The organism is Aquiflexum lacus (assembly GCF_015476655.1).
GTDB lineage: Bacteria > Bacteroidota > Bacteroidia > Cytophagales > Cyclobacteriaceae > Aquiflexum > Aquiflexum lacus.
Genome location: NZ_JABFHF010000030.1, coordinates 1 through 57,403, shown reverse-complemented (window position 1 = coordinate 57,403; position 57,403 = coordinate 1). Strand labels below are relative to the sequence as shown.

At 38.0% G+C, this 57,403-nt stretch carries 60 protein-coding genes (1 of these 60 cut by a window edge); 44 read left to right on the top strand and 16 right to left on the bottom strand.

The window, feature by feature from the left end:
• From rhuM to HMJ38_RS20685, 29 genes are all read left to right on the top strand, one after another.
• Window positions 1–111, top strand: partial view of a RhuM family protein gene (gene rhuM, locus HMJ38_RS20825; RefSeq protein ID WP_194976374.1) — the end only. Its footprint begins 777 nt before the window's first position; the window shows 111 of its 888 coding nt (coding positions 778–888); its start codon lies beyond the left edge, outside the window; its stop codon occupies window positions 109–111.
• Window positions 108–1,355, top strand: coding sequence for a restriction endonuclease subunit S (locus HMJ38_RS20820; protein ID WP_194976373.1), 1,248 nt, complete (start codon window positions 108–110; stop codon window positions 1,353–1,355). Before rhuM ends, HMJ38_RS20820 begins: the two co-directional genes overlap by 4 nt.
• Window positions 1,352–1,927, top strand: a complete 576-nt coding sequence (locus tag HMJ38_RS20815; protein ID WP_194976372.1) for a uracil-DNA glycosylase family protein — start codon at window positions 1,352–1,354, stop codon at window positions 1,925–1,927. The genes HMJ38_RS20820 and HMJ38_RS20815 overlap by 4 nt, the downstream gene beginning before the upstream one ends.
• A 33-nt stretch (window positions 1,928–1,960) precedes the next feature.
• A complete protein-coding gene (locus HMJ38_RS20810) occupies window positions 1,961–2,542 on the top strand; it encodes a four helix bundle suffix domain-containing protein (RefSeq protein ID WP_194976371.1) in 582 nt (193 codons plus the stop codon).
• A gap of 257 nt (window positions 2,543–2,799) precedes the next feature.
• Window positions 2,800–3,615 carry a HipA family kinase gene (locus HMJ38_RS20805; RefSeq protein WP_194976370.1) on the top strand — a complete coding sequence of 272 codons (816 nt, stop codon included), beginning with the start codon at window positions 2,800–2,802 and terminating at the stop codon, window positions 3,613–3,615.
• Window positions 3,615–4,457: a DUF3037 domain-containing protein gene (locus HMJ38_RS20800; RefSeq protein ID WP_194976369.1), complete on the top strand. Its 843-nt coding sequence runs from the start codon at window positions 3,615–3,617 to the stop codon at window positions 4,455–4,457. Before HMJ38_RS20805 ends, HMJ38_RS20800 begins: the two co-directional genes overlap by 1 nt.
• A gap of 18 nt (window positions 4,458–4,475) precedes the next feature.
• On the top strand, window positions 4,476–6,914 hold the full coding sequence (gene hsdR, locus HMJ38_RS20795; RefSeq protein ID WP_194976368.1) for an EcoAI/FtnUII family type I restriction enzme subunit R: 2,439 nt from the start codon (window positions 4,476–4,478) through the stop codon (window positions 6,912–6,914).
• Between the two features lie 418 nt (window positions 6,915–7,332).
• A complete protein-coding gene (locus HMJ38_RS20790) occupies window positions 7,333–7,716 on the top strand; it encodes a VOC family protein (protein WP_194976367.1) in 384 nt (127 codons plus the stop codon).
• Window positions 7,713–8,153 carry a DUF1801 domain-containing protein gene (locus HMJ38_RS20785; RefSeq protein ID WP_194976366.1) on the top strand — a complete coding sequence of 147 codons (441 nt, stop codon included), beginning with the start codon at window positions 7,713–7,715 and terminating at the stop codon, window positions 8,151–8,153. The genes HMJ38_RS20790 and HMJ38_RS20785 overlap by 4 nt, the downstream gene beginning before the upstream one ends.
• A gap of 81 nt (window positions 8,154–8,234) precedes the next feature.
• On the top strand, window positions 8,235–9,071 hold the full coding sequence (locus HMJ38_RS20780) for a maleylpyruvate isomerase N-terminal domain-containing protein (protein WP_194976365.1): 837 nt from the start codon (window positions 8,235–8,237) through the stop codon (window positions 9,069–9,071).
• Between the two features lie 204 nt (window positions 9,072–9,275).
• Window positions 9,276–10,643: a serine hydrolase domain-containing protein gene (locus tag HMJ38_RS20775; RefSeq protein WP_194976364.1), complete on the top strand. Its 1,368-nt coding sequence runs from the start codon at window positions 9,276–9,278 to the stop codon at window positions 10,641–10,643.
• 132 nt (window positions 10,644–10,775) lie between these two features.
• Window positions 10,776–11,054, top strand: a complete 279-nt coding sequence (locus HMJ38_RS20770; protein ID WP_194976363.1) for a hypothetical protein — start codon at window positions 10,776–10,778, stop codon at window positions 11,052–11,054.
• A 78-nt stretch (window positions 11,055–11,132) separates the two neighbouring features.
• A complete protein-coding gene (locus HMJ38_RS20765) occupies window positions 11,133–11,711 on the top strand; it encodes a glycosyl-4,4'-diaponeurosporenoate acyltransferase CrtO family protein (protein WP_194976362.1) in 579 nt (192 codons plus the stop codon).
• 65 nt (window positions 11,712–11,776) lie between these two features.
• Complete coding sequence (locus HMJ38_RS20760; protein WP_194976361.1) at window positions 11,777–12,433, top strand: hypothetical protein; 657 nt, start codon at window positions 11,777–11,779, stop codon at window positions 12,431–12,433.
• A 37-nt stretch (window positions 12,434–12,470) separates the two neighbouring features.
• On the top strand, window positions 12,471–12,830 hold the full coding sequence (locus HMJ38_RS20755; RefSeq protein ID WP_194976360.1) for a bleomycin resistance protein: 360 nt from the start codon (window positions 12,471–12,473) through the stop codon (window positions 12,828–12,830).
• A 60-nt stretch (window positions 12,831–12,890) separates the two neighbouring features.
• Window positions 12,891–14,114, top strand: a complete 1,224-nt coding sequence (locus tag HMJ38_RS20750; protein WP_194976359.1) for a TraB/GumN family protein — start codon at window positions 12,891–12,893, stop codon at window positions 14,112–14,114.
• A gap of 24 nt (window positions 14,115–14,138) precedes the next feature.
• Complete coding sequence (locus HMJ38_RS20745) at window positions 14,139–15,011, top strand: alpha/beta hydrolase (protein ID WP_194976358.1); 873 nt, start codon at window positions 14,139–14,141, stop codon at window positions 15,009–15,011.
• Window positions 15,012–15,400: 389 nt separating this feature from the next.
• Window positions 15,401–15,940 carry a Crp/Fnr family transcriptional regulator gene (locus tag HMJ38_RS20740; protein ID WP_194976357.1) on the top strand — a complete coding sequence of 180 codons (540 nt, stop codon included), beginning with the start codon at window positions 15,401–15,403 and terminating at the stop codon, window positions 15,938–15,940.
• 73 nt (window positions 15,941–16,013) lie between these two features.
• Window positions 16,014–16,229, top strand: coding sequence for a (4Fe-4S)-binding protein (locus HMJ38_RS20735; protein WP_194976356.1), 216 nt, complete (start codon window positions 16,014–16,016; stop codon window positions 16,227–16,229).
• 3 nt (window positions 16,230–16,232) lie between these two features.
• A complete protein-coding gene (locus tag HMJ38_RS20730; RefSeq protein ID WP_194976355.1) occupies window positions 16,233–17,156 on the top strand; it encodes a DUF5996 family protein in 924 nt (307 codons plus the stop codon).
• Between the two features lie 14 nt (window positions 17,157–17,170).
• Window positions 17,171–17,434, top strand: coding sequence for a hypothetical protein (locus HMJ38_RS20725; RefSeq protein ID WP_194976354.1), 264 nt, complete (start codon window positions 17,171–17,173; stop codon window positions 17,432–17,434).
• An 85-nt stretch (window positions 17,435–17,519) separates the two neighbouring features.
• A complete protein-coding gene (locus HMJ38_RS20720) occupies window positions 17,520–17,660 on the top strand; it encodes a hypothetical protein (RefSeq protein WP_228780181.1) in 141 nt (46 codons plus the stop codon).
• A gap of 94 nt (window positions 17,661–17,754) precedes the next feature.
• A complete protein-coding gene (locus HMJ38_RS20715) occupies window positions 17,755–18,207 on the top strand; it encodes a hypothetical protein (RefSeq protein ID WP_194976353.1) in 453 nt (150 codons plus the stop codon).
• A 19-nt stretch (window positions 18,208–18,226) separates the two neighbouring features.
• Window positions 18,227–18,718, top strand: coding sequence for an RNA polymerase sigma factor (locus HMJ38_RS20710; RefSeq protein WP_194976352.1), 492 nt, complete (start codon window positions 18,227–18,229; stop codon window positions 18,716–18,718).
• Window positions 18,702–19,349, top strand: coding sequence for a hypothetical protein (locus HMJ38_RS20705; protein ID WP_194976351.1), 648 nt, complete (start codon window positions 18,702–18,704; stop codon window positions 19,347–19,349). Before HMJ38_RS20710 ends, HMJ38_RS20705 begins: the two co-directional genes overlap by 17 nt.
• A gap of 50 nt (window positions 19,350–19,399) precedes the next feature.
• Window positions 19,400–20,434: a serine hydrolase domain-containing protein gene (locus HMJ38_RS20700; RefSeq protein WP_194976350.1), complete on the top strand. Its 1,035-nt coding sequence runs from the start codon at window positions 19,400–19,402 to the stop codon at window positions 20,432–20,434.
• Between the two features lie 49 nt (window positions 20,435–20,483).
• Window positions 20,484–21,365 (top strand): NmrA family NAD(P)-binding protein, encoded by an 882-nt coding sequence (locus HMJ38_RS20695; protein WP_194976349.1) that lies wholly within the window; start codon window positions 20,484–20,486, stop codon window positions 21,363–21,365.
• A gap of 332 nt (window positions 21,366–21,697) precedes the next feature.
• Complete coding sequence (locus tag HMJ38_RS20690; RefSeq protein ID WP_194976348.1) at window positions 21,698–22,189, top strand: hypothetical protein; 492 nt, start codon at window positions 21,698–21,700, stop codon at window positions 22,187–22,189.
• A gap of 8 nt (window positions 22,190–22,197) precedes the next feature.
• On the top strand, window positions 22,198–23,106 hold the full coding sequence (locus HMJ38_RS20685) for a helix-turn-helix domain-containing protein (RefSeq protein ID WP_194976347.1): 909 nt from the start codon (window positions 22,198–22,200) through the stop codon (window positions 23,104–23,106).
• A 288-nt stretch (window positions 23,107–23,394) separates the two neighbouring features.
• Here the strand turns inward: HMJ38_RS20685 and HMJ38_RS20680 are convergent, their stop codons facing one another.
• Complete coding sequence (locus HMJ38_RS20680; RefSeq protein WP_228780180.1) at window positions 23,395–24,177, bottom strand: hypothetical protein; 783 nt, start codon at window positions 24,175–24,177, stop codon at window positions 23,395–23,397.
• Between the two features lie 323 nt (window positions 24,178–24,500).
• Between HMJ38_RS20680 and HMJ38_RS20675 the strand changes: the two genes are divergently transcribed.
• A complete protein-coding gene (locus tag HMJ38_RS20675) occupies window positions 24,501–24,971 on the top strand; it encodes a hypothetical protein (RefSeq protein ID WP_194976345.1) in 471 nt (156 codons plus the stop codon).
• Between the two features lie 179 nt (window positions 24,972–25,150).
• Here HMJ38_RS20675 and HMJ38_RS20670 read toward each other — a convergent pair whose 3' ends face one another.
• From HMJ38_RS20670 to HMJ38_RS20660, 3 genes are all read right to left on the bottom strand, one after another.
• Window positions 25,151–25,957, bottom strand: coding sequence for a 3'-5' exonuclease (locus HMJ38_RS20670; protein WP_194976391.1), 807 nt, complete (start codon window positions 25,955–25,957; stop codon window positions 25,151–25,153).
• Entirely contained in the window at window positions 25,957–27,330 is a 1,374-nt protein-coding gene (locus HMJ38_RS20665; RefSeq protein WP_194976344.1) for a UDP-N-acetylmuramate--L-alanine ligase, read from the bottom strand. Before HMJ38_RS20665 ends, HMJ38_RS20670 begins: the two co-directional genes overlap by 1 nt.
• 487 nt (window positions 27,331–27,817) lie before the next feature.
• Complete coding sequence (locus HMJ38_RS20660) at window positions 27,818–29,029, bottom strand: Gfo/Idh/MocA family protein (protein ID WP_194976343.1); 1,212 nt, start codon at window positions 29,027–29,029, stop codon at window positions 27,818–27,820.
• A 982-nt stretch (window positions 29,030–30,011) separates the two neighbouring features.
• On the opposite strand from HMJ38_RS20660, the gene HMJ38_RS20655 reads away from it, so the two are divergent.
• Complete coding sequence (locus HMJ38_RS20655) at window positions 30,012–31,403, top strand: exonuclease domain-containing protein (protein WP_194976342.1); 1,392 nt, start codon at window positions 30,012–30,014, stop codon at window positions 31,401–31,403.
• 115 nt (window positions 31,404–31,518) lie between these two features.
• Here the strand turns inward: HMJ38_RS20655 and HMJ38_RS20650 are convergent, their stop codons facing one another.
• The 7 genes from HMJ38_RS20650 to HMJ38_RS20620 form a co-directional block, all read right to left on the bottom strand.
• On the bottom strand, window positions 31,519–31,908 hold the full coding sequence (locus HMJ38_RS20650) for a hypothetical protein (RefSeq protein WP_194976341.1): 390 nt from the start codon (window positions 31,906–31,908) through the stop codon (window positions 31,519–31,521).
• Between the two features lie 95 nt (window positions 31,909–32,003).
• Complete coding sequence (locus tag HMJ38_RS20645) at window positions 32,004–33,617, bottom strand: glycoside hydrolase family 99-like domain-containing protein (protein ID WP_194976340.1); 1,614 nt, start codon at window positions 33,615–33,617, stop codon at window positions 32,004–32,006.
• A 105-nt stretch (window positions 33,618–33,722) separates the two neighbouring features.
• A complete protein-coding gene (locus HMJ38_RS20640; protein ID WP_194976339.1) occupies window positions 33,723–34,691 on the bottom strand; it encodes a transketolase family protein in 969 nt (322 codons plus the stop codon).
• A 1-nt stretch (window position 34,692) separates the two neighbouring features.
• Window positions 34,693–35,544, bottom strand: coding sequence for a transketolase (locus HMJ38_RS20635; RefSeq protein ID WP_194976338.1), 852 nt, complete (start codon window positions 35,542–35,544; stop codon window positions 34,693–34,695).
• 10 nt (window positions 35,545–35,554) lie between these two features.
• Window positions 35,555–36,004, bottom strand: coding sequence for a thioredoxin-dependent thiol peroxidase (gene bcp, locus HMJ38_RS20630; protein ID WP_194976337.1), 450 nt, complete (start codon window positions 36,002–36,004; stop codon window positions 35,555–35,557).
• A gap of 25 nt (window positions 36,005–36,029) precedes the next feature.
• A complete protein-coding gene (locus tag HMJ38_RS20625) occupies window positions 36,030–37,958 on the bottom strand; it encodes a M23 family metallopeptidase (RefSeq protein ID WP_228780179.1) in 1,929 nt (642 codons plus the stop codon).
• Window positions 37,945–38,556: a fumarylacetoacetate hydrolase family protein gene (locus HMJ38_RS20620; RefSeq protein ID WP_194976336.1), complete on the bottom strand. Its 612-nt coding sequence runs from the start codon at window positions 38,554–38,556 to the stop codon at window positions 37,945–37,947. Before HMJ38_RS20620 ends, HMJ38_RS20625 begins: the two co-directional genes overlap by 14 nt.
• A 306-nt stretch (window positions 38,557–38,862) precedes the next feature.
• Here HMJ38_RS20620 and HMJ38_RS20615 point away from each other — a divergent pair, with 306 nt between their 5' ends.
• Entirely contained in the window at window positions 38,863–39,324 is a 462-nt protein-coding gene (locus HMJ38_RS20615) for an antitoxin Xre/MbcA/ParS toxin-binding domain-containing protein (protein ID WP_194976335.1), read from the top strand.
• 9 nt (window positions 39,325–39,333) lie between these two features.
• Window positions 39,334–39,789 (top strand): RES family NAD+ phosphorylase, encoded by a 456-nt coding sequence (locus HMJ38_RS20610; protein WP_194976334.1) that lies wholly within the window; start codon window positions 39,334–39,336, stop codon window positions 39,787–39,789.
• 78 nt (window positions 39,790–39,867) lie between these two features.
• Here the strand turns inward: HMJ38_RS20610 and serA are convergent, their stop codons facing one another.
• The 4 genes from serA to HMJ38_RS20590 form a co-directional block, all read right to left on the bottom strand.
• Window positions 39,868–41,760, bottom strand: a complete 1,893-nt coding sequence (gene serA / locus HMJ38_RS20605; RefSeq protein WP_194976333.1) for a phosphoglycerate dehydrogenase — start codon at window positions 41,758–41,760, stop codon at window positions 39,868–39,870.
• A 178-nt stretch (window positions 41,761–41,938) separates the two neighbouring features.
• A complete protein-coding gene (locus tag HMJ38_RS20600; protein ID WP_194976332.1) occupies window positions 41,939–42,385 on the bottom strand; it encodes an NUDIX hydrolase in 447 nt (148 codons plus the stop codon).
• The gene (locus HMJ38_RS20595) at window positions 42,382–43,005 is read right to left on the bottom strand and encodes a chloramphenicol acetyltransferase (RefSeq protein ID WP_194976331.1); all 624 of its coding nucleotides are present in this window, start codon (window positions 43,003–43,005) and stop codon (window positions 42,382–42,384) included. Before HMJ38_RS20595 ends, HMJ38_RS20600 begins: the two co-directional genes overlap by 4 nt.
• 10 nt (window positions 43,006–43,015) lie before the next feature.
• The gene (locus tag HMJ38_RS20590) at window positions 43,016–43,867 is read right to left on the bottom strand and encodes a DUF2911 domain-containing protein (RefSeq protein ID WP_194976330.1); all 852 of its coding nucleotides are present in this window, start codon (window positions 43,865–43,867) and stop codon (window positions 43,016–43,018) included.
• 200 nt (window positions 43,868–44,067) lie between these two features.
• Between HMJ38_RS20590 and HMJ38_RS20585 the strand changes: the two genes are divergently transcribed.
• On the top strand, window positions 44,068–44,988 hold the full coding sequence (locus tag HMJ38_RS20585) for a 2-hydroxyacid dehydrogenase (RefSeq protein ID WP_194976329.1): 921 nt from the start codon (window positions 44,068–44,070) through the stop codon (window positions 44,986–44,988).
• Window positions 44,989–44,999: 11 nt separating this feature from the next.
• A complete protein-coding gene (locus HMJ38_RS20580) occupies window positions 45,000–45,842 on the top strand; it encodes a universal stress protein (protein WP_194976328.1) in 843 nt (280 codons plus the stop codon).
• Window positions 45,843–45,856: 14 nt separating this feature from the next.
• On the opposite strand, the gene HMJ38_RS20575 is transcribed toward HMJ38_RS20580, so the two are convergent.
• Window positions 45,857–46,582 carry a tetratricopeptide repeat protein gene (locus tag HMJ38_RS20575; protein WP_228780178.1) on the bottom strand — a complete coding sequence of 242 codons (726 nt, stop codon included), beginning with the start codon at window positions 46,580–46,582 and terminating at the stop codon, window positions 45,857–45,859.
• Between the two features lie 108 nt (window positions 46,583–46,690).
• Here HMJ38_RS20575 and holA point away from each other — a divergent pair, with 108 nt between their 5' ends.
• From holA to trmB, 9 genes are all read left to right on the top strand, one after another.
• Window positions 46,691–47,713: a DNA polymerase III subunit delta gene (gene holA / locus HMJ38_RS20570; RefSeq protein ID WP_194976327.1), complete on the top strand. Its 1,023-nt coding sequence runs from the start codon at window positions 46,691–46,693 to the stop codon at window positions 47,711–47,713.
• A gap of 19 nt (window positions 47,714–47,732) precedes the next feature.
• Window positions 47,733–50,720: a tetratricopeptide repeat protein gene (locus HMJ38_RS20565; protein WP_194976326.1), complete on the top strand. Its 2,988-nt coding sequence runs from the start codon at window positions 47,733–47,735 to the stop codon at window positions 50,718–50,720.
• Between the two features lie 15 nt (window positions 50,721–50,735).
• Entirely contained in the window at window positions 50,736–52,412 is a 1,677-nt protein-coding gene (locus tag HMJ38_RS20560) for a TonB-dependent receptor (RefSeq protein ID WP_194976325.1), read from the top strand.
• Between the two features lie 94 nt (window positions 52,413–52,506).
• Window positions 52,507–53,271 carry an SPOR domain-containing protein gene (locus HMJ38_RS20555; protein WP_194976324.1) on the top strand — a complete coding sequence of 255 codons (765 nt, stop codon included), beginning with the start codon at window positions 52,507–52,509 and terminating at the stop codon, window positions 53,269–53,271.
• 1 nt (window position 53,272) lies between these two features.
• A complete protein-coding gene (locus HMJ38_RS20550) occupies window positions 53,273–53,965 on the top strand; it encodes a MotA/TolQ/ExbB proton channel family protein (RefSeq protein ID WP_194976323.1) in 693 nt (230 codons plus the stop codon).
• A 1-nt stretch (window position 53,966) separates the two neighbouring features.
• Window positions 53,967–54,359, top strand: coding sequence for an ExbD/TolR family protein (locus tag HMJ38_RS20545; protein ID WP_194976322.1), 393 nt, complete (start codon window positions 53,967–53,969; stop codon window positions 54,357–54,359).
• A 1-nt stretch (window position 54,360) separates the two neighbouring features.
• Window positions 54,361–55,320, top strand: a complete 960-nt coding sequence (locus tag HMJ38_RS20540; RefSeq protein WP_194976321.1) for an energy transducer TonB — start codon at window positions 54,361–54,363, stop codon at window positions 55,318–55,320.
• A 3-nt stretch (window positions 55,321–55,323) separates the two neighbouring features.
• Entirely contained in the window at window positions 55,324–56,613 is a 1,290-nt protein-coding gene (locus tag HMJ38_RS20535) for a bifunctional folylpolyglutamate synthase/dihydrofolate synthase (protein ID WP_194976320.1), read from the top strand.
• Window positions 56,614–56,615: 2 nt separating this feature from the next.
• Window positions 56,616–57,275 carry a tRNA (guanosine(46)-N7)-methyltransferase TrmB gene (trmB, locus tag HMJ38_RS20530; protein ID WP_194976319.1) on the top strand — a complete coding sequence of 220 codons (660 nt, stop codon included), beginning with the start codon at window positions 56,616–56,618 and terminating at the stop codon, window positions 57,273–57,275.
• The last annotated feature ends 128 nt before the right edge of the window (window positions 57,276–57,403 follow it).

Below are 57,403 nucleotides of genomic sequence, written 5' to 3'. Positions count from 1 at the left end.
TATCATCTGGGTGCTTCGCTGAAAGACTTGGGAAAGAAGTGGTTTGCATTTTCAAAGTTGGAAGCGAAGTCGGTGGAAGGAATTATGAACGAAATAAAGGGTTTGATATGAAGGTTGGGCAGGCTCAATTACCAGAGGGTTGGGAAATAAAGAAGTTGGGCGAAGTTTGTGATTTAATTGGTGGGGGAACGCCTTCAAAAAAGAACTTGAAATTCTATGAAGGAGATATTTTTTGGGCAACAGTTAGAGATATGAAGTCTGAAATTATCTCCGATACTGAATTTAAAATTACAGAAGAAGCAGTAAAGAAAAGTTCAACCAATATTATCCCGAAAGGTAATGTCATAATTGCAACTAGGGTTGGTTTAGGTAAAGTTTGTCTAATCGAAAAAGATACTGCAATCAATCAGGATTTGCGTGGTATAGTCCCAAAGAAATCTAAACAACTTGACAATGGATTTCTATTTCAATGGATCAAAAGTATTTCACATTTAATAGTTGAAGAAGGAACAGGAGCTACTGTTCAAGGGGTAAAACTCCCTTTTATTAAAGATTTGCCAATCCCAATCCCACCTCTCCCCGAACAACAACGCATAGTTTCCATATTAGATGAAGCCTTTGCCGCCATAGCCAAGGCCAAAGCCAATGCCGAACAAAACCTCAAAAATGCGAAGGAGCTTTTTGAAAGTTATTTGCAGGGGGTGTTTGAAAAACTTTTTGAGGAGAGAGAAACAAAAAGAATTTCTGATGTAGCAAAAGTAATTGGTGGATATTCCTTCAAAAGCGGTGATTTCAAAAAGGAAGGAAAATATCAAGTTATCAGAATGGGTAATGTTCGCCCAGGAATAATTAGGGAAAATGAAAGTCCTGTTTTTATTGATGAGCTTGAAGAGAAAGCTCTATCAAAAGCACTTCTAATTCCAAAAGATGTTATCATAACTCAAACAGGCACAAAGAATAAACGGGACTATGGATTTACTGTAATAATTGAAAGAGAAAACTATTTATTAAATCAGCGAATCGCTGCAATTCGTTTTAAGAAAGAATATTTGCCCAAATTCTTCCTTTATTTCTCTTGGACAAATATTTTCAAAGACCAATATTTTGCAAATGAAACAGGAACAGTTGGTCAAGGCAATGTTGGAATTGGGGCAATTACAGATTCTCAAGTTCCAAATATTCCATTCAAAGAACAACAAACCATCGTCCATCAACTAGATGCCCTGCGAGACGAAACGCAAAAGTTGGAAGCCATCTACCAAAAGAAATTGGATGATTTGGAAGAGCTGAAAAAATCAATCTTGCAAAAGGCGTTTGCGGGGGAGTTGAAAACTGAAAGGGGGGTGGAGGTATGAGAAGACATCCCTTTAAACCCATCATTTTTCAGCATTCCAAATCCTTACTGATTGGAACTTTGCCACCGGAAACAGCTACGTTTTACTTTTCCAATACTCCAAAAACAAGATTGTGGGATATCCTTTATGCCTTAGACAAAGATGAGAATACAGTTCCCAGAAATAAATATTTGATCCCAGAAAACGAAAAAATAAAAATCTTGGAAAACCTTTCACTGTCTTTAACTGACATCATTTTAGATTTTGATAGAAAGGATATGAACTCGGTACAAGACAGCGATATTATTCCGTATTCCTACAATAATATAAAATCGCTTATAGCGGACACCGAAATAACCCAATTACTTTTTCTCTACAAAAATGCAGCATTGTGGTTTCTTCATTCCCTAAAAGGGGAGGACCCTGTCCCAATCAATCAGATTCGAAATGAAATTCATTCACCGGAATTTCTTACATTTAACTTAAACAATAGGGAGATCTCTTGCACAGTTTTGCCTATGCCACTGAATAGAGGTAAAAAAGGAGAAACTATGATTTACAAATTGGGGATTTATAAAGAGCGAATCCGATAATCGAAAATGCAATCAGGAATGTCATCATAAAAAATGAGCGATCAGGATAAAAATACCGAAGGCTTTATCCCCTCCCATGGAGGTTACCGCAATCTGTTCAGTTATCAGAAAGCAGAAATCATCTATGATGGGACCGTGTATTTCACCAATCGCTTTTTTCATAAATATGACCGCACCGTAGGACAAATGGTCCAAGCCGCCCGCAGTGGCAAGCAGAATATCGCGGAGGGCAGCATGGCTTCCGCCACTTCCAAAGAAATGGAAATCAAGCTTACCAATGTAGCCCGGGCAAGTTTGGAAGAGTTGCAGATTGACTATCAGGACTTTTTGAGAACCAGGAAGCTTCCTATTTGGGAAAAGGATCATCGCCTAGTGGCCCGCGTCCGTGAGTTGAACAAGAGTGTCCCCACACCAACCTACGATACCTTCCAAAAAGCCATCGAGCACGAAGACCCCGAAATCTGCGCAAATGCCATGATCACCCTAATAAAAATCTGCACCTATCTGCTTAAGCAGCAGATAAAGCAATTGGAGATTGCTTTTATAAAAGAGGGAGGATTGAGAGAAAGGATGACGAGAGCTAGGATTGAGGAGAGGAAAAAAGGAAAGAAATAAAGGAAAGTAATGGTAATTATGGGACAGGTGGGGGACACTTAGGACCGCGTTTCACGAGTCCTAAAGGTCCCACAGAATAAAAAAACAATAAATAAACGAATCAGAAACACGGGCAGAACTTATAGACCCCAAGCTAAAAGTTTATGATTGTAATGTGATAGAGGAGATCCTTTAACCAAATTATTTTTATTCGATTATATATAAATCAAAATTTTTTATTTAGTTTGAATACTTGATTTAGAATAAATTTTTAATCTATGCTCTTTTCCGATCCAGCCTATCGCTTACCTCAAATAGAAGCATTAAGACCTGGCCATATCTTGACCTCAGGTACTACCTTGCCGATGATTTTGGACGGAGTTGACAGAAATACGTATGAAAGGGGTCAATACGTTATCAAATTCTGGAACGCAAATAGAATGAGTAAAGCTTCTTCAGCTAGAGAATTGATAGCATCTTGGATTGCGATGGAATTTGAACTTCCTGTTGTCGAACCTGTTATTATCCACATCAGCCAGGCTTTCGTAGATACCTTATATGGAAGAGATGGTTACAAGGCTGCTTCTCAGAGTTTGGGGGAAAATTTTGGATCTACGTATAGACCTGGTTTTGAAGAAATCCTAATGGGACAAAAATTCAATAATCAAATGGAAGAAATGGCATTAAGAATTTATGCTTTTGATCTATTGATTACTAATCCAGACAGAGGACATCAAAAGAATAATGTGAATACAAATGGCACAGATTTCTTAATATTTGACCATGAGCTTGCATTTTCATATATTTCTATGCTACCATTCCTTAGGTCGAAATCTCCATGGATTTTATCTGAGAATGATAGAGAACTTTATACCAAACATGTGTTTTATAAGTATTTGAAAGGTGAGGAAAGAGATTTTTCTTATTTTTCGCAAGATTTAGAAAAATTAAATGACAATTTTTGGCAAAAGGCCTACGATTGTTTACCACTAAATTGGAGGTCATCAGAATTTGATGAAATTAGGAACTATCTTACAGAGATAGTAATGAATAAAGAAAAATTTGCGGACCAATTGACCTTAACCCTACTCTAATGAAAACCTACTATTATCAGCTTCTTCGTTATATCCATGATCAATTTACCGGGGAATTTGTGAATCTTGGTGTTGTCGTTTACTCTCCTGAAGAAATGTTTCTAAAAGCAAAGGTGACTCAACGATACACTCGGATAACTTCTCTTTTTCCCGAGTCTAATGGGAAATTTGTGGTTAATTCTGCCAAATTTTTTGAAAATCAGATTAACCATCAATTTGCTCCGAGGCTCAAGGAAATTTTTCCTCTGTCCTCAAATATGGAAAGTATCACTTCGCAAATTCTGAAAAGGGATGATAGTGCGCTTCAATTAACAGAAGTGAAAAAAGCAATTGATATCGATCTGGATGCTGCTGTTCATGGGATTTTTTCATCGATTGTTGAAAAATACCTTCCTGAAGATAAATCGGACAGACTTGGGGATGAAGAAGTTTGGAAAAAGAAATACAAATATTATTTTGATCACTTTAAGGTATCTGAAAGATTGTCATCACACGCTGTGCAAACCCAAAATGATGTGTTTCATTTTGATAAAGCATGGAAAAATGAAATTTGGCATTGTTATGAACCCGTTTCATTTGATTTAAAGAGAGAGGATACCGTTAAGGATAAGGTTTATCGGTGGGTAGGAAAAATAAGGGAACTATCTCAATCTAACGAAAAAGTTCACCTCACTTTTATGACTATGATACCATCAAAGCACAATAATTTAGTAGATTTTGTAAAAACTAGTTTAGAGACCCAATTCCAAAATATTGAGGTAGAAGTAGTCACCGAGATTGAAGCTGAAGGTTTAGCGAAAAGGATTTCCACTCAAATGGAATGGCATGATAGCCATTCCTAATCCACTTAGATTTTTTAAATGAACGAATCAGAAACCCGGGCAGAACTTATAGACCCCAAGCTAAAAGCTTGTGGATGGGGTGTTGTGGAAGGCTCCAAGGTCCTTCGGGAATACAATATTACCGCAGGTAAGATTCAGACTGGTGGGGGTAGGGGCAGAAGAGAAATAGCTGATTATGTGTTGGTGTACAAAGGCATCAAGTTGGCGATCGTAGAAGCCAAAAGTGAAGTGCAGGAAGTCGGGGAAGGGGTGATGCAAGCCAAAAAATATGCAGAGAAGCTACAATTGGAAACCACCTACAGCAGCAACGGAAAAGATATTTACCAAATCTGCATGAAAACAGGGGCAGAGGGTTTGGTAGCCGACTACCTTAGTCCCGAAGCGCTATGGGACAAGACCTTTCCGGCATCAAGCCCAAAAGACGATTCAGCTATTGTAGCTGCCGAAGTATGGAGGGAGAAATTTGCACATGTACCCTTTGAGGACAAAAGCGGCACTTGGCAACTGCGCTACTATCAGGAAATAGCCGTTAAAAACACCTTGGAGGCTTTGGCTAAGGGACAGGACCGTATTTTGCTTACCCTTGCCACAGGAACAGGAAAAACAGCCATCGCTTTTCAGATTGCCTGGAAATTGTTTCAGACCCGATGGACGGTCCGACAGGCCAACCGGCCCCATGAGTCGGCAAGACGTCCGAGGATTTTGTTTTTGGCAGATAGAAACATATTGGCCGACCAAGCTTTCAATTCTTTTTCTTCATTTCCTGAAGATGCTTTGGTCCGGATCAAACCCAACGAGATCAAAAAAAGCGGAAAAGTGCCGACCAATGGCAGCATTTTCTTTACCATTTTTCAAACCTTTATGTCAAGCTCAGGGACAGAAAAGGAAAACGTCACAATCGAAAATAATGAGTTCTTAATGGCTGCTGAGCCCCTTGGAGAATACCATACCTCGAGGTTTAACTTCGGACAATACCCAAAGGATTTTTTTGATTTTATCATCATTGATGAGTGTCACCGTGGGGGTGCAAATGACGAAAGCAATTGGCGGGGCATTCTGGAATATTTCAGTCCTGCAGTGCAATTGGGCCTGACCGCCACACCCAAGCGAAAGGACAACGTAGACACTTACCGATACTTTGGAGAACCTGTCTATATCTATTCGCTGAAGGAAGGTATCAATGACGGTTTCTTGACACCCTTCAAAGTAAAACGCATCAAAACCACTTTGGACGATTACCGCTATACTTCGGATGATACCATTGTGGAAGGTGAAATTGAGGCCGGAAAACTCTATGAAGAAAAAGACTTTAACCGTACGATTGAGATTGTAGAACGGGAGGCGAAAAGAGTAAACATCTTTTTGTCAGAGGCAAATCAAAAGGAAAAGGCGATTATTTTTTGTGCCAATCAGGCACATGCAGCATTGATCCGGGATTTGGTAAACCAACATGCGAAAAGTAAAGATCCATTCTACTGTGTCCGCGTAACTGCCAATGACGGAGAAGAAGGGGAAAGACTGTTGAGAGAATTTCAGGACAACGAAAAAACAATCCCCACCATTCTGACCACTTCGCAGAAACTCTCCACAGGAGTAGATGCCAGGAATATCCGCAACATCGTCCTGCTACGTCCGGTCAACTCCATGATTGAGTTCAAACAAATCGTAGGGCGTGGGACAAGGTTATTTGACGGGAAGGAGTTTTTCACCATCTACGACTTTGTAGATGCCTACAAGCATTTTTCAGACCCGGAGTGGGACGGAGAGCCTTTGGAAGAAGAAACCCCTGTCCAACATTCTCCAAAGGAGAGAGCGGAGAAAAAGCCCACGGACCTCAAAGAACCGGATACTGAATCTGAGAGGAAACAGAAAATAAAAGTCAAACTGAGAAACGGTAAGGAGCGGGAAATACAACATATGATTTCCACTTCTTTTTGGAGCGCGGACGGTAAGCCCATTTCATCAGAAGAATTTTTGAGCAATCTGTTTGGCGAGTTGCCCAAACTTTTCAAGGATGAGGAAGAATTGCGGAAACTTTGGAGCAATCCATTTACACGAAAAACATTGCTGGAGAATTTGGATACAGCAGGTTATCCCAAAGATGATTTGTTGACTTTGCAAAAGTTGGTCGATATGGAAAAAAGCGACCTGTACGATGTATTGGAATATGTATTCAATGGCGACTATATTGCCATGACCCGGGAAGCCCGTGCCAAGGCAGCAGAAGCAACGATTTTTGCCCTGCTCAATGACAAACAAAAAGAGTTTATCACATTCGTATTGAGCAAATACATTGAAACAGGCGTGGAAGAACTCGATCAGGACAAATTGCCCATCTTACTGACCAACAAGTATCAATCCTTGGAGGATGCCAAGGAAATATTGGGAGACGTAGCGAATATCAGCAGACTGTTCATAGAATTCCAGGAACATCTGTACAATCAGAAAGCAGCTTAAATCAGAGTGGCTTAGACCAGGTCCTTTGGCTTAAAGGTTTTTGGACAAAATGATTTTTTTGGCTAAAGCTCTTGTAGAATCGGGCTGTTTTTGGAACCGTCCAGCTAAAGCAGGACGCAATTGATGGAAATCAGATAGCTTGGTTTTTTTCTTGAATTGAATTAATTTATTTGGAGGAATTGCTCATTCGTGAAGGTTTGCTAAAATTAAGAGGTATTTTCCATAAGCCAAAGGAGTAAAAATACCCTGTTTACGGTATATTTAGGGGAGGAAGAATTTGGTAGGTTAAAAAGATAAAAGTTAACTCAGGTATAACTATTTGACTTCACCGAAGGAAATAAGTAAACCTTTAGGTTATAAATAAACAAGTTATTCGGCAGTTTAAAAAACTGCTCGGTAACAATTAAAATTCAATGAAATGAAAAATAAAATGACACATTTTGCCATTCATATTGACGACCTTGAACGGGCAAAGAGTTTTTATGACGGTGTTTTTGATTGGGGATTCAACTCTTATGGACAAGATGACTTTTTACAGATAAAAGCCGACAAGACAGAAAACGGAGAACTCATTGGGGCTTTACAATCACGAAAATACTCGCCTGTTCCCGAGAAACTAATCGGCTTGGAATGCACCATTGGAGCTGAGAATGTGGATGAGATTGTGGAACGTGTAAAAAGCAATGGCGGACAAGTATTGATGCCGAAAACAGCTATTCCGTATGTGGGTTGGATTGCAAAATTTTTGGATACGGAAGGCAACCTGATTTGTGCAATGCAATACGACAACAGTGCAAGATGACGAAGTCAAGACCCATACATACAGACTTTCAATACTTGTTGGAGCTTAAAGAGCAGGAAGTCATCGAGCTGTTCACCGACTTGAGACAATACATCTTGGAACTGCATCCAGACAGTAATGAAATTCTGTATCACACACACGCTTTGACAGCAGTTTTTTCAATTTCCGAAAAACTTTCGGACGCATTTTGTATGTTGCCCATTTACACCAATCACCTGAATTTGGGATTTAACAAAGGGACACTCTTAAAAGACCTTAACAAACTATTGATAGGAACAGGGAATTTAATAAGACATATAGATGTAAAGAAACCCAGTGATTACAGAAACCTCAAAGTAAAAACTCTGATTAAAGAAGCGATTGACTTTGCTATAAAAGATATGGACAAACCGACAAAATCAATTGGCAAAACCTTATCGAAAATAGAGAAGAAATAAAAGCCGACCACATAATATCGGCTATACACAATGCCCGTGAAATCGGAGCATAGAACAAACCCTGTGTGTCATTAAAAGAAAATGAAGAAACCAGAAAAAATAGAGGTAGTTGCCCTGATACCGGAACTTGATCATATGCTCTTCAAGTTATTGGACGGATTATCAGCCGAAGATTGGGATAAACAAACTATCGCACCTAAGTGGAAAGTGAAAGATATCGCTGTCCATTTATTAGATGGAAATCTGAGAACACTTTCAATGTTGCGTGATGGTTATTATGGAGAGAAACCCGAAACCGTAAATTCCTATGGAGATTTAGTAAACTTTCTTAATGGTTTGAATGCGGATTGGGTAAAGGCGACAAAAAGACTTAGCCCAAAAGTTATCATTGAATTATTAAAAACATCAGGAAAAGAATACTGTGATTTCCTGGCAACCTTAAATCCTGACGATAAAGCTGAGTTTTCAGTGGCTTGGGCAGGTGAAAATGAATCAAAAAATTGGTTTCACATTGCAAGGGAATACACTGAAAAATGGCATCACCAACAGCAGATTAGACTTGCCGTAGGTGAGGAAAAGGAATTACTGGAAGAAAAGTGGTACTTGCCTTATTTGGACACATCAGTCAGAGCACTTCCCCATCATTATCGTCATGTTGAAGGAAAAGATAAAGATTTAATCAAATTCACTTTTTTGGGAAAAAAAGAAAAAAGTTGGTTTTTGTGCTATGACAATGGCTGGGAGTTGTTGGCCTCTACAAATCTAGAACCCATCAGTCAAGTTAAAATAAAAGATAAGTATGCTTGGAAAATATTTACGAAAGGCGTAATGAGAGAGGAAGCGATTGCAAATTCAGAAATAATTGGTGACAAAAAACTTGGTGAGAAAATATTTGATATGATTGCTGTAATGGCATAGAAAAAATAAAACTCCACAAAGTGATCGTTTTAAAAAAGCAGAGATTCGTGCACTTTCGAGGAGTTCGGCTTAAGTCAATTTGTTCAGGTGGAGGATTGTACTATTTTTCGAGAGCATAGGGACCACTTTATCCTGATAATCATAAACAAATTGTACTGTGTAGTTGTCACTATAATTGAAATTAATCGCAAACACGATAGATTTATGAATTTAAAATTAATCCTAGTATTTTTTTTAGCAAACACTTTGAGCGTTGCACTTTACACACAGACTACTCAAAATCAGATAATTGAGAACTTCTTGGAAAAAGAATATGCTGGAAATAGCCCAGGAGCAGTAATTCTGATAGCGAAAAACAATCAGATAATCTTTAAAAGAGCATTTGGACTCTCAGATATTAAAAAAAGGAAGACTATCAAAACCGATATGATCTTTCAGATAGGCTCAATGACTAAGCAATTTACTTCAACCGCAGTGCTTCAGTTAGTAGAACAAGGTAAAGTTTCACTTGATGACCCTATTCAAAAATATGTCGAGTACTTTCCAAATAAAGAATACCCTGTCACCATAGATCATCTTCTATCCCAAACGTCTGGCATTCCTGAATTTTTTGACATTGATGAAGAAGAAATGCATTTACTTTCACAGGAACATACACCTGAACAACTCATTTCATATTATAAGAACGAACCTTTAGCGTTTGAACCAGGTAGCAAATTTCAATATAGTAATTCCAATTACCCTCTTCTTGGAGTTGTCATAGAACAGGTTTCGGGAATGTCACTTAAAGAGTATTTAAGAGTGAATCTATTTGAACCTTTAAATATGAGTTCAACTGGTTTATGGTACACCGATGAAACAAAAAGTAAGCGCATTGCAAACGGATATCGATCATATCAAGGCGAACTGATTCCTTCCCCTAAAATTGTAGGATCTGTCCCCTATGCAGCTGGAGCCATTGTTTCTACAGCTGATGACTTATTTTTATGGAATCGGGAGTTAAAGAACAGAACATTTCTGAGCGATTTTGTGGTTCAAAGTTTAATATCAGAGAAACACACGAACTCAGGAAATGGAACTGGATATGGCTATGGATTTTTTATAAAAGACTTACTAGGACACAAGACCATTCAACACGGGGGGAATCTTTACGGATTTACCAGTTCAGGTCTTTATCTGCCAACCGAAGATTTGTTTGTATGTATCTTATCAAACAAATCCTTGGAGAGAACAGAAGAAGTTGCTAATTTTCTAGCTAGTGTTGTTCTTGGAACTCCATTGGAAATTGAGGATAGGAATCAATTGGAGTATAGCAAATACGCAGCGTATTTTGGAACCTACCAACTTATAGGTGATTCCAGGCTTATTGAAATCTTTATGGTTGATGATGTGCTATTGCTAGACTTTCCTGAGGCAAGAGGAACTGGAACAAGACTGACACTTATAGAAAAAGACAAAATGGAATCTAAAGCTGTAAACGCGCTGATTCATTTCACGAGGAATGAAGAAGGCTCAATAACTGGGTTTACTGCCAACCAAAATGGAATAACTGAATGGAAGAAGATTAAATAACACTAACGCAACAACTTTTGAGAGAATTACCCGGATGGAGTCCTCATTAGCCTCAAAAACAAGAAAATCGAAATTGGAGTTTTGAGTTTGGCCAAACCCATTAATCAATATTATTTATCAAACTATCATTTTATGAACAAATATTCTTTCCTGCTAATTCTCACGATCTTTTTCACAGCTTCCCTGTCTCAAGAGCAAAACCATACTTTCGATAGCGTAGAACCGACTACGGTCACCAGAGAAATTAAAATGATGAAAGAACCTATGGGCCTATTTGTCGAGAAAATAAAGTCGGAAAATAATGGAAAATTAAAATTCACATATAAACAATATGAAAATGCAGACCACCATTCTGTTTTACCACAAGCTTTATACGATGGAATGGAATTGATTTATACGAAATCAAAATGATATAATGACCAGCTTATGTTGAAGATTGGTAAGGAAATAGGAAAGTGTAAAAAAAATCTTAAGTGAAATACAGGAAAGATGGTGAAGAAAATTTTGTTCCCAATAATTGCGATATTCTTGGCCTACAGGTCTTATGAATTGTTAAAGACACTTTGGTTTGCCGAACCCGCGGAACTCATCCTTCCGATCAAAATTTTAATTGCTTTCTTATTGAATTTATTTATTACAGGAATTTTTGCATTTCCGGGATTCGCCTACAAGACAAATCGAATATTGGGCGAAAATTATTATCGTATCAAGGATCCGGATTTAATCTCCAGGTTATCCAAACTCTTGAAGGTGGAATACTTCAAAAAATTTCTTCTCCTTGTATTTTGGGGTAAGAAGGAAAATAGACAGAAATTCTTTGACGGTACAAAATTGGGTTTGGACAATTTTGATTACCAAACCAGGCAATCTGAATTCGGACACTTGGCAGCATTGATTGTTATTCAAATTATGGTATTTTTTATGTTGTTTAAGGGACATTACGCTATCGCTTTATTCACCACATTATTAAACTTTATTTCAAATTTTTATCCGGTTTTACTTCAAAGAACACATAGAATACAGATTTTAAGAATTAGGGACATTTTAAATAGAAAGCCAACCACATAACATCGGCATAAACACTGAGTCTTTTCAAAGTAATTCATCTCAACAAAAATTAATTAATAAAGACAATGACATTATTCAAAATTTTATTGGCGTTACATATTATTTGTGGAGGGATAAGTCTGTTCTATGGAGCTTTCATCATGTTTTCTAAGAAAGGTGACAAAAAGCATAAGAAAATAGGTAATGTATATTTTTATGCAATGTTAAGCACTTCCGTTCTAGCAATTGTAATGTCTTACTTGCACCCAAATTACTTTTTATTCATAATTGCAATTTTTACCATCTACATGATATTATCTGGTAAAAGATATTTAGAGAAAAAGAAAACCAGTAATGTTAAATCGCTTGATTGGATAGTGACTGTTTCAATGTTTATTTTTGGTTTAATTTTCATTGCTTATGGGATTTTCGCAATTGTAAAAAATGATAATTTTGGTATTGTTCTTATTGTGTTTGGCAGTATCAGTATACTATTCGTTGTACAAGACTATAGAAATTTTAAGGGCTTATCAACTATCAAAAATTTTTGGCTTACTACCCACCTACAAAGAATGGTCGGTAGCTATATAGCAGCCATTACTGCTTTTATTGTCGTCAATAATTCCATACTTCCTGAAATTGTAGCTTGGTTACTTCCAACTGTTTTTCTTGTTCCCTTGATTACTATATGGAGAAGGAAATATCAGGTTTTAAGAGTTCGAAAATTAACAGATGCATCTTAATGTACTTGTTAGAAACAAGTAATAAACATATCAAAATATGCTGACAGCAATCAATCCAAAGTTACCAATGCGTGACAAGGTAATAACGAGAAATTATTACGTAAACAGATTGGGTTTTCAAACACTAGGAGACAGCGACTATGATGGTTATTTAATGGTTGTTAAAGATTATATTCAAATTCATTTCTTTGAATTCAAAGACCTAAACCCTAAAGAAAACTATGGACAAGTTTATATCAGAACAAACAACATTGATAAACTATATCAAACTTTTATGGACAGCCAAGTTTCAATTCATCCAAATGGGAAATTAGGAACAAAACCTTGGGGGCAGAAAGAATTTTCTTTACTTGACCCGGACCACAACTTATTGACATTTGGACAAGGTATAAAGTGAGAAATCTCAATCATTGGGTATAGACATATTACCTGACCAAATATTAAATCAAAAAAAAATATGGTAAAGAAATTTTTCAAGTTTGCATTCAAATTAGTTCTTGCGATCAGTTTATTGTCAGCAATTGGTTATGGGGCTTTTCATTTGTGGGAGTACAGCACAGGAAAAGAGTATATTGATTATCTGACAGAAAATAGCGAAACTATTCCTATTAATGAGTCTTTTTCATACAGAAATATTGCTGATGATATAAGCAAAAGTAAAGTTATCTTGGTTGGTGAAGTTCATGGGGTCAGCGAACCGTCTAAGTTTGATGTAGATTTCTTTATTTATTTACACAAAAATCATGGTGTTAGACATTACATTGCTGAATTGGATTTTGTACAAGCTACACTACTCAACGAGTTCATGAAAAATGGTAATGCGGATCTGTTACAAAAAATTCTAAAAAAATGGGTTGTGATTCAAGGCAGAAATAACCAGGATTATTTAGATAAGTACTTTAACCTTCAAAAGTTCTATAGTAGTTTACCGGAAGATGAAAAATTTGAATTCATCGGGATAGACGCAACACAAGATTGGAACTTGGTTTTTGATTATCTAAAAGCGATGTCTGCGACACCTGAAAAAATAAATCCTGAGGACTACACAGTTTTAAGCCTATTGGAAGAATTAACAGAAAATAATGATAGCCAAGATACTTTAGCAATATTATCTCACCTCCGCAAAAATCTTGATTATGTGACCGATAAAATAGACAGAGAGGAAATTATGTTTAAAAATTTTCAATACCATTATACTACGAATAAATTAGTGGATCAAAAATTGTATGGTTTTTTTGGATTGGCTCATGTATTTCAGTACAGAGTAAATGGCCGTGATCCCTTAGCCTCAAAAATAAGAAAATCTGATTTGGAGTTGACTGACAAGATATTGTCTATCAATTTTATGTTTACGGATAGTTATATGGTATGGCCCAGCAATCAACTTCCCTCGTTTATGCAAGATGATGGAGCTTATACTAAAATGTCACTATCTGCTGATAATATGCTCTTGGTTTACGTGGTGGGCGTTAAAGACTTTAAAAGGATGACGCCTAATCATCATAAGTCTTTAGTGAAAATGAACTCTCCAAATGCCCCTTATTCAAATTCAATAAGGTTGAATAAGGTCATTCAAATACTTCCTTTTGCGGGAAAAACCGAATTGAATGATAAAGGCAAACCTTATGTACAATACACAGTTTTTGTTAGAAATTCGGATTGGGCCACACCCATCAAGTAATTATATTTATCAAACTATCACTTTATGAACAAATATTCTCTCCTGCTAATTCTCATGATCTTTTTCACGGCTTCCCTGTCTCATGCGCAAAACCATACATTCGATAGCGTAGAACCGACCACAGTCACCAGAGAAATCAAAAGAGACAATGGTCAACTTTACAATTTGATCATCACACTGCCATTTGATTACCAGAAAGGAAAAGAATATAAAATTCTTTACTATTTGGATGCATGGTGGCTGAAAGACTTGGTTTCGGGGTGTTACCGATTATTAAGCTTGTCCAATAAAACCACAACAAATAATATGGAAGATGTGATTTTGGTTGGTATTTCTTCAGTTGGTGATGAACGGGCCTGGAACCTCCAAAGAAATATGGACTTTACACCTTCCAAATTTAACTCAAACCTTAAGTTCAATTTAGGAGAAGTGCCATTGGATGAAACAACAACCGGTGGGGCAGAAGAATTTCTGCTATTTTTTAAACAGCAAATCATTCCATCTATAGAAAGCGATTATAAGGTGGACAGTGCATCAAGGGGTATAATGGGGCATTCGTTAGGCGGCTTGTTGGGTTTTTATTCCTATTTAAATCACAGTGATTTGTTTTCCAATTACATTTTGCTTGCACCTTCAGTATGGTGGAACGATTCAGAAATATTCCGGGATAAAGCATCCGTTGTAAGTAAAAGAGAATCCAAAATGTTTACTGCAATGGGAACAGCAGAAATCAAAATGATGAAAGGACCAATGGCTATACTGGTCGAGAAAATAAAGTCGGAAAATAATGGAAAATTAAAATTCACATATAAACAATACGAAAATGCAGATCACCATTCCGTTTTACCACAAGCTATATACGATGGAATGGAATTGATTTACACAAAATCAAAATGATAGAATGACCAGCTTATGTTGAAGATTGGTAAGGAAATAGGAACGTGTAGAAAAAATCTTAAGTGAAATACAGGAAAGATGGTAAAGAAAATTTTGTTCCCAATATTTGCGATATTTTTAGCCTGCAGATTTCAAGAATCAGAAACATTTTAAATAGAAAGCCGAACCCATAGCCGTGAATCCTTAATTTGATTCCAAGACTCTATTCAATTTCACCAGAAAAAAATACTGCCCCTTAAATAAAGATTCGGACGGAGGAGAGGATAGGTGAGTGTTTTGGTAGCATCACCGGTATAGAAAGTTCACTTGATAAAGGATTGAAAGAGCGGTATTTTGGCGAAAGACTTGATAACAAATATTATATTTGATTAAGTCAGCATTACAAGCCCATGGAAGAGTTAAAACACATATTGGAAAATGACCCAAGTGTAAAAACAACAAACTTTAAAAAAGGCGATATTTTACTACAGCCCGGTGGTTCAAGTGCCCATAGGTTCTTTGTTAAAAAAGGAATATTGCGGAGTTTTATTCTCGATAGTAAAGGGAAGGAGCACATTTTTAGTTTTGCATCCGAAGGCTGGATTATAGGTGACGTAGAATCTTTGGAGTTTGACAGACCCGGGGAGTTGTTTATAGATTGCATAGAAGATGCCGAAGTCATCATTTTTGATAAGGAGATCTTCTCATTCGTCAACCTGTCAAAAGAAGATTTCATCAATTATACCCACCTGCTATACAGAAGAATGGGCATATTACAAAGAAGGGTCATGATGCTGTTGAGTGCTCCTGCGGTAGATAGGTATGCCTATTTTCTTAAAACCTATCCCGAACTGCCCAACAGGATTCCTCAGCGTATGATAGCAGCATTTTTGGGTATTACTCCTCAAGCCCTCAGTACCATCAGGTCGAAAATAGCTTCTTCAGAATAGGAGATTTTATTCATCTACATGAATGCGGGGGAAAAAATTAGTGCTTTAATTTGACATTATAACTTTAACCATTATGAACAAAGAATATTCAAACGGCGAAATTACCATCAAATGGCAACCCAAGCTTTGCCAGCATGCAGGTATTTGTGTGAAATTATTACCTGATGTTTACAAACCAAAAGAATCTCCCTGGATCAGCATTGGGAATGCTTCCACGGAAGACCTGAAAAATCAAGTCAATCAATGCCCATCCGGTGCTTTGAGCTTTACTGTAAACAATGATACCTGAACTATGGAAACAAAACATATCCCTGTAGCTTGGCCAATCTTGGAATTCGCCAAACTGAAAGATACCATGGAAACCCTGCATCAGTGGATTCAGATAGTGGGTAAAATTCGGTTGCAGGCGATGCCCTGGCAAAACCACTCCTGGCATGTTACCTTGTACCTTAGCGCTCATGGATACACTACCCAAGGTATTCCCTATAAAGGATGTGTTTTTCAAATCGAATTTGACTTTGAAAAGCACAAGGTTTTTATTGAACGTACAAATGAGCAAACTTTGAGTTTTGATCTTCGGCCCATGACGGTGGCCGACTTCTATACTGAACTATTTGAAAAGCTCTCTGAATTGGGCATTGATGTGAAAATCCATGGAAGCCCGAATGAGATGGATCCTGCCATTCCTTTCCATGAAAATACACTGAACAAGACCTATGATCCTGAGGTCGCTAGCGCGTTGTGGCATGCCATGTTGAAAGCCAATCAGGTTTTCAGCGATTTCAGAGGTGGTTTTGTTGGCAAAAGCAGTCCTGTGCACCTGTTTTGGGGGGCTTTTGATTTGGCCGTCACCCGGTTTTCTGGACGTCCTGCCCCATTGCATCAGGGCGGGGTGCCCAATATGCCTTTAGAGGTAATGCAGGAAGCCTATTCCCAGGAGGTTTTTAGTGCTGGATTTTGGCCGGGATCCCAAGATTTTCCACCGGCATTTTACACCTATGCTTACCCTGCCGATCCTGCATTTAGTCAACAAAAGGTATTGCCCGATGAAGCCTTTTACAGCCCTGAAATGGGTGAGTTTTTTCTGAAGTATGAAGATGTTCGAAAGTCGGACGATCCCGAAGGAATGCTCCTTACGTTTTTGCAGAGCAGTTATGAGGCAGCAGCAGTCACATCAAATTGGGACAGAAACAAATTAGAACGAAACCATGGATAAAAAAAAAATAGCAGATGAAAAAAGAAGAACTACAGGAATTAAGCACAGTAGAACTACAGTCTAAAATAAAGACTTTAAAAGCTGTTCTTATCATCATGAGCAGTCTAGTGATTCTGTACGCGGTTTTTTTCATCTATAAACTTGCAACAGGAACCTGGGAAGCCAATAACACCCTGGGGACAGTAATGTTGGGCATGTTGGTAATTGTCATTTCAACCACAATGGTTCGATATATCAGTATCGTGAAAATATTGGAACAGAGAAAAGAGGAGAAATAATCAGGTTTCAAGAGCACTTGGGTGCAAGCAGAGGATAGCGGGCTTTTCAGACCAAAACCTACTTAAAATCTATGAAAGAAATGATATGGATTATCCGATTTTGGAAATTCTACTCAATAATCTGAGACACACGCAACACCATACTGCCCAATTAAATCTGCTCTTAAGACAAGATCTTGACCAACAAATGGAATGGTCATTCCGGGCAGGAGATATCGATAGTTGATGAATAGTAACGAAATCGGCTTTATTTTATGATTTTTTTCTTGAGGGTGTAATAATTCTGCGACTTGGGCCACTAAACAGGTAAAGAATAAATTATGACACTCAAAAATGCAATTAACCTATTCAACTGTTTAGGATCCGAGACGACCAAAAAGTCTGAAATTAAGGTGTACAGGGATTTTATCAAGATTCTTACCCATCTGGAAAATAGAAGCTTTACCAAGTCTGAAATTCAATCCATAGAGACGGAACTCGAAGCTTTGGCTTTAAACAGCAGTACCCCAGAAGGCATCAAGCATTTTAAAAATGCACTTCAGCGTTTTAAAAAGTATTTGGCAGAAACTTTTTCTTTGATTGCCAAAGGGTACTACATCATCCTGGGTATTATCCTTGGGAGCGCTGTAGGGTTACTATTTGGAATTATATTACTTTCCAGTCTAGAGCGTTCTTTGGGTATTTCTCTTGGGGTTTCAGTCGGAACACTAGCAGGAATAATCATAGCAGCTTATCTGGAATCGCAGGCCAAAGCTTCTGGAAACCTGATTTAAAAAATGAAAAAATAAAAGCTTGAGCAAGGACTTCTATACCATATCGATCAAGCCTTATGCGGCCATCATCATAAAGATATGCAGGGCATATACCAATTCACAGGAAGACTTTGAAGATTACTATCAGGAGGTGTGCTTACAAATCTGGAGAACCAGAAACAACTTCCGCGGGCAATCCGAATGGTCTACTTGGGTGTATAGACTGGCTTTGAATGTGAGTTTGACCATGCTGAAAAAAAAGAAAAACAATCAGCAGTTTTTTAATTCTGAATTTTTGCCCAACGAATTGGCAGAAAGTACTCAGGCATTTCCGGACGAGGCCCTCAATCAATTGTATGATGCCATTAAAAGTTTATCTGAAGTAGATAGGGGAGTGATATTACTTTACCTGGACGAAAAGTCTTATCAGGAAATAGCCGAAATCACAGGCACAAATGCCAACAATGTCGGTGTCCGGATCAAAAGAATTAAAGAACGATTAAAAAAAATATTAGATGGAAAAGTCAATTGAATCAATATGGAAGCAGGGGTTTTTGGATAGCGATGCTTTAGTGGCCCCAAAAGTAAATGATCTCTATAACCGTAAGTCGATACACCTTATCGAAAAATTCAAGAAGATGTTCCAGATGAATATATGGGGGATCATCATCGGTGCAGTGATCCTTTTTGTAGGTTCCTATCTTATTGGTGCCCTGATAGCAGGTAGCATTTTATTCATTATGTTGATTTATATCGCTTATACGGCTTATTATGAACTAAAGACTTTAGAAGGGATTGATAAGGGACAAAGCAGCTATTTTTTTCTAAAATCATTTAAAGATTGGATTGATCACTCTATCGACCGCTATGGCAAAATGTACCGGGTAGTTTATCCTCTTCTGTTACTTACCTTTTACTTCGGGATTTGGATGTCAGATGTTTTTGCCGGCATGAGAGAACTTGTAGCAGAGCGTACAACTGATTTAATTTTTGGATTCCATACCTACACCTCACTGGTCATAATTGTTGCAGCTATCTTAATGAGCGTATTCAGTAAGAGGATTCATAAGGAGGATGTTAGCGCGCTTTATGGGGGAATATTGAAAAAGCTGGAGGATGCGCTTGCTGAAATGGAAGAACTGAGAGATCAGCATTCCATATAGTATACTCAATTTGCTAGAAAGTCTAAAAAAGTGGGAGAACTTTGTAAGCCATGACCAAAAACCAATCGAAAAAAATTCTCAGAATAATATTCATTGTTGCAAGCATCAGCTCCTTGTACTTTGTGCCTTGGGTTTTGGTAAAGGCTTGGATTTTACCACTGCCTGATACCGTTCAAGAGCAATTAGCGGAAGGTATCGGTTATGGATTTGATGGAATGATTGTTTACGTGGACCAAGCGGGAAAGCCACCGGAGTTTTATGCGGCAGGCTGGCATGACCGAAAAAATAAAATACCTGCCTATCCGCAAGCCTTATTCAAGATTGCCAGTATCACCAAGTTATATATTGCTGTGGCTACCGCAAAATTAGTAAATGAAGGACGTTTGTCTTTGGATACAACACTCGCCGATTACTTCCCGGAACTTGCAGGGCGAATTGAAAATTCTGAAAAAATAACCTTGAGAATGATGCTGCAGCATCGGAGTGGCATACCCGATTTTGTAAACCATCCTGATTATTGGACTAAACCGCCAAAGAATAAACAGGAAACCCTTGCATACGCCCTGGATCTTCCGGCTGACTTTGAAGCAGGTGAAGGTTATGGTTATTCAAATACCAATTATATGCTGATTTCTGATCTCATTGATAAAACCTTGGGTTATAGTCATCAGCAATATATCAAGGAGGAAATCCTGATACCAATGGGGCTGAAAAATACCTTCGGATCCTTGCATGAAGTGGATATAGCAGAAGTGATGAGTGGCTATTATGTTGGTGTTGACACCGATTTCAAAACTGAAGATACTGGCTTGATGCTTGCTACAGCAGAAGATGTGGGGATTTTCTTGCGTGCATTGAACGACGGTTCGCTGTTTAATGAAGGCGAGCAGGAAATCTATTCCTCCATTTATGTGTACGAACATACTGGTCTGCTTCCTGGCTATCAGAGTATTGCGAAATACCACAAAGATCTGGACATGGTTGTCATCCAATTCAATAATACAAGCAATTTTGACGGATATAACTGGAATTTGGGGGAAATCATTTATGGCAGGATTGTCAAAATATTGAGAAATAAAAAATGATAAAGATCCTAAATTGCGTTTTTCAATAGTGAGGGTGAAATAAAAGATAATGAAACAAATTCTTGTAACCGGAGCAACAGGAAATATTGGACTTGAAGTCGTCCATTATTTGAATGCCTTGAATTCGGACTGTGAGATTATTGCGGCTGTACGCCACGTTGCTGATGCCAAGCAGATATTCACAGACACGGTAAACCTTCAATTTAGACAGTTTGATTTTGAGAATCCGGAAACTCTTTCGGCTGCTTTTCACCTGGTTGATGTGCTATTTTTGCTTAGACCGCCACAAATTTCAGAAGTTGACAAATTCTTCCGTCCCCTTTTGGTTGCAGCAAAGGCGAATTGCATCAGGAACGTGGTATTTCTTTCAGTCCAAGGGGCCGAGAAAAGCAAGGTAATTCCGCATAACAAAATTGAAAACCTGATCCAGGAACTTGAATTCAACTACATTTTTGTTAGGTCAAGTTATTTTATGCAAAACCTAACGACAACCTTGCTTCCTGAAATTGTAAAAGATAAAAGGATTACCCTACCTTCAGGTAAAGCGAAATTTAATTGGATTGATGTCAAAAATATTGGAGAAGCAACAGCCTACCTCATCTTTAACTTTGCCAAATATCAAAACAGGTCTTTCGAAATAACAGGAACAGAAAACAAGAATTTCGCTGAAGTAGTAAAGTTGATGAGCGAAATAACCGGAGAAACCATAAGCTTTCAAAGCATCAACCCGATCAGTTTTTATTTCAAAAAGAGAAAAGAAGGAATGGCAAGCGGATTTGCGGTGGTGATGACAACCCTTCATTTTTTGCCGCGATTTCAAAAAGAACCGGATATTTCAGATCACTATCAAAAGCTCACAGGTAAGAAACCAACTTCAATACGGGAATTTATTGCAAGAGAAAAAGAAAAAATAACGGCAAGCCAGCAATAGGGATAGTGCATTCCTATCCCGTAAATCACCTCCTACCCAATATTAAATTTTTTAAAAAAGCGGATCCTATTTAATCAAATAAAGAGATTTACCCCATGAATGGCAGCTGTGCCACCCATTGGTCCGAAGACGAAAAACAAATCCCTAAATTCTATCCATTCTCCTGCAATTTGTATCCATTTACATTTTTGGATCCAACCATATTTGTTGTATGATTTTTACAAATCAAATTATACAACCATGATTTAAAAACCTTTCTTAGAAGTAAATGATAAATAACCCATTTCTAAGGGAGAGAATTTCAATTCTTTTCACAATTTAAAACTACAAAAATGGAATTAATAAATCACAGCATCCAATGGGTCAAAGGCGAGGTTTTACAAGGTAGAATCGGCTTTGCCGCAGGCATTTTGATCGCCTTGGCTTTCCTATATTTTGCCGATTTTGAACAATCGTTTTATAAGGGAATGATTTTGCCAATGGTAATTTTACAACTCGTCTTATTAGGTTATAGTGGTTTCCAAATGGTCATGCGACCCAAACATATTGAAAAGGTCGGTCAGGAAATACAATTAAATCCAGTAAATGCAGTGAATATGGAACTGGAGAAATCCAAAAAAGATGATAAAATATTCAGCATCATAAGAATTGTTTGGGCCGGGCTGTTTGTGGTTTCCCTTGTTTTATTTTTTATATTGAAAAGTGAGTTTTTTAAAGGAATGGGTTTGGGATTTGTGGTCTTCTTTGGAATAGCATTTATTTTCGATTCCTTTTTACATTACAGATTAAAAACCTATTTAACTGCCTTGCAGCAATTATCGTAATATTGAATATGGAAAACCCCGTCAGCCACATTAAAACCATCTCAGAACTGCATAATATATTTGGCTTATCAAAACCCAAACACCCTTTGGTTTCGGTGGTAAGACATTCGGATATGCGTATTGACAGTGTTTTCAGCAATCAGCGTTTTAGCTTGGATATGTACATTATCTCCCTCAAAGGCAATCAGGAAGCCACTTTGAAATATGGCAGAAATACCTACGACTTTCAGGAAGGGTCTATGGTTTTTATTGCGCCCAATCAGGTGATTGCCTCAAGTTCTTCTGATTTTTCAAAAACCCAAGATGAATGGACTATCATAGTGCATTCCGATTTTATTCAGCGTGTCGGCCTGCAAGACAGTATTCGGCAGTACCGGTTTTTTGACTATGAAGAAATGGAATCCTTGCATTTATCAGACGATGAGAAAAAATCACTCACCGAAATCATCCATAAAATTGAGGCCGAGTATCACCAACGCATAGACAAACACACCGATGAAATAATCGCCATCAATTTGGAATCCTTGCTCAAATATTGTCTCCGGTATTACGAACGGCAGTTCATCACCCGAAAAACTCAGAACAAGGGCCTACTTATTCAATTTGAAAATTTTTTAAATAACTATATGCAAGCCGAACTTGCCGAAAAAGGAAAGCCAAGCGTAACGCAATGTGGTGAAGCACTTAACCTTTCGCCCTATTATTTGAGTGACTTACTCAAAGCCGAAACAGGCAAAAGTACCAAAGAGCATATTGATTTAGCTTTGATAAATAGGGCCAAAAACCGCTTGCTGCAATCCAACGAGAGTATCAGCGAAATTGCTTATGGATTGGGTTTCGATTATCCCAACCATTTCAGTAAATTGTTCAAATCCAAAACAGGGATGAGTCCGAAAGAATTTAGGACTTTAAATTGAACGGCTGTATAAATGATTTGAAATGGGTTATTTGCCAATCTAATCCGATTTTTTTAGGTCATCCACATCTTTGCCAGTAATTCAATACTCTACTACAATCAGTACGCCTTCCGTTATGGCAGGGATATACTGAACATTTCATGCTTTCAGCCGAATTATATTGAATTATTGTTTTGCTGGCATCATTGGGTACATACATGAAAAAAAGAAAGCCCTTTACAAAAGGACTTTCTTAATTAAGAAAAACTACTTCAGTGGAAATGTAATCTTTCTCTCAGGGCTAATAAATTAATTAAGCGCCTTTACGATCCGATATATTACATGTTCCCTTGGAGAGGTTTCCATTTGACTGATTTCAGACATACCTTCGGGAACTACGATTTCGGAATCCCACGTAGGATTCAGTGCCTCTTGCAGTGTTGTATAAATATCATACGAAACTGAATTAAAATTCATTTTACTGGAATAAGGTGCGAGCAAAACAGCATTACCCCATCCTCGTTGACTGGTTTGCTTTTTGTCCATGACGGTTTTAATGAACGGTGCCCAATGTTTATTCTCCAAGTCAACAAACGCATTGGGATTCGAAGAATTGTGATAGATCATTTTTATAAATTGGAAGTCCTTTTCAGCCACTACACCAGTCGCCTCTTGCCAACCGGCATTACGAAGAAATAACACGCTGGTGGTTGTGCTTAGAGAGTTGGTCTCCATTTTATCCATAGGTACATCCGGAAATGCTGTCGTGATACTACCCCAGATTTCATTTATAGCGTCTATATCCTTAAAATTATTTATGAAAAGAAAATTCGAAGAATTTTCCATATCATAACCACCCACTTTTTCAAGAAGTGCCCAGAATGTGATATTACCTTTCGGGATTTCTTTACGTACCATTTCGGCCCAATACGTAGTCTCTCTCTTGATAAATTCATCCCGCTTGTCGGCAGGCACTTTGCGGTACATGTAAACCGTAATTTCAGGTTCAGGTGCGGTTGTAGCAGTTGACTGTGCATTGACAGTCACCCCTACAATAACTAATACAATCAGTGTTAACAAAATCTGTTTCATAAAATTTTAGTTATATTATTTGGAAATATGATATAAAAACAAAACAATATAATTTTATTTTTCCATTAAAGCAAATATAAATTTACATAGTTTAAATATTGAAGAATTTAATTCAATGCATAATTATGGGTGCCAAATCTGTGAATTTTTTCAAGTGCTTTTGGGATGCCGTCATTCGTTGGAACAGGTATTTCATTCCTAGGACAGGCCAACTTATTTGATCAGAAGAAATGATTGTAAACGTTAACATAAAAATAATGTAAATAGTACCTGCGCTTTATATTACACGATTACCTTGGTTTTCAATTATGAAAATCAAGACTATGAAAAAATTAACAGTTTTAATGCTATGCTTATTTTTTGCCAATATTTTATGTGCGCAAGATCAACAAGCAATTAGAATTACAAATCGATCTACCCAAAAGGAAATCCTAATTAAAGAAAATAAGAGAATAATAGTTGAAACAACTGACGGTAAAAAGTTATCTGGTCGGTTTAGCGTAGCGGATAATACGATTACAATAGATAATGAAAAACTCGAAATTGCCAATATAGTATCTTTGAAGCGCAACAGGCTTGTAACTTCTAGCTTGACTACAGGCTTGCTTGTCTATGGAGGCACGCTTACTGCCGGCTTTGGGGTATTAATTGGTGTTTTGATTCAACCTTCAGCCTTTCTTTTGGTTATACCCGCAGCAGGAATGATTTATGCCGGAATAAAATCACCAAATTTTAATAAAAAATACAAAACACAAAAAGACTGGACATTTGAGCCAATAACGCTATCTGAATAAAATTAGAGCTAAACCTGTTTTGCATAATGCCAGAAAATTTGCATTGATCAAACGGCTTAAAAAAATTAGACTAGACTGTTCATCTCAGGTTTCCATAATCAGCATATGGCAAAGATATATATCGTAAAAAAAACAGCTACCATTTCTGGAAGCTGTCTATATTATATTTTCAAATAACCTTACCGCTGATTAAAAGCCCTGAGTTTAACTTGGGTAAATTTCCTTTTGGTATCCAAAGGAAAATCACCTTTCATCATCCAATCATAGTAGGAGGGTTCTTCTTTTAGGACCTGCTCTATGGGTTTTCCTTTGTGTTTGCCGAAATTGAAACATTCCACGCCTTCTTCATTGAAAATAAACCTGCCTGCCAGATCCACCATTTTTTCATTGAGGATGCTGTGGATTTTTTTCATGTCATTTTCAAAAATCCCCAATTTATTGCCCAAAAGGTCTTCAGCTTCTTCACCGTTGTATTTGGCAATTTGTGCTTTGAATACCTCATAAGAGGCAACAGTATCAGCTTCGGCACTGTGGGCATTTTCCAAAGTTTGGCCACAGTAGAACTTATAAGCTGCAGCAAGATTCCTTTTCTCCATCATGTGGAAGATTTTTTGGGAATCAAGGAGGTTCCTTTTTTCGATATCGAAATCAATACCTGCTCTCAAAAACTCCTCTACCAATAAGGGAATGTCAAATTTGAGAACATTGAAACCTGCTAAATCCGCTCCAACCAAAAATTGATGGTATTCTTTGGAGATTTCTTTAAAAGTAGGGGAGTTCTTAACATCTTCATCATAGATGCCATGGATCAATGAAGTTTCCCTTGGAATGGGAATAGTTGGATTGATCAAGGAGGTCTTGATTTCTTCTTTCCCGTCAGGGTGAACCTTCAAGATCGATATTTCGACTATTCTGTCTGTGGAAATATTGATACCTGTAGATTCAAGGTCAAAAAATGCTACGGGATTTCTTAAGTTTAAATTCATCATTTTTGGCTTTGATTTATTGTGTTTTTTAGTTGAGACAGGTCCATATCATCGTAATTGCCCGAACTCATCAACAGTAGATTGGTATTCAGATAATCTTGTGATTCAAGAAAAGCTTTGAGTTCGTCAATACCTGTGAAAAGCTTTAGGTCCTTTCTTTTGAAGGCACCCTTGAGGGTTTCCTCATCCATTAACTCTAACTTTTTTAAAGATACGGCTTTTGGGTTTAAATAAATAACTGCCACATCCGCCTCATCAAAGGTATGGGCGTAATTATTGACAAAGTCTTTGTTTAAAGAACTGTAAGTATGTAATTCCTGCACAGCAATTAATTTTCTTTCCGGGAATTGATTTTTAACAGCATTCACTGTGGCTTTCAATTTGGAAGGAGCATGGGCAAAATCTCTATACAATATAGAATGATCTGATTTCGCCAATACTTCCTGTCTTTTGGCAGCTCCTTTGAATTCCTGAACGGCCACATAAAACTGCTCCTTCGTCAATCCAAGACTCAGGCATACTTCCAATGCCCCTTGCAGGTTTTGAAGGTTATGTTCACCAAAGACATTGATAGCGATTTCGCCGGAATCAGTCAGCAGGTAAGTAATTCCGTCTTTTACTTTATAAGGATGGGCTTTGTATGCAATGAGGTTGTCTATTTTTCCTTTGGACTTATGTCCCAGTTCGTCGACAATCGGATCCTCAGAACAATAGATAAAGTAGCCTTGCTGCGGAGTCATATCCACCAGTTTTTCAAATTGTTCCCTATAAAAATCAAAGGTTGGAAAAACATTGAAATGATCCCATGCTATTCCGCTCATGAGGAGAATATCGTGGTGATAATGGAAAAACTTAGGTCTTCTATCCAAAGGTGAAGTCAGGTATTCATCGCCTTCTATGATAATGACCGGAGCATTGGATAATTTGACCATCAGGTCAAAACCTTCAATCTGTGCGCCTACCAGGTAATCAAATTCTTTTTGGTGGAACTTCAGCACATGGAGAATCATGGAGGTGATACTGGTTTTACCATGAGAACCTGAGATGACAACTCTTTTCTTGTCCCTGCTCTGTTCATAGATAAATTCCGGAAAAGAGAAGATGGGGATGTTCAGGTCTTTGGCCTTTTGGAGTTCGGGATTTTCGATTCGGGCATGCATGCCCAAGATAATGCCATCGAGGCCTGCATGGACTTTTTCAGGGAACCAACCCTTTTCTTTAGGTAGGATGCCGGCTTTTTCCAAACGGGTTCTGGAAGGTTCATAAATTTCATCATCAGAACCAGTCACCTGATAGCCTTTGGCTACCATGGAAAGGGCCAGGTTGTGCATCACGGCTCCACCTATAGCAATAAAATGATATTTCTTGGTCATATAAAATCAGCAAAGCCCAAAAGTAAGAAATGATTTTTGGAGGAGGGTGGTTGGGGGGGGTATTTTTTGGGAATTGGGTTGGTTGGAGTTTGTAGTCTCTGTTTACAGTATGCAGTCGCGGTTTTCAGTATGCAGTCTCAGATGGCAGTAGGCAGTCTCAGTTGGCAGTAAGCAGTACCAGTTTGCAGTAAGCAGTCTCAGTAGGCAGTCTCAGTAGACAGTAAACAGTACCAGTAAGCAGTTTGAAGTCTTAGTGAAGTAAACAGTATTAGTAGCTAGTCTCAGCAGCTAGTCTCAGAAGGTAGTATCAGTCACGGTTTTCAGTTTACGGTCCTAGTTTACAGTCTCATTGATAGTCCCACTGCGAACTGTAAACTTCCCACTGAACACTTGACACTGCCCACTGAACACTGCCCACTGCAAACTGCCCACTGTAAACTGAAAACTGCAAACTGCCCACTGGACACTGCCAACTGGACACTGAAAACTATCCTTTCAAATCATACTGAGCCTCCCACTTCTCTCTTGTGCCTTCATATAGAGACTTGTTGGCGAGAGCGACGGAGATGGCTGTTTTTCCGGCGTTGATGACATTGCAACTTGGGAGTTCCTTAGTATTCAGGCATTTGTAAAAATCATCCAAAGCATAATAACTTCCATCCTTTGTTGGATTATCGAGTATTTTAACACCTTTTTTATCATCCGACCAACTGAGTTTGGTGGCACCGGACACACCATCCACATACTCCGTTACGGATTTATTTTCTGGCTCGGGATAGAAAAATCCTTCATTCGTCAAGAGCGATACCATTCCTTTGCTGCCTTTTATTTTGAAGGAATATCCTTCATGTTGGTTGGCGCAAGTAGCGCCAAAATTTCCGACCATGTCAGCATTTCCATAGCGGATGGTTACTTGCACATTGTCAAATGTTTCCCTTCCATCTTTGTAAAAATCGATTCCCCCGGTACCCATGATTTCGGTCGGGGTAGTATCAAAAGCCCAATTGATAAAATCAATTTGATGGGATAGGAGTTCAGCCACCAAACCGCCGGAATATTCCTTATACATTCTCCAATTGATTTGTCTTTCAAGGTCAGAGGAAGGTACAGGTCTTCTCCAATTGTGGTTTCTGTCCCACCTCGCTTCGATTTGAGTTACTTTCCCCAACCAACCCTTTTCTATCATTTCCTTTACCTTGAAATAAAGCGGGGAGTACCTGTACTGATGACCGACCTGAATGGTTTGTTTGGGATATGTTTTTGCCAATTGATTCAATTGTATGACCTGATCGATATTGAAGGTCATGGTTTTCTCCAAGAAAAGATTTTTTCCCGAATCCAAAACTGCTTTGGCATGATCAAAATGAAGATAAAGTGGTGTGGCAATTAAAATCACATCCAAATCCTTTTGATCTACCAGACTCCTGTAATCCGAGTGAAATTTAATTCCAGTCGGGAATTTTTCCTTGGCTTTGTCCAAGCGGAAGGAAAGGTTATCACAAATGGCCTTCACCTGAAATTGGTCGGGCATGGAATTGAGCACTCGATGCAGGCCTGAACCACGGTCTCCATATCCCAAAATCCCAATATTATAGGCTTTATCTTTTATTGAATTGGTCAAACCTGATACAAAAGGAACAGGCGCGGCAGCTCCTGCTGATAGCAAGGCGCCAATTCTAACAAAATCTCTTCTTTTCAAAACAATGAATATTTACTCGGTTAATTAATAGTTTGAAATTTAGGAAACTTTTTAGGGATTCAAAAAAAGGATTTTATAAATGGAGGAACTTATTCTTGACACTACGAGTCTCCAACATTTTGTAAATGTTCAAAATAGGGAATGACATTTAGGATATATCATTCTGGCCTCGGCAAGCTCGGCCACCGGGGTTGTCTAGTTGGGAGGTGGGGGTGGGAAAAGCGGCGCCGCCGCTTTTCCCACCCCCACCTTTATTAACCAGATTCTCCGTTCCCCGAGCTTGCCGAGGGGCAAATCAGAATTCTGTCATTGGTAGTGGAGAAAATTTGGCATTTACAGAAAGGGAATGACATCAAGGCGGGCTGCAGACCTCTCCTGACGTCGAGGTGACAAGGCAAAGTCCTGTAATAGAATTGAATGCTATTTGTAGTCCTAAACCATCAATTTCAAAATCTGTCATTGGTAGTAATTAAAATTTGGCATTTACAGAAAGGAAAATGACATCAAGGCGGGCTGCAGACCTCTCCTGACGTCGAGGTGACAAGGCAAAGTCTTGTAATAGAATTGAATGCTATTTGTAGTTCTAAACCATCAATTCCTAAATCTGTCAATGGTAGTTTTAAAATTTGGCATTTACAGAAAGGAAATGACATCAAAATGGGCAGTAGACCTCTCCTGACGTCGAGGTGACAAGGCAAAGTTTTATTATAGATTTAATGCTATCTGTAGTTCTAAACACTCGATTTCAAAATCTGTCAATGGTAGTCACGAAGGATCTTCAGCGGTCCTAGTTTTGTTTACATCTATCATTTGCGGATTCCCATGAGACCCCCTGAAAGGATCAGGGTGACGGCAGCTCCGGTTTAATAGCAGATTTCTTTCTACTTTCGAAAAAAATCCTGACAATAGATGCCAAAGAATACGGGATTATTGTGGTTTAAATTTTAGGATTAGGTAATATTGATAATTGAAATCAGAAAAGATGCTATTTGCTATTGTGGATATTGAAACGACGGGAGGGAACCCAACTCAGGGTGGGATTACAGAAATTGCTGCCCTGATACATGATGGAGAGCATATTCTGGATCAATTTCATACCCTAATCAATCCTGAAAGGTTTATTCCGGGTTTTATTACAGGATTGACAGGGATTGATCAACAAATGGTCTCGGATGCTCCTGTTTTTTCAGAAATAGCCCACCGCCTTTTCGAGTTTTTGAAGGATAAGGTATTCATTGCCCATAATGTCAATTTTGATTACTCTTTTATCAGGGAGTCTTTGAAAGCCGAAGGATACACACTAGATGTACCAAAACTCTGTACCGTACGACTTAGCAGGAAGGCATTTCCAGGCTACAAATCTTATGGACTTGGAAGGATATGTGAACAACTTTCCATTAAAATAGAAAACAGGCATAGGGCTTATGGAGATGCAGCCGCAACTGCAGTTTTGTTTGAAAAAATTTTCAGGACAAATCCAGATTTGATTTTGGGTAGTTTGAAAAAAAACAACGGAGAAGCATTTTTACCATTAAATATCAGCAAAGAGCAATATCTGAAATTGCCCGAAACCACAGGAGTATATTATTTCCATGATGCCAAGGGTCAGGTGATTTATGTGGGAAAGGCTTTAGATATCAGGAGTAGGTTTAAAGGACATTTTTCTGGCAATACTCATGATACCGAAAAAACAAAACTCAGGTCAGAAATTCATGATATCAGTTGGGAAGTTACCGGAAGTGAATTTTTAGCTTACCTACTTGAATTGCTGGAAATCAAAAGATTATGGCCAAAATATAACAAAGCTCAAAAATTCAAGACCAGTTCTTGGGGACTCTATCAATATGAGGATAGTCAGGGGTTTGTTCGGTTTCAAGTTGCGAAATCTACAAATGGTTTGTTCCCATTGATTCAGTTTGACAACCATTCGCAAGGATGGAAATTTTTGATGGATAAAGTCAAGGAATATGAACTCTGTCCCAAATTAAGCGGAATCCAAAAAGTGCCCAATGAATGTTATGATGTGAAAACAGGTGATTGCAAAGGGGCTTGTTGTGGCAAAGAGGAAAGTCTTTTTTATAATAAAAGAGCAAAAGAGTTTACTGCTCTTTTGCGTCAGCAGTCGGGAAATATTATCATTAAGGACAAAGGAAGGTCTGTTTCAGAGGAATCTGCATTGTATTTTGAAAATGGAGTTTTTGCGGGTTACGGGTTTCTTTCAAAAGAACAGGATTTAGGGAATGATGCCGATATTTTGGATAGTTTGAAAAAAGTCAAGCAATACCCTGATTCAAAATACATTCTTAGGACATTTATTTCGAAGATTCCTATAGGACAAATAAAGATGGTCAAATCAGAAGGAAGTTTATTTTAATAATCTTAATCATATTGCCAGTAACTAACCTATCAAAAAGTATTTCTTTTGATAAAAATCAAGAATGATTCAAAAAAAAGCGATGAAATCCTTTTGGATTTCATCGCTTTTGGTTTTAAAGGGCCAAAGCTGCCAAGCCAAGTTGCTTTTTAAAAGGTTTGATCAGATTGCCAATTTTACTGTTGTAGTTACCCAAAAGCTGTTGTCCCAATAAACCCATCAGGAAATTTTGTCTGGTTTTTTTTAGGTCCAAGAATTGGTTTTTCTTGATTTCATCACCCACTGAACTGTTCAACACCTTGAAGATGTCATCAGTAAAGCTCTTGTTGTTGCTTTTCAATTTCGAGGTTTGGTCAGCATTTAAGCCGAGACCTTCGACATTATCCAAAGCTCCCAAAAGTTGTGAGGAAAGATCCATTCCAGGAACTTTAAGTTTTTGAGCTTGCACATCAACCGTGAAAAATGCTCCTAAAAGCATGGCGAAAATAATTACTGTTGTTTTCATATAGTTTGTTTAAAATTTCTATAAAGTTAAGGAAATAGTCTTATTTGTATTTCCAGTTTAAAAAATTTAAATCTGAAGTTTTACATCTTTTTGGATCAATTACCTTTTACAAAAACTTCTTTTATGGCTTCCAGATAACTAAAGCCATGACCTTCTGTCGGCTCGATGTAATTTCCCTCCAGGTATTCATTCCAACAGCAGATCATGACTGTGTTTCCGTTGCTTGCTTTGTATTTTTCGGATTGTTTCTGTGCCTCCAAGAGTTTGGCCTTGAAGGTGGATTTGTTGCTGATTACTTTGTCTTTTTCAGGTTCACTTGGGAATCCGGTCTGCTGGGGCCAAGTGCCTCCTGCGGGTCTTTGGTCCCAACCCATGGCCACAGGGACCTGGTATTCGAAATTCTTATCGTCTTTATACATTTCTGACCATTTCTCCCAATGACCTCTGTACGTGGCTTTCATGTCTGCATAGCTTCTGTTTTGTTTTTCATAAAAACTATGGTACAAATAGGAGGTCATGCCTTCAAATCCCATTGATTTTAGCCGGGGCACATAATCCTGAAAAAGCAATTTATCGGTATATTTCCCGCCTCTCCATGGTTCACGGGGATTGTTTGCCTGCCACTTGGTTGGCAGGGCATAAGGCATTTCGTTGGGCATCATATTTCCGGATGCTACTGCAATGAATTTAATTCCTTTCAATCCGGCTTTTTGGGCAAGACTTTTTGATCTGTCCAGCAACTCTTTCATTGAAATACCATAAAATGCGGCTCTTGATTCAAGGTCTTGAGGGAAGTACAAGTATACAATAGGTCGTCCATCTTCATCCCTGAGGTAATCCTTTCTTTTGAAGTATTTATCAATCCACATTTGCGTGATTTTATCATGAACCTGAAGGTAAAGCGCTTTGGTAGGGGCTTCTCCTCTGTAGTTTCTTCCGGCAGAAATGCTTGCAGGAGAACCCAAGTCAAGCCATGCCATCCATCTTTCATCACTGTCATCGCACCAATTGATAGCCCACTTCATCTGTTTGGATGTGGGTAACTTCTCATTTTCCTTTAGCAAAACCTCTAACTGTTCAGTCCATTGTTCGATACCTGGAACCGCAACGCGACCATCACGGCTGTTGTCTCTTTTCCAACCACTTGGATAGTAAATTTTGGATTGTGGGCCAAAATTCAGGTGATAATAATAGTGTCTTCCATAAAACCAATCATAGGCAAAAAAATCAATCCCATATTCTTTCATGTATTCCAACTGCTTTTTTGCCACTTGAGGGTCATCTCTTTTATAAAATCCCTTCAAACTTGAATGGGGCTTTCTATCCAAAAATGGTCCTTCGTAAGGATATTGTCTGTTGTAAACTCTACCGCGTGGTCCCCAAGTAGCAGTATTGTTGGAATGTCCACAGTTTTCCCTTCCAGTAAGACAGGCCCAAAAGCTGTCCACATCCACTTTTGGATCAGGGGAAAGATTCCAGCTTGGCATGTAAAATACCCCGACCATATGGTCTTTTTGGTTGGATTGGGAAACAGTTCTGGTTGAGATGCTGATTTCCTTGTTTGATTTTTCGGAAATATCACCTTTCAGAATTTTGATTTCCTCCTTAGGGATATTTTGATTTGATTCGGTAATCTTTTGAACATCACAACCATTGGGATTAAGGCTCAAAAAAATGATAGAGATGATCAAAGAAATGTAGACTTTCATATTGTTTGACGCTAAATGGAATCTTAATTTAACCAAGCTTATAAAAATAAAAAAACCGCTAGCTTTTTTAGTAACGGTTTTTTTAAAATTAAAATTGTATGAAGATTATTTTCTCTTTAATGCTTTTTTAGCAGCCTTCACAATATTTTCAGCATTTAATCCATATTTTTCCAATAGTTGGGTAGGAGTGCCTGATTCGCCAAAGGAATCATTCACACCAACATACTCTAATGGGGCAGGGTTATTTCTAGAAAGCACCTGAGCAATACTGTCACCTAAGCCTCCGTTAAGCTGATGCTCTTCAGCCGAAACAGCACATCCTGTTTTAGCAACAGATTTCAAAATGGCTTCTTCATCCAAAGGTTTGATGGTGTGGATATTGATCACTTCTGCAGAAATGCCTTCCTCTCTCAACATGGCTTCGGCTACTACAGCTTCCCATACCAAGTGTCCGGTCGCAAAAATGGTCACATCATTTCCATCAATCATTTTCCAAGCTTTTCCGATTTCAAATTTCAGGTCAGCAGGTGTAAATATTGGCCAGCTAGGTCGTCCAAATCGTAAGTAAGCAGGTCCGACATGATCTACCAAAGCCAAAGTTGCTGCTTTGGTCTGATTGTAGTCGCAAGGGTTGATGACAGTCATATGTGGAAGCATTCTCATCATTCCCAAATCCTCTAGAATCTGATGGGTTGCTCCATCTTCTCCTAATGTCAATCCTGCATGGGATGCACAGATTTTGACATTTTTATCTGAATAGGCCACCGATTGACGGATTTGATCATAAACCCTACCAGTAGAAAAGTTGGCAAAGGTGCCTGTAAATGGGATTTTTCCACCGATAGTCATTCCCGCTGCCAATCCAATCATATTGGCTTCCGCAATACCTACCTGGAAAAAACGGTCAGGAAATTCTTTCTGAAAAGCACCCATCTTGAGTGAACCGATCAAGTCGGCACACAGACCAACCACATTTGGGTTTTTCCTTCCGGCTTCCAAGAGTCCATCTCCAAAACCTGAACGGGTATCTTTTTTTTCAGTATATGTATATTTTAAATCCAATGTCTTTTCCATCTTAATAATCTCCTAGTGTTTCTTCTAATTGTCCTAAGGCGTTTTCAAGTTCAGCATCACTTGGGGCTACACCATGCCACTTGTGGGTGCCAACCATAAAGTCAACGCCAAACCCCATTTCAGTGTAAAGCAAAATCAAAATGGGTTTTCCATTTCCTTTCAATTTTCCTGCTTCCTCCAAGCCTGCTAAAACCGACTCCATGTCGTTTCCTTTTTTGATTTCCAGCACTTCCCATCCAAAAGCTTCCCATTTTGCTTTGAGGTTTTTTAAATCCATAACCTTTACAGTAGGACCATCAATCTGCTGTCCATTGTAATCAATGGCAGCAATCAAATTGTCTACTTTGTGGTGGGCAGCATACATGGCTGCTTCCCAAACCTGACCTTCCTGCTGTTCTCCATCTCCCATCATTACATAAACGGTTTTATTATCACCGTTTATTTTTTTGGCCTGAGCAGTTCCTATGGCTACAGATAGACCCTGTCCTAAAGAACCTGATGCTATTCTGATTCCGGGAAGTCCCTCATGCGTAGCAGGATGCCCTTGTAGTCTTGAATTTATTTTCCTGAAAGTAGCCAACTCATCTGTTGAAAAGTAACCACTTCTCGCAAGTACACTGTACCATAAAGCGGATACGTGGCCGTTGGAAAGAAAGAAAAGATCTTCGTCCTTACCGTCAAAATTAAAATTGCTGTCATGCTCCATTTCATTGAAATAAAGCGCTACAAAATATTCGCAAAGGCCTAATGCTGCTCCGGGATGACCGGACTGAACTGCATGAACCATACGCAGACAATCCCTCCTTACCTGAGAGCAGATTTGTTTGAGTTGATCAGTTGATTTTTTCTCCATTGGGTTGGATTTATTTTAAAATTTGGTTTGTATGATCTTTGGTGTTTACTTTTTCTATGATTTCGGATAAATTACCATTCTCGTCAATAACGAAAGTAGTCCTTGCTGTACCCATATATTTTCTTCCATACATGGATTTTTCTACCCAGGTGCCATAAGCTTCATGGACCTTTAAATCTTCATCAGCGATCAAGGGGAAAGGGAGATTCTGTTTTTCGATAAATTTCTGGTGTGATTTTTCAGAGTCCGAACTCACCCCCAATACAATATACCCGGCTTTTTGCAATGCCTCATAATTGTCCCGAAGGTTACAAGCCTGCGCTGTACATCCCGGGGTATTGTCTTTAGGATAAAAATAAAGAACTACTTTTCTACCTTTAAAATCAGCCAATTTGATAATGTTTCCATTTTGGTCTTTGGCTTCAAAATTCGGTGCTGGTTTTCCTACTTCTAGTGACATAATTGTTAAAATTTAGTTTGATGATTTATTTAATTGTAGTGGTATAACTTCTTTCATTGCCTGCCATATCCCTTACATTGAGTAAAACATCTCCCTTAAAAGGTTGTTTATCTATTTTTTCTGACCAGATGACATTTTGTTTGTGTTCATAGCGCATCAACACCCATTTTCCATCAACAAACGCCTCAAATTCTTTGATACCTGATTTATCATCTTTGATCACAAACCTCAACCCTGATGAATTTATTCTTATTGGTACAATAGTGGGAGGGTTCCTATCCTCATCAATCACAAAAGTACCAAAATTTCTGGTTTTGAACCTGATATCCTCAGATTCCCATTCACCTCCAATGAAAGATTTTCGGCCATTTTCTGCTTGCTGATAGACATGCATGTATTTTTTATCACCTTGAATACCCGGATCACGCATCAATACTTCCATATTTGACTGAAGATATTCGTTTGGAGCGTTTATTTTCAAAGCAGCTTTCCCATTACTCATCCGTTTTTCCAATCGTAAAAAAAGTTCATCCAAAAGGGTGTTTTCGGAAAAGCGAATTTCCGCATCTTTATTTACGAAGGTGATTTCCTCACCAAATGGTATTCTGAAAATTGCCTCAGGTTTGATGATTTCGGTGCATAAATCCACAGAATCTGGAACTCCATACTTCATATCCCAAAGGTAAGTTCTCCTTCCATCTACCGAATATGCCGGCGGAATTTCCATTTCCAGACTTTTTACAAATACTTTGGCCAAAGTGCCCCATTCAGAATAGTCTGTTTGGATCAGCATGATATTCCTGTCATACGTAACTGAAGTGCTCTGATTGGCTTTGTTCATGGTACTTCCAAGATGAATGGGTGATTCTTCTCCTTCGACCAACATCGTAACGACTCTTGTATTTCCAAAAAAGTCCTTCATGTTTACCTGTAGCTTTTTCCTTTCTCCAACTTTGGCAGTTACCGCCCCTGCTGAAATGGAATCGGGTTCATATAGCTGCATTGGATTATTGGGGTATTGATACAATCTGATAAAGCGGTTTTGGTGTGTGTGAGTCAACAGGAAACGGCCTTTGTTGAAGTCCACATGGTCCACATTGATTCGATAGAGCGGCTTTTCCCCATCTAATAGTTCATAGATTGGAATTCCAAAGACATTGTTGACCCCGTCCATTTTATCCACGGCATGCACTTCAACTCCGACTCTTCCCGATATTTTTATCAGATCGGGCAGGATATATCTTCCACCTTCAATTACACCTTTAAATTCCTGTCTTTGGAATTTCCCATTGACCCGGGAATCAGTATCGAGTGGTTTTAAAGCAATCTTATAAAGAATAGGAGGGGTCTTGTCCACGACTTCCTTAAAATCAAAAATGAACGGGTCAATGGCCCTATCCAGACTATCCCTTATTTCAAAGTGAAGGTGAGGGCCACCTGAACTTCCGGTGTTGCCACCATTGCCTAAGATTTCACCGCGTTTTATAGGCAGAAATTCTGGGTCAGGAAATACTTCCAATTCGTTTTTTTCGGCGAAATACATTTCCTTTCTCATAAAATCCATGATCTTGGGAGAGAGGTTTCTTAGATGCGCATAGACTGAAGATTGGCCATTGTGATGTTTGATATAGATCACATTGCCATAGCCGTATGACGATATTTTGATTCGGTAAACATAGCCATCGGCGATCGACAATATGGGTTCTCCATCTACGCCGCCTATCTTGACATCTATCCCGGAATGGAAATGATTTGGACGGATTTCAGAGAAGTTTCCTGACAATAGATTTCTTTGACCGGGTTTTACTGGAAAAAGATAATTCGTTGATTTATTTACCTCCGGTATAGGCAAAGAATCCCAAAAGGAAAGTTCGGCGGCATAACCATTCAATTGGATAGAAAACCCAATTGAGATCAATAAAAACAGGAAATAAATAGAATTATTTGACTTCAAAATCCAACAGCTTTTTATCTTCAATAAATGCTTCCAACCGGTCTCCAATGCTTACTTTCCCAACTCCTGAAGGTGTCCCGGTGAAAATCAGGTCTCCTTTTTTCAGCGTGAAAAATTTTGATACGTATTCAATGATCGTACCAAAATCAAACAACATTATATTGGTATTTCCTTTTTGTTTTTCCTGTCCATTGATAAGTAAATGGAAATTAATATCATTGAGATCCCCAAAAGATGATATTGGTAAAAATTCCCCTATTGGCGCCGAACCGTTAAATGCTTTAGCAATTTCCCAAGGGAGTCCTTTTGCCTTGCACTTGTCCTGTAAATCCCTGGCAGTAAAATCAATGCCTACACCGATTTCTTCGAAATAACGGTCAGCGAATTTTTTTTGGATGTGCTTGCCTTCTTTTGAAATCTTCAGTACCAGTTCAACTTCATGATGAATATTATCAGAAAAATCGGGATGATAGAATGGAGTGTTGTTTTTTAAAAGTGCTGTATCTGGTTTTAAGAAAACTACAGGTGCTATGGGCCGTTCATTTTTGAGTTCTTCAATATGTTCGGCATAGTTTCTACCAATGGCAATGATCTTCATAGGTTAAGCTAGGTTTACAGGACAAAGAAAAGCAATTTTTGACTGGTTCACACAGGGATTTGGGATAAATGGAGGAGAAAAATTTATTGAAATTTTTAATGGAATAAATTTCATGAAAAATGGATAAATCTGAATTGGTTCAAAATGAGATTTCGGGAATTGAAATCGCTATCATCTTTCAAAACTTTAATAATTTTCCTTTTTCCCATCATTGGGGCATACATTTTTATAAGAAAAAATTTATTTTTTTTGAATAAATTTAGGACAAATTACGTTATCTTAGTGGACAAATTACCTCTCGAAACTATGTCTGAAAAACCATCAATAGTAAGTGAAGCCGCTGTGGCTTATTACAGGAAGACCAAAATGTCTGTTTATGACATATTGGACGTAGAAGTCGATAGACTGAATGAACCTCTCCATCGAGTGGAGACATTCCGCAACGGACTAAAGCGAAAATCTTTTGAAAGCCTAAAAGAAGTGACCGGGCTTGATAACAACACCTTGGCTTCTGCTTTGGCTGTTTCTGCCAAAACCCTGCAGCGAAAAGATGTTTTTGATGTAGTACAATCTGAAAAAATGTATGAACTCGCCGAGTTGTATGCTTTGGGTACGGGTTATTTTGGAAGGGACGGATTTAGGCGATGGATGGATAGGCCACTTTTTACTTTGGGAAACCGCAAGCCGATTGAGTTGATTGATGTTTCGGAAGGAATTGATCTTCTCAAGACAGAAATCATGCGTCTGCAGCACGGTATTGCTATCTAAGAAAAGCCAATGAAAGTTTACAGGATTGCTCTGACCCAATACTGCGATACAAGTGGGGAAGGGGCTAAGCGATATGGTGGCAGGTGGAATCTGCCAGGTATACCCGCACTTTATGGTGGTTCCTCAGTTTCTTCGTCCTTACTTGAAAGGCTAACTATTGATTCGGAATTATTTGCATCAGAAAGGTATGTATTGTACTCCATTATGGAATTTGCTATCCCTGACGAATTGGTGTTTGTTCCCAAACTGAGTGAATTGCCGAAAGATTGGGATGCCATACCTCCGAGGTCAGCGTCACAGGAATATGGGACAAATTTGCTTCAAAAAGGATTGCTATGCTTTGGGGTACCTTCAGTAGTCGATCAAACTTCCCTAAATTATGTTGTGAATCCGATTGCTGAAAAATTTCATCTTGTGACTTTTAAGGTTTATTCTTTAAAGTTGGATGAAAGGATTGTGAGGTAGATTCTTTCTTCCGTTGGCAGTCTGAAGACTGCAATGTGGGTGGTCCAAGACTAAGTCTTGAACCAACATCCCCAAATATCAATACAACACCCTAAACCTAATAGTCCCGGGAATAGCCCTCATTTCATCGATCAATTGCGGAGAGTAGGCTTTGTCGATATCCGAAATCACATAGCCTATTTTTTCATTGGTTTTGAGGTATTGTCCTACGATATTGATTTCAAAATCGGCGAGTATCCTATTAATTTTCGCTAAGATTCCCGGTTCATTTTGGTGAACATGGATCAGTCTATGGGCGTCTTTTAAGAAAGGTAATTGAATATTGGGGAAGTTCACAGAATTATAGGTGTTCCCTGTATTGATATATTCCATGATTTTACCGGGAACAAACCTTGCTATATTTTGCTGTGCTTCTAATGTCGATCCACCAATATGGGGTGTTAGGATGGTATTTTTCATTCCGATCAATTCTGAAACAAACGGCTCTGAATTGTTTTTTGGTTCTTCGGGAAAAACATCAATAGCAGCTCCTGCAAGATGACCCGCTTCCAGAGCATCTTTTAAGGCCTTAATATCGACTACATGTCCTCTGCTCAGATTCACAAGATAAGAGCCTGGTTTCATCTTGGCAATGTTGGCTTTGTCAATGATGTTTTTGTTGTCTTTTCTACCATCCACATGAAGGGAGATGACATCACAATGTGACAGCAACTCTTCAATTGAGTCCATTTTTGTGGCATTTCCCAATGCTAATTTTTCGATGACATCATAGTAGTACACATCAAGTCCCATATTTTCTGCCAAAACAGAAAGTTGAGCACCGATATTTCCATAACCTACGATTCCCAATTTTTTACCTCTGATTTCAAAGCTTCCACTGGCAGATTTATCCCAGATTCCCTGATGCATGCTATGGCTTTTGTCATGGAATCCACGCATCAGAAATATGATTTCTGCTATGGCCATTTCTACCACTGAACGGGTGTTGCTAAAAGGTGCATTGAATACGGCAATTCCTTTTTCTGTACAGGTTTCCAAATCAATTTGATTGGTGCCGATACAGAATGCCCCAATGGAGATCAGCCTGTTGGCGTTTTCCAATACTTTTTTGGTCACATTGGTTTTAGACCGAATGCCGAGCACTGAAACATTTTTGATTTTTTCTACCAATTCATCTTCAGATAGGGCAGAAGAAATGACTTCTACATTGTATCCTTCTTGGTTCATCAGCTCAATACCTATGGGATGTACATTTTCAAGAAGCAATACATTGATCCGGCTTTTTGGGTAGGAGAATTTCTTGTTCATTTTATTGACATAAAGGATTTCATCAAGACTTGGTGCGATGTGGTCGGCTTTGGAAGTTACTTTGGGTCTGCTTACGTTTTCTGTGAAAGCATAAAACTTATTGGCCATGCCGGAGGCTTTGATCTCATAATCTGTATATCCATCTCCGATGACATAGATTTCACCTTCCAGATTCAAATTTTTGATGGTTTCCGGTTTCCCGCCATTTTTTGATAGGATATTTTCCCGGTTGAAATCTACAATTTTTCCGGATTCATCGTACACAAATTCATTGGCAAAAACATTTTCAGCCTTGATTCCATATTCGCCCACAATGGGAGTGATAAAATCCTTGAATCCGTTGGATATAATGATAATGTTGTCAGCATTTTCCTCAAAAAACTCCTTATTTCGCTGAAATGATTTGGAAACTTTGTTTTTCAATTCTACAATCAATTCACTGATCTGGGGCTTGGTGGCTTCTAAAATATGCAGTCTTCTTTCTAAACTTTCCCTAAAATTAAGACTTCCTTCCATTCCCATATCGGTAATATCTTTGATAGCCTGTAATTTTCTTGAACGGTCCGGATCATTGGAAAGACTGATTTCACCTAATACATCTAAAGCTTCTACTTGGGTAAATGTACTGTCAAAGTCAATGATAAATTTCTTGCTATTGGGCATTACTGTTATGAAGTTTTTACAATATCTCCTCAAAATTAGAATATTATTAAAAAAGAATGCTTTTTATTACCTAAAATACTTTGTGACTTTTGATACAATTTTCATGAAATCGATTGAAAAGGATTTAATCGAGCTTATCAGATCAGACTTTCTCCGGTCAATTCGTTGACTAACCATTTTATTTCCAGGTTTTCATCATATTCGGCGTCAAGTATAAATTTTCTTTGTTAACAAGAAATTTATAAATAAACCAATCTGTCTTTGGAGTTGGAATATCCAGGATTTGACCAAAGGAGAGCCATTCCAATGTCCCTTCATTACAATGCGGGGGAGATACCTTGTCGATTTCGGCCAAATACACATAACTAATCCAATTGTATTTAGTCGGGGATGTTTCTGTCAGGATACCGCAAAATTCCATTGTCCTGACCTTGATTCCAGTTTCCTCCAAAGTCTCGCTGATGGCTCCGGCCTGAGGTGTTTCAAATGGATCCAATTTACCGCCAATAGGGGTATAAAGGTCTTTATTCGGTTCCTTAAGACGCTTCAAGAGCAAAAAGTCATCTCCATTTTTCAGCACACAGATGGTAGCTGCTGTTTTTATTCCAAAAGGTACGTTGCTCATCTATCCAATAATTTTTGAAATTCCTCAATAAACTGACCCACATGATGCGCGTCCATCAGGGCATGGTGTACATGGATGGATACGGGCATGGTTTTGATTCCTTCTGATTCTATAACCTGTCCAAATGAAATCTTTGGGCAGGAATCTGGAAAAGAAAAACTTCTGGCATGTGAAATTGAAGTGAAGTCTATCCAAGGAATGGAAGAGAAATGGATAACATTATCTCCCGAACCCGCAGGATCAAGTCCTGTAGTGTTCCTTACCTTTTCTATTTCTATTTTAGCCGATTTTTCGAATTCTTTAAAATCTTCAAGGTAATCCATATAAGAAAAGCCGAATGTTCCATTATCCCTGTTGATGGTGGGTGATGCATTGATTTTGTCATAGATAAGTACTTGGCCATTCTTGATTCTATACTTAAATGCTTCTATAGAATTAGCTGCTTTTAGTGAAGCATGGAGGTAATATAGGAAAAATGAGCTCCCTTTTGATTTGGATGTATTATATGCTTTAGTAAAATTAACGCGAACTGTTACTCCAAAAAACGGTTCTTCAAATTTACTGAAAAATAAAAAGTGGTCATTTCTGGACCACTTTTCAATATCAAGAATCTTATACATAGGTAAGGTTTTATTTGATAGACTTAATCAATCTTTCATTTAGTCCCACATAATCAGGATTCTTTGCTTCTCTTGCCATTTCCATGGATTTTGTGGCACTTTCGACAGCTTCTGTTTTCTTTCCAAGACCAAGTTCAATTTTGGCTTTCAGGTGCATGGTCCAATATTTCGCATCATCTGCAACGGACTTTGATATCCATTCATAGGCTTTGTCCAAGTCTTTGTCATTGGTAAAATAATAATTTGCAGCTTGATAGTATAATCCAGGGTTGTTAGGTTCTTGGTCGATTACCAATTCTTTGATCTGTGCCATCACAATGCTGTCCACCTCAGTTTCGATTCTAAACTTGACCCTTGTGTTTTCCCATTTAATGGAAACAGTTGTGCCGGTATCTGAAATATCCACAAAGTTGATTTCCATGGTCTCATACTTTTGACCTGTTTTTCCAGGTTTCACCGTGAACCTTAAAAAATCTTCCTCCTGATTGTATCCTACAGCACCCCATAATTTGGTGTTTTTGGATAATATCATAGTCCATTCATTTTTACCAGGAATGGAATACAATGCATATTCACCGGCGGGTACGGTATTTCCCTCAATAATTACTTCAGTTTTAAAAGTAATAACTGTAGCCGCATTTGCACCTGTTCTCCAGACTTCGCCAAATTGAACTAATTCTCCGAATATTTTTCTTCCGCGCATACTAGGCCTGCTATATTCTATGCTGACATCGGTAAGTCCAATTTTTTGACTGATGGAAGCAGCAGGGCTTGCTTGTGGCATTTGGATCTGTTGGGCCATTGTTTCGAAGAAAAACAGATTGATAAATATCAATTGCAATAAAATGGATTTGCTTTTCATTTTTATGTATGTTAATTTGGTTGAATATGCAGCAATTGTTGTAAAGGTAATATTTTAATGCTAAACCTATATTGTAATTAAATTTCATTTATGAGGCCAAAGTAAAATATAATAATGAATATTGACCTCTTAAAAAATATGTTTTTTCAATCCACGATTTGAAAATCATTTTCGAGAAAGTTTTAAATAGAAATCGTACTATGGGGATTGCAATTATTTCGCCCGGAAGGGATGTTACACATTGGAAGAATATTTTCCAGCGTTTGGATGATGCTATTGAAGTTCAGGTGTATCCTGATATTTCAAATCACGAAACCGTAGAAGCGGTTTTGTTATGGCAGCATCCTAAGGGAATCCTTAAAGAATTCCCTAATCTAAAATTAATTTGCTCTATGGGTGCCGGAGTTGATCATATTTTATCAGATCAAGAAATCCCCGACCAAATTCCAATTGTGAGAATTGTAGATGATAAACTCACTTTTTCCATGACCAATTATACTCTTATGGGTATTCTGAATTACCACAGGCAGCTAGTCAGGTATCAGGAAAATCAAAAGCAGCAGATTTGGGATATGACCAATCCTGAAATTGACATTCATGTAGGTATGTTGGGTGTTGGAGCGTTGGGAGGAGATGTGGTTGAAAAATTGAGACTCATGGGTATTCCTGTATCTGGTTATGGGAAGAAGCCGAAAGAAGATTTAACCTATCCTTATTACTTTGGAGATCAATTACAGGATTTCTTAGATCAGGTTAATGTCATCGTCTGCATGTTACCCCTGACTAAGGATACAGAAAACTTTCTGAATATTGATTTTTTTAAATCCTGTAATAAAGGAAGCTACTTAATCAATGTGGCGAGAGGCAAGCATTTGGTAGAAGAGGACCTATTGCTTGCACTGGAAAAAGGATATTTGTCCGGAGCACTTTTAGATGTTTTCAGACAAGAGCCTTTGCCCAAGGACCATCCTTTTTGGCGGACAGAGGGTATTTTGATTACCCCGCACATTGCAAGTGTGACCAATCCAGAAGCTGCTGCTCCTCAGATTATTGAAAATTATCACCGTATGAAAAATAGTCAACCATTAATCAATACTATAGACCCAATTCTTGGATATTAATAAGTTAACCTATGAGCACTACTTTTAAGATTATTTGCCCCACCGATTTCTCGGAATGTTCTTTAAATGCTGTAGAATATGCTGCAAAACTGGGTGAAATGTACAAAGCTGATTTGTATCTTTTCCATGTTCCTGACAAAGAAGATTATCAAAAGCTATCAGTCAATGAATTTCATTCAGGAGACCAATATTCATTTATTCAAAAAAAGCTTGACAATCTTGTAGATATAGTCTCCCAAGAGAGCATCCCTAAAGGACTTAAATCCTGTCAGGGTGAGTACAAAGAGGGTAAAACCGTTTCCACAATCCTTGAATATGCTGAGCATCTAAAAGCAGACTTACTGATTGTAGGCACCGAAGGAGTAAATGATTTTAAGCAAAACTTTATAGGAACCAGGGCCAGTAAATTGGTTGAGAAATCAGAAATTGATATCTTGGTTGTGCCAAGAAAGGTGTTTTTCAAAGTACCAAGAAAGTTTGTTTATGCAACGGATTATTTGGAGGAGGATAAAATCGCTATTCAAAAAGTAGTAGAAATGGCAAAATTTTGGAAAAGTGAGATTGATGTGGTACATGTGAGTACTAAAATTAAAGCGATTGATAAATCACTTCACATGACCATGGTCCAAGAAATCCAGCCATTTATAAAGTATGATAAAGTTAATTATATTTTAAAATCTTATAGGGATGAACCTGGATTGGGACTTGAAAATTATCTCATCACTTCAAAAGGGGACATGCTTATCACTTTAAGTAAGAAAAAATCTTGGTTTGATCAGATTTTTTCAAACAACTTGTCCAGAAAGATGTCGTATTTTATCAACAAACCCATGATGGTGATTAAAAGAGCCTAGCTGTTTTTGTTCTTTTAAAATTTGGATCTTAGGAATTTCCAAAACTCAATCCTAGTTCCTTTGTCTGAAATCAGTTTAGAAATCATTCCAAAATATTTGGAAATATTCATTTGATTATCCGAATTGATTCCCTGATTTAAATTATTGGAATCGTTGGTTTTTGCCTTTGGAAACTCAGATCCTTGATTTATATTTTGGTCATGATATTCAGGTTCATAACCTATCAAGTCATCGGATTTTTTGAAACTGGTTTTGGACTTTTGAATATAACCTAGTTTTTCTTCAACCAAACCTTTATTGTTATAGGATACTGCATCTTCAGGATCAAGCTCGATTGCTTTTTCATAATCTCTAATAGAACCCAACAAGTCTCCGATTCTATCCTTGAAATACGCTCTGCTCGCAAATCTGTAAGGGTTACCAGGTTCGAGATTCACAGCTCGGTCGAATTCCGACATTGCTTCATCATTCCTTTTTAGCAAATGAAGAACAACTGCCCTATCATTAATATAAGTTGGATTGTAAGGTTCTTGTGAAATCAAAAAATCAAAATCTTCTAAAGAAGAATTGAATTCTCCCAACCTGGAATTAACCCTGGCCCGGAAAAAATAAAATTCCAGATTTTCAGCATCTTTGCTGATCGATAAATTGACTTGTTCCAATGCCTGCCTAAATTTCCCTTCCTTAAAGAAGGCTACACCCTTTTCAAAATTTTCCACATTAGTGATTATTTGTTTCATATAATTACAAAATAAGAGTGTATAAAGTTTAAAATTACTTTATCCATATTACTTCGTCACCTTTTGAAGAACTGAATTCTTTCTATATTTGATGTGAAAACCTCAATTATGGCTACAAAAGCAGAAGATGTACTCAAAGACCTAAAATCAGGGAAATATGCTCCAATTTATTTTTTGCAAGGTGAGGAATCCTTTTTTATTGATGAGATATCAGATTTCATTGAAAACAACGCTTTACAGGAGCATGACAAGGGGTTCAACCAAATTATCATGTATGGTAAAGATGTCTCCATCACTGATGTTTTAAACAATGCCAGAAGATTTCCGATGATGGCAGACCGGCAGGTCGTCATTGTGAAAGAGGCTCAGAATATCCAGAATTTAGGAAAGGAAGAGCATGATTTACAACTGATCAATTATATAAAAAACCCTCTCCCCAGTACTATCTTGGTTTTTGCTCATAAGTACAAAAATCTAGATGGGAGAAAAGCGCTAAGCAAAGAATTAGAAAAAAATGTGGTTTTTGTCAAATCTGAAAAGATCAAAGACCATCTTCTTGCTCCTTGGATTGAATCTTACATAGCTTCAAAAGGACATTCCATCAATAATCAAACAGCAGTTTTTTTGGCAGAGAGTATTGGTAACAATCTTGAAGTTATTGCAAATGAAGTCGGGAAACTATTACTGAATTTTAGTGAAAAAACAGCCATAACAAAAGATCATATCCAAAAATATATAGGGATCAATAAAGAGTACAATACTTTTGAACTTACTAAAGCAATTGGTGCAAAAGACGTTGTCAAGGCCAATAAAATCATTCATTATTTTTCACTAAATCCCAAAAGTCATCCTCTAATTCCGATCATCGCGCTCATTTATAGTTTTTTCAGTAAGATAGCCATCGTCCATTTTAATAAACAAAAAGGAGAATCTGAATTGGCTAGAATTGCGGGAATACATCCTTATTTCCTTAAAGAATACAAATTTGCGGCTAATAATTACCGCTTAGGCAAGGTTATTGACAATATATCATACATAAAAGAAGCTGATTTACGTTCTAAAGGAGTTGATTCCAATGGAGTTGATGATAGAGAAATTCTCCGAGAACTTGTATTTAAAATCATGCATTAAAATTTTGCGGCTATTACCCATGAAGAAAAGTTTTGTACTGCTATTGAGTCTTTGGATAGTCCTAACGGGATATTCACAATCAGGTCTTTATCAATCCGGAAATCAGATAGTTTTAGATGAAAATCTTGATCTTTTTCAAAAGCAGCTGTTCAGTGCTACGAGATTTGAATTTGAAAATCTGAAAGATGTTACTTTGGAGGAGAATCAGAGTGTTTTAGTTGATTTTCACCATGCTGTCTCAGCACTAAAAATAGAAAATCCGGGAGCTGCCGATTTGATTTATTATTTTATCAGAAACTACCCCAACAGTCCCAAAGTCAACGAGGCTGCATTTATATTGGGTAGCCACTTTTTTGATAAAAGAAATTATAGAGAGGCTATTCCTGCATTTCAAAAAGTAAACACTGGAAATATATCCCCGAAGCAAAAATCAGAAGTTTTGTTCAAAACAGGCTATTCTTTTTTTCAGCTAAAAGACTATAATAATGCTTTGGGATATTTTAATCAGGTGAAACCTTTGAGAGTCGAATATAGCCCTGACGCCTATTATTATGCTGGTTATATAGCCATGGAGAATGGACAATTTGACCAAGCTATTGCCGATTTCAAAGAAGCCGACAAAACACCTTTTTACAGTCAAAGAGTCCCTTATATGCTTTCCGGGATTTATTATAAGCAAGGATATTTTGATGATTTGATCTCCTACGGAGAATCGGTTATCCAATCCAGAAAAACTTTGGATAGAAAAGAAGAGATTCACCTTTATTTGGCAGAGGCATATTTTGAAAAAAGGAATTTTCAGCAAGCGGCAATCAATTATGACGCTTTCGTAAATTCAAGAAAAAGAGATTTGGATAGGTCACAGATTTATAAAGCCGGAGTAGCGCAATTTGAAATTCAGAATTTTCAAAGGGCAACGGATTACTTTAAAGTCACTGCTGTAAATGATGATCAGATCGGACAGGTCTCCAGTTATTACCTCGGGCATTCCTATCTGAAGCTCAACGATCCCCAATTTGCCTCCAATAGCTTCAATGCTGCCTATAAAAGTGATATTGATCCCAAAATCAAAGAAGAGGCATTGGTCAACTACGCCAAAGTAAACCTGGAACGTGGGAGTTTTCAAGATGCTGTGAATGCCCTTGACACTTATCTGAGCACCTATCCACAAGGACCATATGCCAAAGAAGCTGATGAATTGCTGACTGATGCCTTGATCAATACGAGTAATTATCTCAGAGCAATAGACCACATAGAGAAAATGCCCAAAAGGTCCTCAAGAATTAATGCGGCTTATCAGAAAATTACTTTCTACCAAGGTATTGTTTATTACCGTGACAAGAAACACGATTTGGCAACTACTTATTTTAATAAATCATTAAAATTCCCGGAAGATAAGGATATAGTTGTTCAGACACACTTTTGGAAAGGGGAAAACTTTGCGTCTCAGAATGATTTGGCCCAAGCCATCAGTTCTTATGAAGCACTTCAAGCTATGAGACCTAGACCTGCAGACCCATATCTCCAAAAATCATATTATGGACTTGGATATGCCTTTTTTAATACCCAACAATATGCAAAAGCAGAGACGCAGTTTAAAAATTATGTCGAAAGAGTAGGGAAAACCGATGATGCTACCAATTATGATGAGTCTGTAATCCGATTGGGGGATATCTATTATGTGCAGAAAAGATTTTCAGATGCCCAGAATATTTTCCAAAAGGCTGTTCAAGAGAATAACACCTATATAGATTATGTGTATTTCAGGTCGGGTGTTGTTTATAATTTTCAGAACAGAAACAATCAAGCCATTGATCAATTGGATAAATTGATTACCAATCACCCCAATTCATTGTATTTTGAAGATGCTTTATTCCAAAAATCTCAAATTAATATGGAAGAAATGAGGTATGAGGAAGCAAGAGATGGTTTTGCCAGATTGATCAGCAGTAGGCCCAATAGTCATTTTGTGCCTTTCGCTCTTGAAGGAAGTGCTGTGGCCAATTTTTCTATGCAAAATTATGATCAAACCATCAATGAATATAAACGAATCCTGGAAAACCATCCTAATTCCTCTAATGCAGAGGCAGCTTTGGTTGGTCTACAGGAGGCATTGACTTTACAAGGTCGTACCGGTGAATTCTCACAGTATCTCAGCCGCTATAGAAATGCCAATCCTGACAACAAAAGTCTACAGAACCTTGAGTATGAAGCGGCCAAAAACCTGTTTTTTGGGGGAACCTTTGACCAGGCTATTAAAGCCTTTACAGGTTATTTGAAAAATTATCCTCAGTCTGCAAATACAGCTGAAGCCAATTATTTCATTGGCGATTCCTATTATAAGTTGGATAATAAGGTATTGGCATTGGAGTACTTTTACCAAATTGAAAGGGAGAAAAATTCACCACAAAGATTACGGGCTGTTCAACGCATTGCCACGATTGAACTGGAGAATGAGAATTTTAAAAATGCCATACCCTATTTGAGAGAATCGAGTAATTATGCCCGAAATAAAATCGAGGAATTTGAATCTAACAATGGCTTGATGCTCGCTTATTATCAAACCCAATCCTATGACTCAGTCATTTATTTTGCTGACAAGGTCATTTCTTTGGGAAGTGTGACACAGGATGCAATTCCTGAGGCCATGTTGCTCAAAGCTAAAGCATATCGGAGGAAGGGTGACAATAGTTTAGCGGATGAAACTTTGATGGATTTGGTCAATGAGTATAAAACAGTACATGGTGCTGAAGGCTTGTTCCTTTTGGCAGAAAGCTATTCGAAAAAGCCTGATTATACTCAATCCAATAATGCAATTTTTGATTTTGTGGCACCGTTTTCTTCCCATGATTATTGGTATGGGAGGTGTTTCATCTTGTTGGCTGATAATTATATCAAGTTAGAGGAGGATTTCCAGGCCAAGGCGACCTTAGAATCCATATTGGAGGGTTCCACGAATCCGGAAATAAAAGCAATGGCAAGGGAAAAATTGGCTACTATTAAATAAAGAAGAAAGAAATTCATGAAAGTAAATATTCGTTTTGGATTCGTATTTATTCTTTTTGGTATGATTCTGTCGGGAGTCTCTACCGAAAAAGCTTTAGGCCAACAGACAGGTGAGGTCAAAGACCAAGAGTTTATTATTCGGAAGGACAGGGTTTTGACTTTGCCCACGCAACCCAGAAAATTCGAAAGGGTACCGGCATTGCCAAGCGCTAAAAGTACCAGTAATTATAATTACACAGTAGAGCCCTTTTTTCTTTCTTTGCCGCCACTGGATATTAAAACAGAAGTTGCCCAGAAAAACTTTCAAAGAAATAATGAAGAACTTTATCCGGGATTTGTAAGATTTGGATTAGGTAATTACAGTTCACCGTTACTTGAAGCTAGATATACCAGTTGGGAAGATTCTGACTATGATTTCTCTGCAAAAGTAAGGCATCAGGGGTTTTATACAGGTCCTGTAGATGGAAGAAACTCCGCAGAGACATTTACCAATGTGACAGCTGATGGGACTATTTTTAAAGATGTATTCCAATTATATGGAGGATTAAAATATGACAGACATAAATTTAACTTTTATGGTTATGATCCCATGAATCCGGTTTTTGAAGATTTTATACCGAATCAAAATATTCTCAACACATTTCAACTTACTGCAGGTGTCCAAAACATTGAAAAAATGGATGGCCTTAATTACAGCGGTATGTTGAGTATTAGGGGATTTAGTGACAATTATGCTGCATCGGAAAATGAAATTGCTTTCAAAGGTAATACTGATTTTTGGTTTGAAGATTACCTGAAAACGGCCATAAACCTTGATTTGTCTTTGACAAGTCCTAGAGATGAGTTGTATTCTGATATCAAAAGGAATTATTTTAGAATTAACCCGTATGTGAGATACCATAATGAAAACCTCTTGGTGAAAGCGGGGGTTAATTTGGTTTTTGAAAATGATATTACACTTAATAAAAATTCAGATTTTCATATATTTCCTGTACTTCATGGACAGTATATGATTCAGGATGAATTTGGAGTATATGCAGGCTTTGAAGGAGATGTCATCAGAAAGACCTATCATGACTTTGTCATGGAAAACCCATTTTTGGGGCCAAGTGATCAGTTGCTCAATACCATTCAAAATTTCAAAACAGGAGCAGGTGTAAAAGGTAAATTATTGGATGAATTCACTTATGAAGCAGGTTTCAATGTCGGAAAATTCAGAAATATGCATTTCTTTGCCAACACCCTTACTGACAGCTTAAGGTTCAATATGCTTTACGATGAAAATACCAGACTGTTGAATTATACGGTTAAGTTAGGTTGGGAATATGAAAATTGGTATAAGGTTGATGCCAATATTGATTATTACCAATATACGCTAAGTACTTTGAATGCAGCGTATCATAGACCTGAGTGGGAGGTTTTGATCAACAATCAATTTCTTCCTGAGGAAAATTGGTTGATCCAGTTCAACGCACATTTGATGGGAGGTATCCAAGGATTTAATCAGCAAAATGAAGCTTCACAAAGATTACCTGCTATTCTAGATTTACAGCTTAAGGCAGATTATCAGATAACTGAGCAGATTTCTGCTTTTGTAATAGGCAACAACCTCTTGAACAGAACCAATCAGCGGTTTCTGAATTATCCGGTCAGAGGTATTCAAGGGATTGTAGGAGCTACCTACAAATTTTAAATAGCAGAAAGCCTAATAAGAGATCATTGCTGTAAAACAAATTTGCCTTTTGATTCAATTGAAGTAGCTTCGCAAACTGATAAGTGCCCTAATCATGACTGAAAGAGAAAACCAAAACAAACCTAACATAGAAGATAAAGATTATGGTTTCCCTTTTGTGGAAGTAACGCCAATCGCATCAACTATTGAACCCGAAAAAAGCGAGAAAAGTGAGTTTATAAAGGAAAGTATTGTTAGTTCTGATAGTATAAATCCAGTCATTCAAGAAAAACCTGAAATTGTAGCCTCGCCTATTAAAATCAAATCTGAAAAAAAGATTCCGAGAAAGACGAAAAGCCAAGTGCCTTTATTGCTATCTCTGGTTTTTTTAATTGTCATTATCCTAGGTTCGATAGCCTACTTTCTTTACTATTTGCCTGAATCAGGTTTGGAGACTTATAGCCCAACAGTTTCGGAAGAATCAATTTCTGAAGAACCATTAGCTGAAGTAAATGAAGATTTAGACCCCGAGTCAGATGAAATGGAAGATTTGGGAAGCTCAGGTGAAGCGGAAATTGAAACACCTGATGTTGTCGAATCTCCTGAGGTATTTACCCCAGAAATTATTGTGGTGGATAGGAGGGGGCAAATCCCATACTATAATGTAATCGTAGCAAGTTCACCCAATGAAAGAATAGCTAGGGCAGAAGCACAAAAAATGATTGATAAGGGAAGAAGTGCATGGATTATTTTTCCCTTCGGTAATACGAACAACTACCGGATTTCCGTTGGAAGGTACGAGGATCTAGAATCCGCTACCAAAGCCATGGAAACTGCAAAGGTAGAATTAAATGAATCTTCTTGGATTTTGAAATATTAAAATGATTTTAGCACAAACCTTGAGTACAGATGGTCAGTTTATGGCCGATTCCCTTTCAGTAATGGAAAGCGGTAAAGACAGCATTGGATTGCTGGATTTAATGATTAAAGGCGGATATATGATGATTCCATTATATATCCTGTTTGTCTTGGCAATTTACATTTTTGTAGAAAAATTGATCACACTTCGGAAAGCTTCCAAGTCACCCAAGCATCTCATGGATCAGATCAAAATCTTGGTTCAAGGAGGGAAGATTGATCAGGCCAAAATGCTTTGTCAGGGAGAAAATAATCCTGTATCAAATATGATTACCAAAGGTTTGGAAAGAATTGGTAGTCCACTTAAAAACATTGAAGTGTCCATAGAGAACGTAGGGAAAATTGAAATCTACAAACTAGAAAAGAACCTAGGATTACTTGCTACAGTTGCTGGTGCAGCTCCAATGATCGGGTTTCTGGGCACTGTGGCAGGTATGATCAAGGCATTTATCGGAGTGGCACAAGAAGAAGGGATGGTTTCTCCAAAACTCCTTTCTACGGGTATCTATGAGGCAATGATTACTACTGCCACTGGTTTGGTAGTCGGTATTGTTGCCTATTTGGGGTACAATTACTTGGTAACCCAGGTTTCTAAACTGGTCCACAGTATGGAATATACCACTGTGGAATTCATTGACTTATTGCAAGACAAATAATATGGCACTGCAATCCAAACACAAAGTTGATGCGGCATTCAGTATGTCATCCATGACAGATATAATATTTCTGTTATTGATATTCTTCATGTTGACTTCTTCATTTATTACACCTTCAGGATTACCGGTAAATCTTCCTTCGAGTGAAGCTTCGGATATCGTGATGCAGGAAATTACTGTTACCGTAACCAAAGACCTTAAATTTTCCGTTAATGATAAGGTGATATCCAGAGAACAGGTCAAAACGGAATTGGCTAATTTACTTCAAGACAAAAAAGGACAGGTAGTTCTTCATATTGACAAAGAGGTACCTGTAGAATATCTGGTAGAAATTGGTGGCATCGCGGCCGGTTTGGAAGCCAACGTGTCTATTGCAACAAAACCTTATAAATAAAATGCAGATTTGGGAAGCAGATAGTCAAGAGGCAGAAAATAAAAGGAAAGCCTTGATCATTACCATCATTGTTAATGTGTTGGTATTGTTGGCTATTTTTTTCATTGTCGTGTGGCGTGAACAGGTTCCCCCCTTGCCAAAATACGGAATGGAACTGAATCTGGGTTTTTCGGATTTTGGAAGCGGTAATAACCAAACCAATTCACCTCCTTCAGAAGCCCAAACCCCAAATTCTCAGACACCTGCCCCCGGAGATCAGGCACCTCAACCTGTGGAAGCTACAGTGCCAGTTACACAACCGAAAACAGAAGCAGCCAAGCCGGCAACTACAACAGCTAAGCCTACCGTGGAAGCATTATCAAAAACTCCCAGCCCGGTAAAAGCGAGTGAAAAACCTACACCTGCTGTAAAGGATCCAAGTCCAGCAAAAAAAGAAACCACACCCGTCACCCAACCTTCTGTCAGTGAAGCAGAGAAGACCACCACCAAAGCCGAAGAAAAACCAAAAATAGATCAAAGAGCGATTTTCGGAGCAGGTGGCACAACAGGATCAGGTTCACAGCCTGCCGCGGGTAGCGCACAAGGTGCTTCTACCCAAAAAGGAGATGAAGGCAAGCCCACAGGTACGATTGACGGTAGGGCTATAATGGGTTCAGGTTCGGGAGAAGGAATACCAGGTCCAGCTTCCGGTTATAACCTTGAACTGGCAGGTTGGGATTTTGCCTCAAGGCCAAATATTAGAGATAATGTATCTACGAGGAATGGAAAGATAGTTTTTAATATTACAGTTGATGATAACGGGAAAATAGTTCAGGCTGTTCCTAGGGAATACAATGTCTCTAATGAAGTTTTGGCTTATTACCGAACAGTTATTAATCAGATAAACTTTAAGCGACAGGGTGGGGCAGCAACTGCTGAATTCTCCCAAGGTAGAATCACTTTTATCATCAAAGTAGATTAATCCATGACCTATCAGGAAACATTGGACTACCTGTTCAATGCATTACCCATGTTCCAGCGCATAGGGGCTGCTGCCTTCAAAAAAGACCTCAGCAATACCGTAGCTCTTTGTGACCATTTGGGAAATCCTCAAAATCAGTTTAAAAGTATTCATGTAGCCGGTACAAATGGTAAAGGAAGTACTTCCCATGCCATCTGTTCGGTTTTAATGGAGGCAGGTTATAAGGTAGGTTTATATACATCTCCGCATCTTAAGTCTTTCACCGAAAGAATAAAAATCAACGGAGTGGAAATACCTGATAAAGAGGTCGTAAACTTTGTGTCCAATAACAAGATCTTTATAGAGGAGTTAAAGCCGAGTTTTTTTGAGATGACGGTTGGTATGGCCTTTTGGTTTTTTGCCAAGGAGCAAGTTGATGCTGCAGTCATTGAGGTAGGCATGGGAGGCAGGCTGGATAGCACAAATATTATTCAACCCGAAATTTCGATAATCACAAATATTGGGATGGATCATATGGAATTTTTGGGTGATACTTTGGATAAAATTGCTTTCGAAAAAGCAGGAATTATCAAGCCAAATATCCCTGTCATTATCAGTCAGAAACAAAAAGAAACTACACCTGTATTTATAACTCAATGCGATTCACATCAAGCACCGATTTTTTTTGCCGAAGAAACCTACTCAGTAAAAAAAACAAGTGTGAATGAAAATGGAAAATCTATTTTTGAAGTAACCAATAATGAAATAATTGATACCATTGAATTGGATCTCAATGGAAATTATCAGGCAAATAATCTTCCCGGAATTTTGAAATCAATCGAGATTTTAGTCTCTAAAGGGTGGAAGATCGAAAATATCCATTTGGACTCAGGTTTATCCAATATAGTCAAGAATACCGGACTCAAAGGAAGATGGCAGGTTTTGAGTAATAATCCGCTTACCATTTGTGATACTGGCCATAATGAAGATGGGATAAGATTCATCGTGAATCAGTTGGAGCAAATTCAATTTAAGAACCTGTATATGGTCATCGGTATGGTTAAGGATAAGGATATTACGAAGGTGCTATCATTGCTTCCCAAAAATGCCAATTATGTGTTTTGTGAGGCAAAAATCCCAAGAGCTATGCCTGCAGCCCATTTGTACCAAGAGGCTCTAAAATTTGAGTTAAATGGAGTAATCATTAAAGATGTCAATGATGCCATTGATTACGTCAGGAAAATTGCAGCAAAAGAAGATCTAATATTTATAGGAGGCAGTACATTTGTGGTTGCCGAAATCAAGGATTTATAGTTATGAGCAGGAGAAAACTGCAAAGATTCAAAGAAAATGAGGCCAACAGAAATGTTGTCCAACTGGGGAAAGAGATTTTTGAAGTCATCAAAGGGAATTGGAATGCGCTGCAGTTTGAAAATAACAATCCGATCGTTGTTGAATTGGCCTGTGGAAGGGGAGAATTCACCGTTGGGTTGGCAAGACATTATCACGAGAAAAACTTTATTGGTGTAGATATCAAAGGATCCCGAATTTGGAAAGGAAGCACAATAGCTATTTCAGAAGGTTTGGACAACGTGGCTTTTTTAAGAACCCAAATACAATTGTTGGAAAATTATTTTTCAACAAATGAGATTTCGGAGCTTTGGATTACTTTTCCTGACCCTTTTCCTAGAGAAGGTGACGAAAAGAGGAGATTGACATCTCCAAGGTTCTTAGAAATGTATAAACCACTTTTGAAAAAAGACGGGATCATACATTTCAAGACTGACAATACCGGTCTATTTGATTATACCTTGGAGTTGGTTGAGCAGAGGGATGATTGCGAAGTTATATTCCACACCCATGATTTTTACGAGTCTCCAATGAAAGACATACACCATGGCATCAAAACCAAGTATGAAACCCTATTCAGTGAAAAAGGGGAAAAGATCAAGTATCTGAAGTTTAAGTTTGCCTGAAAGGTTAAGTGAGATTTGAGATATAAGACTTGAGACATAAGACTTGGGTTATATGATTTGCTTAGGGTACCAATGACAGATTTTGAAATCGAGTGTTTAGAACTACAGATAGCATTAAATCTATAATA

Excerpts from the sequence above, each read along its gene's own strand:
- HMJ38_RS20760 (WP_194976361.1), top strand. The coding sequence starts at position 11,777 with ATGACATTATTCAAAATTTTATTGGCGTTACATATTATTTGTGGAGGG.
- HMJ38_RS20610 (WP_194976334.1), top strand. The coding sequence starts at position 39,334 with ATGAAAGTTTACAGGATTGCTCTGACCCAATACTGCGATACAAGTGGG.
- HMJ38_RS20705 (WP_194976351.1), top strand. The coding sequence starts at position 18,702 with ATGGAAAAGTCAATTGAATCAATATGGAAGCAGGGGTTTTTGGATAGC.
- HMJ38_RS20695 (WP_194976349.1), top strand. The coding sequence starts at position 20,484 with ATGAAACAAATTCTTGTAACCGGAGCAACAGGAAATATTGGACTTGAA.
- HMJ38_RS20770 (WP_194976363.1), top strand. The coding sequence starts at position 10,776 with ATGAACAAATATTCTTTCCTGCTAATTCTCACGATCTTTTTCACAGCT.
- bcp (WP_194976337.1), bottom strand. The coding sequence starts at position 36,004 with ATGTCACTAGAAGTAGGAAAACCAGCACCGAATTTTGAAGCCAAAGAC.
- HMJ38_RS20560 (WP_194976325.1), top strand. The coding sequence starts at position 50,736 with ATGAAAGTAAATATTCGTTTTGGATTCGTATTTATTCTTTTTGGTATG.
- holA (WP_194976327.1), top strand. The coding sequence starts at position 46,691 with ATGGCTACAAAAGCAGAAGATGTACTCAAAGACCTAAAATCAGGGAAA.
- HMJ38_RS20575 (WP_228780178.1), bottom strand. The coding sequence starts at position 46,582 with ATGAAACAAATAATCACTAATGTGGAAAATTTTGAAAAGGGTGTAGCC.
- serA (WP_194976333.1), bottom strand. The coding sequence starts at position 41,760 with ATGCCCAATAGCAAGAAATTTATCATTGACTTTGACAGTACATTTACC.
- HMJ38_RS20640 (WP_194976339.1), bottom strand. The coding sequence starts at position 34,691 with ATGGAAAAGACATTGGATTTAAAATATACATATACTGAAAAAAAAGAT.
- HMJ38_RS20790 (WP_194976367.1), top strand. The coding sequence starts at position 7,333 with ATGAAAAATAAAATGACACATTTTGCCATTCATATTGACGACCTTGAA.
- HMJ38_RS20545 (WP_194976322.1), top strand. The coding sequence starts at position 53,967 with ATGGCACTGCAATCCAAACACAAAGTTGATGCGGCATTCAGTATGTCA.
- HMJ38_RS20555 (WP_194976324.1), top strand. The coding sequence starts at position 52,507 with ATGACTGAAAGAGAAAACCAAAACAAACCTAACATAGAAGATAAAGAT.
- HMJ38_RS20645 (WP_194976340.1), bottom strand. The coding sequence starts at position 33,617 with ATGAAAGTCTACATTTCTTTGATCATCTCTATCATTTTTTTGAGCCTT.
- HMJ38_RS20680 (WP_228780180.1), bottom strand. The coding sequence starts at position 24,177 with ATGAAACAGATTTTGTTAACACTGATTGTATTAGTTATTGTAGGGGTG.
- HMJ38_RS20565 (WP_194976326.1), top strand. The coding sequence starts at position 47,733 with ATGAAGAAAAGTTTTGTACTGCTATTGAGTCTTTGGATAGTCCTAACG.
- HMJ38_RS20615 (WP_194976335.1), top strand. The coding sequence starts at position 38,863 with ATGTCTGAAAAACCATCAATAGTAAGTGAAGCCGCTGTGGCTTATTAC.
- HMJ38_RS20815 (WP_194976372.1), top strand. The coding sequence starts at position 1,352 with ATGAGAAGACATCCCTTTAAACCCATCATTTTTCAGCATTCCAAATCC.
- HMJ38_RS20650 (WP_194976341.1), bottom strand. The coding sequence starts at position 31,908 with ATGAAAACAACAGTAATTATTTTCGCCATGCTTTTAGGAGCATTTTTC.
- HMJ38_RS20590 (WP_194976330.1), bottom strand. The coding sequence starts at position 43,867 with ATGAAAAGCAAATCCATTTTATTGCAATTGATATTTATCAATCTGTTT.
- HMJ38_RS20535 (WP_194976320.1), top strand. The coding sequence starts at position 55,324 with ATGACCTATCAGGAAACATTGGACTACCTGTTCAATGCATTACCCATG.
- HMJ38_RS20635 (WP_194976338.1), bottom strand. The coding sequence starts at position 35,544 with ATGGAGAAAAAATCAACTGATCAACTCAAACAAATCTGCTCTCAGGTA.
- HMJ38_RS20820 (WP_194976373.1), top strand. The coding sequence starts at position 108 with ATGAAGGTTGGGCAGGCTCAATTACCAGAGGGTTGGGAAATAAAGAAG.
- HMJ38_RS20745 (WP_194976358.1), top strand. The coding sequence starts at position 14,139 with ATGAACAAATATTCTCTCCTGCTAATTCTCATGATCTTTTTCACGGCT.
- HMJ38_RS20685 (WP_194976347.1), top strand. The coding sequence starts at position 22,198 with ATGGAAAACCCCGTCAGCCACATTAAAACCATCTCAGAACTGCATAAT.
- HMJ38_RS20805 (WP_194976370.1), top strand. The coding sequence starts at position 2,800 with ATGCTCTTTTCCGATCCAGCCTATCGCTTACCTCAAATAGAAGCATTA.
- HMJ38_RS20765 (WP_194976362.1), top strand. The coding sequence starts at position 11,133 with ATGGTGAAGAAAATTTTGTTCCCAATAATTGCGATATTCTTGGCCTAC.
- HMJ38_RS20800 (WP_194976369.1), top strand. The coding sequence starts at position 3,615 with ATGAAAACCTACTATTATCAGCTTCTTCGTTATATCCATGATCAATTT.
- HMJ38_RS20755 (WP_194976360.1), top strand. The coding sequence starts at position 12,471 with ATGCTGACAGCAATCAATCCAAAGTTACCAATGCGTGACAAGGTAATA.
- HMJ38_RS20655 (WP_194976342.1), top strand. The coding sequence starts at position 30,012 with ATGCTATTTGCTATTGTGGATATTGAAACGACGGGAGGGAACCCAACT.
- HMJ38_RS20580 (WP_194976328.1), top strand. The coding sequence starts at position 45,000 with ATGAGCACTACTTTTAAGATTATTTGCCCCACCGATTTCTCGGAATGT.
- HMJ38_RS20585 (WP_194976329.1), top strand. The coding sequence starts at position 44,068 with ATGGGGATTGCAATTATTTCGCCCGGAAGGGATGTTACACATTGGAAG.
- HMJ38_RS20600 (WP_194976332.1), bottom strand. The coding sequence starts at position 42,385 with ATGAGCAACGTACCTTTTGGAATAAAAACAGCAGCTACCATCTGTGTG.
- HMJ38_RS20670 (WP_194976391.1), bottom strand. The coding sequence starts at position 25,957 with ATGAATTTAAACTTAAGAAATCCCGTAGCATTTTTTGACCTTGAATCT.
- HMJ38_RS20550 (WP_194976323.1), top strand. The coding sequence starts at position 53,273 with ATGATTTTAGCACAAACCTTGAGTACAGATGGTCAGTTTATGGCCGAT.
- hsdR (WP_194976368.1), top strand. The coding sequence starts at position 4,476 with ATGAACGAATCAGAAACCCGGGCAGAACTTATAGACCCCAAGCTAAAA.
- HMJ38_RS20540 (WP_194976321.1), top strand. The coding sequence starts at position 54,361 with ATGCAGATTTGGGAAGCAGATAGTCAAGAGGCAGAAAATAAAAGGAAA.
- HMJ38_RS20750 (WP_194976359.1), top strand. The coding sequence starts at position 12,891 with ATGGTAAAGAAATTTTTCAAGTTTGCATTCAAATTAGTTCTTGCGATC.
- trmB (WP_194976319.1), top strand. The coding sequence starts at position 56,616 with ATGAGCAGGAGAAAACTGCAAAGATTCAAAGAAAATGAGGCCAACAGA.
- HMJ38_RS20740 (WP_194976357.1), top strand. The coding sequence starts at position 15,401 with ATGGAAGAGTTAAAACACATATTGGAAAATGACCCAAGTGTAAAAACA.
- HMJ38_RS20735 (WP_194976356.1), top strand. The coding sequence starts at position 16,014 with ATGAACAAAGAATATTCAAACGGCGAAATTACCATCAAATGGCAACCC.
- HMJ38_RS20620 (WP_194976336.1), bottom strand. The coding sequence starts at position 38,556 with ATGAAGATCATTGCCATTGGTAGAAACTATGCCGAACATATTGAAGAA.
- HMJ38_RS20730 (WP_194976355.1), top strand. The coding sequence starts at position 16,233 with ATGGAAACAAAACATATCCCTGTAGCTTGGCCAATCTTGGAATTCGCC.
- HMJ38_RS20785 (WP_194976366.1), top strand. The coding sequence starts at position 7,713 with ATGACGAAGTCAAGACCCATACATACAGACTTTCAATACTTGTTGGAG.
- HMJ38_RS20595 (WP_194976331.1), bottom strand. The coding sequence starts at position 43,005 with ATGTATAAGATTCTTGATATTGAAAAGTGGTCCAGAAATGACCACTTT.
- HMJ38_RS20725 (WP_194976354.1), top strand. The coding sequence starts at position 17,171 with ATGAAAAAAGAAGAACTACAGGAATTAAGCACAGTAGAACTACAGTCT.
- HMJ38_RS20690 (WP_194976348.1), top strand. The coding sequence starts at position 21,698 with ATGGAATTAATAAATCACAGCATCCAATGGGTCAAAGGCGAGGTTTTA.
- HMJ38_RS20720 (WP_228780181.1), top strand. The coding sequence starts at position 17,520 with ATGGATTATCCGATTTTGGAAATTCTACTCAATAATCTGAGACACACG.
- HMJ38_RS20700 (WP_194976350.1), top strand. The coding sequence starts at position 19,400 with ATGACCAAAAACCAATCGAAAAAAATTCTCAGAATAATATTCATTGTT.
- HMJ38_RS20810 (WP_194976371.1), top strand. The coding sequence starts at position 1,961 with ATGAGCGATCAGGATAAAAATACCGAAGGCTTTATCCCCTCCCATGGA.
- HMJ38_RS20715 (WP_194976353.1), top strand. The coding sequence starts at position 17,755 with ATGACACTCAAAAATGCAATTAACCTATTCAACTGTTTAGGATCCGAG.
- HMJ38_RS20775 (WP_194976364.1), top strand. The coding sequence starts at position 9,276 with ATGAATTTAAAATTAATCCTAGTATTTTTTTTAGCAAACACTTTGAGC.
- HMJ38_RS20780 (WP_194976365.1), top strand. The coding sequence starts at position 8,235 with ATGAAGAAACCAGAAAAAATAGAGGTAGTTGCCCTGATACCGGAACTT.
- HMJ38_RS20665 (WP_194976344.1), bottom strand. The coding sequence starts at position 27,330 with ATGACCAAGAAATATCATTTTATTGCTATAGGTGGAGCCGTGATGCAC.
- HMJ38_RS20675 (WP_194976345.1), top strand. The coding sequence starts at position 24,501 with ATGAAAAAATTAACAGTTTTAATGCTATGCTTATTTTTTGCCAATATT.